53 protein-coding genes and 2 riboswitches (1 of these 55 cut by a window edge) are annotated in these 56,248 nt (G+C 64.8%); of the genes, 34 read left to right on the top strand and 19 right to left on the bottom strand.

Annotated features, from left to right (window positions below; genetic code table 11):
• The 18 genes from rnr to ABG80_RS02290 form a co-directional block, all read left to right on the top strand.
• A protein-coding gene (gene rnr, locus ABG80_RS02375) for a ribonuclease R (RefSeq protein WP_083505755.1) crosses the window boundary here: on the top strand, positions 1-897 show its final stretch. The gene continues 1,494 nt to the left of window position 1, outside the view; the window shows 897 of its 2,391 coding nt (coding positions 1,495-2,391); its start codon lies beyond the left edge, outside the window; the stop codon is at positions 895-897.
• 262 nt (positions 898-1,159) lie between these two features.
• The gene (rpsB, locus tag ABG80_RS02370; protein ID WP_058086177.1) at positions 1,160-1,906 is read left to right on the top strand and encodes a 30S ribosomal protein S2; all 747 of its coding nucleotides are present in this window, start codon (positions 1,160-1,162) and stop codon (positions 1,904-1,906) included.
• Positions 1,907-2,012: 106 nt separating this feature from the next.
• Positions 2,013-2,909 carry a translation elongation factor Ts gene (gene tsf, locus ABG80_RS02365; RefSeq protein WP_058086176.1) on the top strand — a complete coding sequence of 299 codons (897 nt, stop codon included), beginning with the start codon at positions 2,013-2,015 and terminating at the stop codon, positions 2,907-2,909.
• A gap of 115 nt (positions 2,910-3,024) precedes the next feature.
• On the top strand, positions 3,025-3,735 hold the full coding sequence (gene pyrH, locus ABG80_RS02360; protein ID WP_058086175.1) for a UMP kinase: 711 nt from the start codon (positions 3,025-3,027) through the stop codon (positions 3,733-3,735).
• An 88-nt stretch (positions 3,736-3,823) separates the two neighbouring features.
• Complete coding sequence (gene frr, locus ABG80_RS02355; protein ID WP_058086174.1) at positions 3,824-4,384, top strand: ribosome recycling factor; 561 nt, start codon at positions 3,824-3,826, stop codon at positions 4,382-4,384.
• Positions 4,385-4,492: 108 nt separating this feature from the next.
• On the top strand, positions 4,493-5,248 hold the full coding sequence (gene uppS, locus ABG80_RS02350) for a polyprenyl diphosphate synthase (RefSeq protein ID WP_058086173.1): 756 nt from the start codon (positions 4,493-4,495) through the stop codon (positions 5,246-5,248).
• 4 nt (positions 5,249-5,252) lie between these two features.
• Positions 5,253-6,167, top strand: coding sequence for a phosphatidate cytidylyltransferase (locus tag ABG80_RS02345; protein ID WP_058086172.1), 915 nt, complete (start codon positions 5,253-5,255; stop codon positions 6,165-6,167).
• Entirely contained in the window at positions 6,160-7,368 is a 1,209-nt protein-coding gene (ispC, locus tag ABG80_RS02340; protein ID WP_058086171.1) for a 1-deoxy-D-xylulose-5-phosphate reductoisomerase, read from the top strand. The genes ABG80_RS02345 and ispC overlap by 8 nt, the downstream gene beginning before the upstream one ends.
• Positions 7,369-7,409: 41 nt before the next feature.
• The gene (rseP, locus tag ABG80_RS02335) at positions 7,410-8,828 is read left to right on the top strand and encodes an RIP metalloprotease RseP (protein WP_058086170.1); all 1,419 of its coding nucleotides are present in this window, start codon (positions 7,410-7,412) and stop codon (positions 8,826-8,828) included.
• Between the two features lie 22 nt (positions 8,829-8,850).
• Positions 8,851-11,139, top strand: coding sequence for an outer membrane protein assembly factor BamA (gene bamA, locus ABG80_RS02330; protein WP_058086262.1), 2,289 nt, complete (start codon positions 8,851-8,853; stop codon positions 11,137-11,139).
• 2 nt (positions 11,140-11,141) lie between these two features.
• Positions 11,142-11,651 carry an OmpH family outer membrane protein gene (locus tag ABG80_RS02325; protein ID WP_058086169.1) on the top strand — a complete coding sequence of 170 codons (510 nt, stop codon included), beginning with the start codon at positions 11,142-11,144 and terminating at the stop codon, positions 11,649-11,651.
• A gap of 41 nt (positions 11,652-11,692) precedes the next feature.
• Entirely contained in the window at positions 11,693-12,745 is a 1,053-nt protein-coding gene (gene lpxD, locus ABG80_RS02320) for a UDP-3-O-(3-hydroxymyristoyl)glucosamine N-acyltransferase (RefSeq protein ID WP_058086261.1), read from the top strand.
• Positions 12,742-13,182, top strand: coding sequence for a 3-hydroxyacyl-ACP dehydratase FabZ (fabZ, locus tag ABG80_RS02315; protein WP_058086168.1), 441 nt, complete (start codon positions 12,742-12,744; stop codon positions 13,180-13,182). Before lpxD ends, fabZ begins: the two co-directional genes overlap by 4 nt.
• 4 nt (positions 13,183-13,186) lie before the next feature.
• Complete coding sequence (gene lpxA / locus ABG80_RS02310) at positions 13,187-13,987, top strand: acyl-ACP--UDP-N-acetylglucosamine O-acyltransferase (RefSeq protein ID WP_058086167.1); 801 nt, start codon at positions 13,187-13,189, stop codon at positions 13,985-13,987.
• Positions 13,988-14,026: 39 nt separating this feature from the next.
• A complete protein-coding gene (lpxB, locus tag ABG80_RS02305; protein ID WP_058086166.1) occupies positions 14,027-15,151 on the top strand; it encodes a lipid-A-disaccharide synthase in 1,125 nt (374 codons plus the stop codon).
• Complete coding sequence (rnhB, locus tag ABG80_RS02300) at positions 15,120-15,818, top strand: ribonuclease HII (RefSeq protein ID WP_058086165.1); 699 nt, start codon at positions 15,120-15,122, stop codon at positions 15,816-15,818. The genes lpxB and rnhB overlap by 32 nt, the downstream gene beginning before the upstream one ends.
• A gap of 6 nt (positions 15,819-15,824) precedes the next feature.
• Positions 15,825-16,655, top strand: a complete 831-nt coding sequence (locus tag ABG80_RS02295) for a TrmH family RNA methyltransferase (protein ID WP_058086164.1) — start codon at positions 15,825-15,827, stop codon at positions 16,653-16,655.
• Between the two features lie 135 nt (positions 16,656-16,790).
• Entirely contained in the window at positions 16,791-17,486 is a 696-nt protein-coding gene (locus tag ABG80_RS02290) for a Bax inhibitor-1/YccA family protein (RefSeq protein ID WP_058086163.1), read from the top strand.
• A 74-nt stretch (positions 17,487-17,560) separates the two neighbouring features.
• Here ABG80_RS02290 and dnaB read toward each other — a convergent pair whose 3' ends face one another.
• The 6 genes from dnaB to ppsA all read right to left on the bottom strand — a co-directional run bounded on the left by dnaB (position 17,561) and on the right by ppsA (position 23,368).
• Complete coding sequence (gene dnaB / locus ABG80_RS02285; RefSeq protein ID WP_058086162.1) at positions 17,561-19,006, bottom strand: replicative DNA helicase; 1,446 nt, start codon at positions 19,004-19,006, stop codon at positions 17,561-17,563.
• A gap of 205 nt (positions 19,007-19,211) precedes the next feature.
• Positions 19,212-19,664, bottom strand: a complete 453-nt coding sequence (rplI, locus tag ABG80_RS02280; protein ID WP_058086161.1) for a 50S ribosomal protein L9 — start codon at positions 19,662-19,664, stop codon at positions 19,212-19,214.
• A 12-nt stretch (positions 19,665-19,676) separates the two neighbouring features.
• Positions 19,677-19,970, bottom strand: coding sequence for a 30S ribosomal protein S18 (rpsR, locus tag ABG80_RS02275; protein ID WP_058086160.1), 294 nt, complete (start codon positions 19,968-19,970; stop codon positions 19,677-19,679).
• 28 nt (positions 19,971-19,998) lie between these two features.
• Entirely contained in the window at positions 19,999-20,289 is a 291-nt protein-coding gene (gene priB, locus ABG80_RS02270) for a primosomal replication protein N (RefSeq protein WP_058086159.1), read from the bottom strand.
• Positions 20,290-20,361: 72 nt separating this feature from the next.
• Positions 20,362-20,727 (bottom strand): 30S ribosomal protein S6, encoded by a 366-nt coding sequence (rpsF, locus tag ABG80_RS02265; RefSeq protein ID WP_058086158.1) that lies wholly within the window; start codon positions 20,725-20,727, stop codon positions 20,362-20,364.
• Between the two features lie 235 nt (positions 20,728-20,962).
• Positions 20,963-23,368, bottom strand: a complete 2,406-nt coding sequence (ppsA, locus tag ABG80_RS02260) for a phosphoenolpyruvate synthase (protein ID WP_058086157.1) — start codon at positions 23,366-23,368, stop codon at positions 20,963-20,965.
• A gap of 232 nt (positions 23,369-23,600) precedes the next feature.
• Between ppsA and ppsR the strand changes: the two genes are divergently transcribed.
• Positions 23,601-24,419, top strand: coding sequence for a posphoenolpyruvate synthetase regulatory kinase/phosphorylase PpsR (gene ppsR / locus ABG80_RS02255; RefSeq protein ID WP_058086156.1), 819 nt, complete (start codon positions 23,601-23,603; stop codon positions 24,417-24,419).
• Here the strand turns inward: ppsR and ABG80_RS02250 are convergent.
• From ABG80_RS02250 to ABG80_RS02210, 9 genes are all read right to left on the bottom strand, one after another.
• A complete protein-coding gene (locus tag ABG80_RS02250) occupies positions 24,413-25,129 on the bottom strand; it encodes a response regulator (protein WP_083505733.1) in 717 nt (238 codons plus the stop codon). The genes ppsR and ABG80_RS02250 overlap by 7 nt on opposite strands.
• A gap of 162 nt (positions 25,130-25,291) precedes the next feature.
• Complete coding sequence (locus ABG80_RS02245; RefSeq protein WP_058086154.1) at positions 25,292-27,154, bottom strand: sensor histidine kinase; 1,863 nt, start codon at positions 27,152-27,154, stop codon at positions 25,292-25,294.
• A gap of 165 nt (positions 27,155-27,319) precedes the next feature.
• Positions 27,320-30,241: an aminomethyl-transferring glycine dehydrogenase gene (gcvP, locus tag ABG80_RS02240; protein WP_058086260.1), complete on the bottom strand. Its 2,922-nt coding sequence runs from the start codon at positions 30,239-30,241 to the stop codon at positions 27,320-27,322.
• 93 nt (positions 30,242-30,334) lie between these two features.
• Positions 30,335-30,709, bottom strand: coding sequence for a glycine cleavage system protein GcvH (gcvH, locus tag ABG80_RS02235; protein WP_058086153.1), 375 nt, complete (start codon positions 30,707-30,709; stop codon positions 30,335-30,337).
• A 93-nt stretch (positions 30,710-30,802) separates the two neighbouring features.
• On the bottom strand, positions 30,803-31,915 hold the full coding sequence (gene gcvT, locus ABG80_RS02230) for a glycine cleavage system aminomethyltransferase GcvT (RefSeq protein ID WP_058086259.1): 1,113 nt from the start codon (positions 31,913-31,915) through the stop codon (positions 30,803-30,805).
• Positions 31,916-32,004: 89 nt separating this feature from the next.
• Positions 32,005-32,145: riboswitch (glycine riboswitch) on the bottom strand.
• Between the two features lie 8 nt (positions 32,146-32,153).
• Positions 32,154-32,279, bottom strand: a riboswitch (glycine riboswitch).
• 17 nt (positions 32,280-32,296) lie between these two features.
• A complete protein-coding gene (gene ppc, locus ABG80_RS02225; protein ID WP_058086152.1) occupies positions 32,297-35,122 on the bottom strand; it encodes a phosphoenolpyruvate carboxylase in 2,826 nt (941 codons plus the stop codon).
• Between the two features lie 113 nt (positions 35,123-35,235).
• Entirely contained in the window at positions 35,236-36,516 is a 1,281-nt protein-coding gene (locus ABG80_RS02220; protein ID WP_058086151.1) for a TRAP transporter large permease, read from the bottom strand.
• Between the two features lie 11 nt (positions 36,517-36,527).
• Positions 36,528-37,133 (bottom strand): TRAP transporter small permease, encoded by a 606-nt coding sequence (locus ABG80_RS02215; RefSeq protein ID WP_058086150.1) that lies wholly within the window; start codon positions 37,131-37,133, stop codon positions 36,528-36,530.
• Between the two features lie 87 nt (positions 37,134-37,220).
• Entirely contained in the window at positions 37,221-38,249 is a 1,029-nt protein-coding gene (locus ABG80_RS02210; protein WP_083505732.1) for a TRAP transporter substrate-binding protein, read from the bottom strand.
• 188 nt (positions 38,250-38,437) lie between these two features.
• Between ABG80_RS02210 and ABG80_RS02205 the strand changes: the two genes are divergently transcribed.
• The 3 genes from ABG80_RS02205 to ABG80_RS02195 are packed head-to-tail and all read left to right on the top strand — an operon-like array spanning position 38,438 to position 41,055.
• The gene (locus tag ABG80_RS02205) at positions 38,438-39,094 is read left to right on the top strand and encodes a hypothetical protein (RefSeq protein ID WP_235513723.1); all 657 of its coding nucleotides are present in this window, start codon (positions 38,438-38,440) and stop codon (positions 39,092-39,094) included.
• 12 nt (positions 39,095-39,106) lie between these two features.
• A complete protein-coding gene (locus ABG80_RS02200) occupies positions 39,107-40,429 on the top strand; it encodes a sensor histidine kinase (protein WP_058086148.1) in 1,323 nt (440 codons plus the stop codon).
• Positions 40,426-41,055, top strand: coding sequence for a response regulator transcription factor (locus ABG80_RS02195; protein ID WP_058086147.1), 630 nt, complete (start codon positions 40,426-40,428; stop codon positions 41,053-41,055). Before ABG80_RS02200 ends, ABG80_RS02195 begins: the two co-directional genes overlap by 4 nt.
• A 15-nt stretch (positions 41,056-41,070) precedes the next feature.
• Here the strand turns inward: ABG80_RS02195 and arfB are convergent, their stop codons facing one another.
• Positions 41,071-41,466 (bottom strand): alternative ribosome rescue aminoacyl-tRNA hydrolase ArfB, encoded by a 396-nt coding sequence (gene arfB, locus ABG80_RS02190; protein ID WP_058086146.1) that lies wholly within the window; start codon positions 41,464-41,466, stop codon positions 41,071-41,073.
• A 63-nt stretch (positions 41,467-41,529) separates the two neighbouring features.
• On the opposite strand from arfB, the gene ABG80_RS02185 reads away from it, so the two are divergent.
• The 6 genes from ABG80_RS02185 (at position 41,530) to ABG80_RS02160 (ending at position 46,955) form a co-directional block, all read left to right on the top strand.
• Positions 41,530-41,898, top strand: coding sequence for a YciI family protein (locus ABG80_RS02185; protein WP_058086145.1), 369 nt, complete (start codon positions 41,530-41,532; stop codon positions 41,896-41,898).
• 122 nt (positions 41,899-42,020) lie between these two features.
• Complete coding sequence (locus tag ABG80_RS02180; RefSeq protein ID WP_058086144.1) at positions 42,021-42,461, top strand: YciI family protein; 441 nt, start codon at positions 42,021-42,023, stop codon at positions 42,459-42,461.
• A gap of 28 nt (positions 42,462-42,489) precedes the next feature.
• Positions 42,490-42,900, top strand: coding sequence for a VOC family protein (locus ABG80_RS02175; protein WP_058086143.1), 411 nt, complete (start codon positions 42,490-42,492; stop codon positions 42,898-42,900).
• 19 nt (positions 42,901-42,919) lie between these two features.
• Positions 42,920-44,221, top strand: a complete 1,302-nt coding sequence (locus ABG80_RS02170) for an RNA polymerase sigma factor (RefSeq protein WP_058086257.1) — start codon at positions 42,920-42,922, stop codon at positions 44,219-44,221.
• 35 nt (positions 44,222-44,256) lie between these two features.
• Positions 44,257-45,675 carry a 30S ribosomal protein S12 methylthiotransferase RimO gene (gene rimO / locus ABG80_RS02165; RefSeq protein ID WP_058086142.1) on the top strand — a complete coding sequence of 473 codons (1,419 nt, stop codon included), beginning with the start codon at positions 44,257-44,259 and terminating at the stop codon, positions 45,673-45,675.
• A 41-nt stretch (positions 45,676-45,716) separates the two neighbouring features.
• Positions 45,717-46,955, top strand: a complete 1,239-nt coding sequence (locus ABG80_RS02160) for a PLP-dependent transferase (protein ID WP_058086141.1) — start codon at positions 45,717-45,719, stop codon at positions 46,953-46,955.
• A gap of 186 nt (positions 46,956-47,141) precedes the next feature.
• On the opposite strand, the gene ABG80_RS02155 is transcribed toward ABG80_RS02160, so the two are convergent.
• Both ABG80_RS02155 and smpB read right to left on the bottom strand, forming a co-directional pair.
• Positions 47,142-47,867, bottom strand: a complete 726-nt coding sequence (locus ABG80_RS02155; RefSeq protein ID WP_058086140.1) for a metal-dependent hydrolase — start codon at positions 47,865-47,867, stop codon at positions 47,142-47,144.
• A 3-nt stretch (positions 47,868-47,870) separates the two neighbouring features.
• Positions 47,871-48,335 (bottom strand): SsrA-binding protein SmpB, encoded by a 465-nt coding sequence (gene smpB / locus ABG80_RS02150; RefSeq protein WP_058086139.1) that lies wholly within the window; start codon positions 48,333-48,335, stop codon positions 47,871-47,873.
• A 37-nt stretch (positions 48,336-48,372) separates the two neighbouring features.
• Between smpB and ABG80_RS02145 the strand changes: the two genes are divergently transcribed.
• Positions 48,373-48,852 (top strand): type II toxin-antitoxin system RatA family toxin, encoded by a 480-nt coding sequence (locus ABG80_RS02145; RefSeq protein ID WP_058086138.1) that lies wholly within the window; start codon positions 48,373-48,375, stop codon positions 48,850-48,852.
• Positions 48,839-49,240, top strand: coding sequence for an RnfH family protein (locus ABG80_RS02140; protein WP_083505731.1), 402 nt, complete (start codon positions 48,839-48,841; stop codon positions 49,238-49,240). Before ABG80_RS02145 ends, ABG80_RS02140 begins: the two co-directional genes overlap by 14 nt.
• A 43-nt stretch (positions 49,241-49,283) precedes the next feature.
• Here the strand turns inward: ABG80_RS02140 and ABG80_RS02135 are convergent, their stop codons facing one another.
• Positions 49,284-49,811, bottom strand: coding sequence for a DUF4124 domain-containing protein (locus ABG80_RS02135; protein WP_235513722.1), 528 nt, complete (start codon positions 49,809-49,811; stop codon positions 49,284-49,286).
• A 139-nt stretch (positions 49,812-49,950) separates the two neighbouring features.
• Here ABG80_RS02135 and guaB point away from each other — a divergent pair, with 139 nt between their 5' ends.
• From guaB to ABG80_RS02115, 4 genes are all read left to right on the top strand, one after another.
• Positions 49,951-51,423, top strand: coding sequence for an IMP dehydrogenase (gene guaB, locus ABG80_RS02130; protein WP_058086136.1), 1,473 nt, complete (start codon positions 49,951-49,953; stop codon positions 51,421-51,423).
• Between the two features lie 129 nt (positions 51,424-51,552).
• Entirely contained in the window at positions 51,553-52,791 is a 1,239-nt protein-coding gene (locus ABG80_RS02125; RefSeq protein WP_058086135.1) for an MFS transporter, read from the top strand.
• Between the two features lie 52 nt (positions 52,792-52,843).
• Complete coding sequence (guaA, locus tag ABG80_RS02120; RefSeq protein ID WP_058086134.1) at positions 52,844-54,448, top strand: glutamine-hydrolyzing GMP synthase; 1,605 nt, start codon at positions 52,844-52,846, stop codon at positions 54,446-54,448.
• 220 nt (positions 54,449-54,668) lie between these two features.
• Positions 54,669-56,003: a tyrosine-type recombinase/integrase gene (locus ABG80_RS02115; RefSeq protein ID WP_058086133.1), complete on the top strand. Its 1,335-nt coding sequence runs from the start codon at positions 54,669-54,671 to the stop codon at positions 56,001-56,003.
• Positions 56,004-56,248 lie beyond the last annotated feature (245 nt).

Genomic DNA, 56,248 nt, shown 5'->3' with positions numbered 1-56,248 from the left:
TATCCGGACCTGCTTGTGCATCGCGTCATCAAGGCCTTGCTTGGCAGCGCTCGTTACAAGCTGATCCTGCCGCCTGTGGTGTCGTCCACGGGCAATTTCAAGCGCAAGCCAGGTGGCAAGTCGGAGGCCTCGAAGGGGTTGCCCAAGGCGCCTGTCAAGGTTGCTGCGCGCATCAAGTTGCCCCCAGCCGAGGCGGCAGCCTGGGAGACGGCGGGCATCCATTGCAGCGCCAACGAGCGCCGGGCGGATGAGGCTTCGCGCGACGTCGAGGCGTGGCTGAAGTGCATGTTCATGCGTGAGCGCCTGGGTGAGGAATATGGCGGCACGGTCAGTGCGGCAACGACGTTCGGGCTGTTTGTGCAACTTGACGGCCTGTATGTTGAAGGCTTGATCCACATCACCGAGCTCGGTGGCGAGTACTACCGGTTTGACGAAGCCCGTCAGGAGTTGCGCGGTGAGCGCAGTGGTGTTCGCTACGGCGTTGGCACCCGGGTGCGCGTGCAGGTCAGCCGTGTCGACCTGGACAGCCGCAAGATCGATTTCCGCATGGTGAGGGAGGGGGCGGAGTCCCCGCGCCCTTCGTCCGGCGGACGTCGGCGAGGTCGGGGCGACGAGCGCGCGGGTGCGAGGGCGGCCGCTGTCGACTGGGAAAGCGACACTCCGGCTCAAGATGAGTTGTCCGTGGTGCGCGAACGCGATCGAGATGCTCGGCGTGGTGCACGCGCAGCGGGCAAGGGCGCTGGCAAAAGCGGTCAACGATCTTCCGAGGCATCGCCGCCGGCCGTCTCTGGCAAAGGGCAGGGGCGCGCGTCGTCCGCTGGCAGCGGTGGTGCGGGCGCAGGTCGCACCAAAGCTGCGGGCAAGAAGGCCGCTCGGGCCAAGGGTGGCAAGCGCTGATGCATGCAGCGCATTTCATGCTAGAATCCCAGAGTTTTCCCGAAACGCCATGAGCTGATCGGCCTGTGCTTGAGTGCAAGCCGGTTTTGAGCGTGGTGTTGGTTGGCAAACCGCCTTGAAAAAGGCGCAGCAACCGGCTGGTTCGCCAGCCAAATCGAATCAACGAGTGAAACGCGAATCTCGGCATTCCAAGGTGCCCCCGCTGGCCTGAGCGCCATCGGAGGTTTCAGCCGGATTCAAGACTCAACCTCTGGAGCTACACATGCCCGTGTCCATGCGCGAAATGCTGGAAGCCGGTGTCCACTTTGGTCACCAAACCCGCTTCTGGAACCCCAAGATGGCCCCCTTCATCTTCGGTCATCGCAACAAGATCCACATCATCAACCTCGAGAAGACGCAGCCCGCCTTCGAAGAGGCCCTGAAGTTCATCAAGCAGCTGTCGGCCCGCCGCGGCACCGTCATGATGATCGGCACCAAGCGCCAAGCTCGCGACACCATCGCTGAAGAAGCTGGCCGCGCTGGCGTGCCTTTCGTGAACCAGCGCTGGCTGGGCGGCATGCTGACCAACTTCAAGACCGTCAAGGGTTCCCTGAAGAAGCTCAAGGACATGCAAGTTCAGGTCGAAGCTGGCCTGGATGGTCTGAAGAAGAAGGAAGGCCTGCTGTTCCAACGCGAACTGGCCAAGCTGGAAAAGGACATCGGCGGCATCCAGGACATGGCTGCCCTGCCTGACGCCCTGTTCGTGATCGACGTCGGTTACCACAAGATCGCCATCGCCGAAGCCAAGAAGCTGGGCATCCCCGTGATCGGCGTGGTGGACACCAACCACTCGCCCGAAGGCATCGACTACGTGATCCCTGGCAACGACGACTCCTCCAAGGCTGTCGCCCTGTACGCCAAGGCCGTCGCTGACGCCATCCTGGAAGGCAAGGCCAACGCCGTCAACGACGTCGTCGCTGCTGCCGCCGAAGGCGACGAGTTCGTGGAAGTCAGCGAAGACGCTGCCTGACGCGACCTCACCCAGATCAAAGGGGCTGAAGATCAGCCCCTTTTTTTCAGCAAGATCGAATGTGTGGCGGTGATGACACCGCCCCTGAATCAAACGGAGAATACAAATGGCTGCTATCACCGCCAGCATGGTTGCCGACCTGCGCGCCAAGACCGACGCCCCGATGATGGAGTGCAAGAAGGCCCTGACCGAGGCCGATGGCGACTTCGCCAAGGCTGAAGAGATCCTGCGCGTCAAGCTGGGCAGCAAGGCCTCGAAGGCCGCCACCCGCGTGACCGCCGAAGGCGTGGTCTCCGCTGCCGTGGACGGCTCCACCGGCGCCCTGGTTGAAATCAACTGCGAAACCGACTTCGTCTCCAAGAACGAATCCTTCCTGGCTTTCGCCAAGTCGGTGGCCGAACTGATCGCCAAGAACAACCCCGCTGACGTCGCCGCCATTGGCGAGCTGCCCCTGTCGCAAGACGGCTTCGGTCCCACCGTGGAAGAAGTTCGCAAGGGCCTGATCGGCAAGATCGGCGAGAACATGTCCATCCGCCGCTTCAAGCGCTACGCCGGTGGTGGCAAGTTGGCTGCCTACCTGCACGGTGCCCGCATCGGTGTGGTCGTGGAGTTCGAAGGTGACGCCACCGCCGCCAAGGACGTGGCCATGCACATCGCTGCCATGAAGCCCGTGTCGCTGTCTTCGGACGATGTGCCTGCTGCCTTGATCGAAGTCGAGCGCAGCGTGGCCACGGCCAAGGCTGCCGAGTCCGGCAAGCCCGCCGACATCGCCACCAAGATGATCGAAGGCGCTGTTCAGAAGTACCTCAAGGAGGTCTCGCTGCTGAACCAGGTCTTCGTGAAGGCCGCCGATGGCAAGCAGACCGTCGAGGCTTACCTGAAGTCGACCGGCACCACCGCCAAGTCCTTCTCCATGTTCGTCGTGGGCGAGGGCATCGAGAAGAAGCAGGACGACTTCGCTGCCGAAGTGGCTGCCACCGTGGCTGCCGCCAAGGGTCAGTGACCTGACTGCAAATCAAGGGGGCTTCGGCCCCCTTCTGAATGGAGCCGGTGACGCCCGAGCTTTGCGTTAAAGTTCTCGTCGAACCGGCCAAGTACCAAGCCAAGGATCCCGTCTCATGCCCGCTTACAAGCGCATCCTCCTGAAACTCTCCGGCGAAGCCCTGATGGGCGACGATGCTTATGGCATCAACCGCGCCACCATCGTGCGCATGGTCAAGGAGATCCAGGAAGTCACCGCGCTGGGCACCCAGGTGGCTGTGGTCATCGGGGGGGGCAACATCTTCCGCGGCGTCGCTGGCGGCTCCGTCGGCATGGACCGCGCCACCGCAGACTACATGGGCATGCTGGCCACGGTGATGAACTCGCTGGCCCTGGCCGATACCATGCGCCAGGAAGGCATGACGGCTCGCGTCATGTCCGCCATCAGCATCGACCAGGTCGTCGAGCCCTACGTTCGCCCCAAGGCCCTGCAGTACCTCGAAGAGGGCAAGGTCGTGGTCTTTGCTGCCGGCACCGGCAACCCCTTCTTCACCACCGACACGGCGGCGGCCTTGCGCGGTGCCGAAATCGGCGCCGAGGTGATGCTCAAGGCCACCAAGGTCGATGGTGTCTACACCGCCGACCCGAAGAAAGACCCTTCGGCCACGCGCTACAGCACCATCACCTTTGACGAGGCCCTGATCAAGAACCTGCAGGTGCTCGACGCCACGGCTTTTGCGTTGTGCCGCGACCAGAACCTGCCCCTGAAGGTGTTCTCCATCTTCAAGCCAGGCGCCCTCAAGCGCGTGGTGCAAGGCGAGGACGAAGGCACGCTGGTCCACGTCTGAGCACGTTGGCCATCCCTGTCCTCCTGTTTCCTTCCTGAAGCGTTGGTGACCTGATCTTCAGAACCGATCACCTCGCACGGAGTTGTCCATGAGCATCGCAGACATCAAGAAAAACGCCGAGCAGAAAATGCTCAAGTCCATCGAGGCCTTCAAGACCGAGCTGACCAAGATCCGCACGGGCCGTGCCCACCCCGGCATCCTGGACCAGGTGCAGATCGACTACTACGGCTCGATGGTGCCCATCAGCCAGGTCGCGAACGTCGCCCTGCTGGACGCTCGCACGATCTCTGTCCAGCCCTGGGAAAAGGGCATGGGCGCCAAGATCGAAAAGGCCATCCGTGAGTCGGACCTGGGCCTGAACCCGTCGACTCAGGGCGACCTGATCCGCGTGCCGATGCCCGCGCTGACCGAAGAGCGTCGCCGTGAGCTGACCAAGGTCGTCAAGGGCGCCGCCGAAGACGCCAAGGTGGCCGTGCGCAACCTGCGTCGCGATGCCAACGAGCACGCCAAGCGCCTGCTCAAGGACAAGGAAATCACCGAAGACGAAGACCGTCGCTCTCAGGACGACGTGCAGAAGCTGACCGACAAGCACATCGCCGAGATCGACAAACTGGTGCAGGGCAAAGAAGCCGAGATCATGGCCGTCTGACGGCCGAGGTCCGAGCACCGGCTCCCACCACGACGAGGCGGCAGGTCCGCCTCGCTCTTTTTGCAGCGCCCGACTTCGCGTGGCGCCTCGTTCTGATTGCCTCCTGCCATGGCTTCATCCCAACCGCCCCAGTCGTTGCCCAGACACGTTGCCATCGTCATGGATGGCAATGGTCGCTGGGCTCGCAAACGTTTGTTGCCCAGGGGAATGGGGCACAAAGCTGGGGTGGATGCGCTGGTCAAGGTGGTGCAGGCCACGGCCGATCGCGGCATCGGCCACCTGACGGTGTTTGCGTTTTCCTCCGAGAACTGGAAGCGTCCCGAGGAGGAGGTCTCCGGCTTGATGAGCCTGTTGCTGGTGGCGTTGTCCAAGCACCTGACCAAGCTCAAGTCTGATGGCGTGCGCATCCGCATTGCGGGCGACCTCGAGAACGTGTCCGAGAAGGTGCGCAATGCTTTGCGGGACGCCGAGGCCAACACCATCGGCAACAGCCGGCTGGTGCTGACGGTGGCCTTCAACTACGGTGGCCGTTGGGACATCGTGCAGGCCTGCAAACAGGCCCTGGCCGATGGCGTGGCGGCATCTGACCTGAGTGAGGCGGTGCTGTCTCGTCACATGGCGATGTCCTACGCGCCTGATCCGGATTTGTTCATTCGAACCGGTGGTGAGGTGCGACTGTCGAACTTCCTGTTGTGGCAAAGCGCCTACGCAGAATTGCACTTCACAGATTGCCTCTGGCCCGATTTCGACGCCCAAGAGCTGGACTGTGCGCTGGCTGTTTACGCCGGCAGAGAGCGCCGTTTCGGCGATGTGGGTGAGTCAGGTCTGGGTGAAGGCGCGATCGGCAGCGGAGAAGGTCACTGAAAGCATGCTCAAACAACGTGTCATCACGGCGCTGATCCTGGTCGCCATTTTGCTGCCCACGCTGGTGGCCGATGCAGCCTGGCCGTTCGCGCTGCTCACCTTGGTTATCATCTCTGCCGCAGGGTGGGAGTGGTCTCGCCTGAACGAGGCGCCCGGTTTGCGCGCGGCGCTGCTGGGTGGGGCTGTGGCTGGTGCCTGTGTCTACATGGCGCATCGGTTTCAGCTGCCTTTGTGGGCCGACATGGCTGCGCCGCCTGAGCCGCACGTGCATGAGTCGGGGCAGGCTTTGCTCGGCTTTCGTGCTCCTTCGGTCATCTGGTGGGGCGCGTCCGTCGCCTGGGTGGTGGGCGGCGCCTTGGCGCTGCGCTTTGGCCCCAGTCACTGGCGGGCCATTCCGCAGTGGTTGAGGCGCCTGCTGGGTCTGGCTTTGCTGGTGGTGGCATGGATGGCCTTGGTCGAGAGCAAGGCTCAGGGCTTGAACCACATGCTGTCGGTGTTCTGCCTGGTGTGGGCTGCCGACATCGGGGCCTACTTTGGTGGGCGTGCCTTGGGTCGTCGCAAACTGGCGCCCTCCATCAGCCCTGGCAAAAGTTGGGAAGGCGTGGTGGCCGGCGCCCTGACCGTGCTGCTCCTGGCTGCCGGCTGGTTGTGGGCCGATCAGAACATCGGCGTTGATTCACCCAGCCTGTACAGCCGCCTGCTGTGGGGCCTGGGCTGGCCAGGCATGGTCGCGGCGCTCTTGGCCCTGGTGGGGCTGAGCGTGGTGGGCGATCTGTTCGAATCGTTGGTCAAGCGCCAGGCCGGGGCCAAGGACAGCAGCCAGTTGCTGCCTGGCCATGGTGGTGTGCTTGATCGCGTCGATGCCTTGCTGCCGGTGTTGCCGGTGTCCATCGCCTTGCTGAGCTTGTGCCATGGTTGAACTCACGGATTCCCGACGCCTGCGTGTCAGCGTGCTGGGGGCGACAGGCTCGATCGGCACCAACACGCTGGATGTCATCGCCCGTCACCCGGAACGCTTCGAAGTCTTCGCATTGACGGGCGCGAGCCGCGTGCCCGAGTTGCTGGCCCAGTCCCTGCGCTGGCGGCCCCGATACGCCGTCATGCCCGACGCACGGGCTGCTGCCAGCTTGCGTGAGGCAGTTCGTCAGGCTGACCTGCCCACCGAGGTGCTCGATGGCGAGGCGGCGCTGGTGGACGTGGCCGCGCACCCGGATGTCGACATCGTGATGGGGGCGATCGTGGGTGCGGCAGGACTGCCGCCTTGTCTGGCTGCAGCGCGCGCAGGCAAGCGCCTGTTGCTGGCCAACAAAGAGGCGCTGGTTGTCGGTGGTGAGCTGTTCATGCGGGCCGTGCGCGAAGGTGGTGCGACCCTGGTGCCCATCGACAGCGAGCATTCGGCCATTTTTCAATGCCTGCCTGAAGATCCGGCCTCCTGGTCGCGTCGCGTGGATCACATTGTGCTGACCGCTTCTGGTGGCCCTTTCCGCCAGCGTGATCCGGCAACCTTCTCCCAGATCACGCCGGAGCAGGCCTGCGCGCACCCGAATTGGGTCATGGGTCGCAAGATCTCGGTCGATTCCGCGACGATGATGAACAAGGCGCTGGAGGTGATCGAAGCGCGCTGGCTGTTTGACCTCGCGCCTGAGCAGATCCGAGTGGTCATCCACCCGCAGAGCATCGTGCACTCGATGGTGGTGTGTCGCGACCGGTCGGTGCTGGCCCAACTGGGCACGCCGGACATGCGTGTGCCAATTGCCTACGGGCTGTCCTGGCCTGAGCGAATCGAGTCCGGTGCAGAGGTGTTGGACTTCCTGAAGCTGGGGGCCCTGACCTTCGAGGCCCCCGATGCATCGCGTTACCCTGGCCTGCAGCTGGCCTGGCACGCGCTGCGCTCTGCGCCAGGGCACACCTGTGTGCTCAATGCGGCCAACGAGGTGGCTGTCGATGCGTTCCTGCATGGCAGGGTTCGTTTCGATCAGATCCATCGGGTCAACGAGGAGACCCTGGCACAGTGCAAGGTGCCAGCCGAAGCGGCAGAATCCGTGGAGGGGTTGCTGGCGTTGGACGCCGAGGCCCGTCGCGTGGCTGCTGGCGTTGTGGCCGGTTGCCGGCCTGACTGAGTTCACAGCGTGTCGATTTCGACCCGCTCCGGAGGTGCATCATGCTCATGACCGTTCTGGCCTTCCTGGTCACCATCGGGGTGCTCGTTGTCATCCACGAGTGGGGGCACTACCGTGCTGCGGTGGCGTGCGACGTCAAGGTGCTGCGGTTCTCCGTGGGCTTTGGCCGTGTGCTGTGGTCTCGCACGCGGGGCGAAACCGAGTTCGTGGTCTCTGCATTGCCTTTGGGTGGCTATGTGAAGATGCTGGACGAGCGCGAGGGTCGGGTTGAATCCAGTGAGCGGCACCGCGCGTTCAATCAGAAACCGCTGCATCAGCGCGCGTTCATCGTTGCTGCGGGCCCCCTGGCCAACCTGGTCTTGGCCGTTTTGTTGTACGCGTGCGTGAACTGGGCTGGGGTCGAGGAGATTCGGCCCTGGCTGGCCGAGCCCCGCGTGGGCAGCTTGGCCGCCGAGGCAGGCCTGCGTTCGCGTGACGAGGTCGTTGCGGTGCAGATCCAGGGCGCCTCGAAAGATGCCTCGGGTGACTCGGCGCAAGCCGTTGGTGAGTGGGTTGCCGTGCGCTCGATGACCGATCTGCAATGGTGGTTCACCCGCGCAGCGGTTCAGGGCAGTGATGTTCGCCTGCGTGTGGTCAGCCGAACATCGGAACAAGGATCTCCCTCGGGTGAGCGCGAGCTGAGCCTGGCTGTGGGCCGCATCCCGGCTGCCGATGTCGATGGGAGCTTGCTTGAGAAGCTGGGCCTGAGTGGCCCCTACGCCGAGCCACTCGTGGCCCAACTGGTGCCCAATGGCCCGGCGGAGCGCGGCGGGCTCAAGGAGGGGGACCGCGTCCTCAGCCTCAACGGCAGCCCCATTCAGGATGCAGGCCAATTGCGTCAGGCGATCCGCCAGAGCGCCGTCGACGGTCAGCCGCAGCCGCTGACCTTTCACATCGAACGTCAAGGGCGCTCGCTGGATGTCCTGGTGCAGCCTGTGATGAAGGACGTGCAAGGGCAACGCCTGCCGCGCATCGAAGCGGCGCTGGGTTCAGCCGCCGCCACCGTGACGGTTCAGCACGGCCCTGTGGACGGCCTGACCCGAGCGCTGTCCAAGACATGGGATGTGGCGAGCCTCAGCCTGGAAATGCTGGGCAAGATGCTGATCGGCGAGGCCTCCATCAAGAACCTCAGTGGTCCCATCACGATTGCCGACTACGCTGGGCGTTCTGCCGAGCTGGGTTGGGTCTACTACGTGGGTTTCCTGGCCCTCGTCAGCGTGAGCCTGGGGGTGTTGAACCTGCTGCCTCTGCCAGTCCTCGATGGTGGGCACCTCATGTATTATCTTTTCGAAGGCATCACGGGCCGCCCGGTTTCCGAGCGTTGGCTCGAGAGGCTCCAGCGAGGTGGCGTCGCCGTCATGCTCCTGATGATGTCCCTGGCCCTGTACAACGACTTCGCGCGACTGCTCGGCGCGAACTGATCTTCAACGCATGCCCATCTCCATGACCGCTGTCCGCCTCAAGCCGACCCTGCTTGCCGCCTTGCTGGCGTCCTCCCTGTTCCAGTCGGCTTGGGCCGTCGAGCCTTTTGTCCTCAAGGACATCCGCGTGGAGGGCTTGCAGCGTGCCGACGCTGGCACCGTCTTCGCATCGCTGCCGTTCCGCGTGGGCGACACCTACACCGATGACAAGGGCTCTGCCGGTCTGCGCTCGCTTTTCGCCACGGGTCTGTTCAAGGACGTGCGCATCGAGATCGATGGCAAGGTGGTGGTGGTCATCGTTGAAGAGCGCCCCGCGATCGCCCGCGTTGAGTTCGTTGGCACCAAGGAGTTCGACAAGGAAGCGCTGCTGAAGGCGCTCAAGGACGTCGGCATCTCGGAAGGCCAGCCTTTTGACCGCGCCCTGGCCGATCGGGCCGAGCAGGAACTCAAGCGGCAGTACCTCACTCGCAGCTTGTACGCCGCCGAGATCGTCACCACGATCACACCGACCGAGCGCAACCGCGTCAACGTGACCTTCACCGTCACGGAAGGCGAGATCACCAAGATCAAGGCCATCCGCATCACGGGCAACCAGGCTTTCAGCGAAAGCACCTTGTTGTCGCAAATGGACCTGACCACCGGTGGTTGGTTGACCTGGTACACCAAGTCCGACCAGTACTCGCGCGCCAAGTTCAACGCCGACCTTGAAACCCTGAAGTCCTACTACCTCAACCGGGGTTACCTGGAGTTCCGAATCGAGTCTGCTCAGGTCGCGATCTCGCCGGACAAGCAGGACATCGAGCTCGTGATCAATGTCAACGAGGGCCCGGCTTACACCGTCACGGCCGTCAAGCTCGACGGCGACTACCTTGGCAAAGAGGCCACCTTCCGCAAACTGGTGACCATTGATGCCGGAGAGGCATACAAGGCGGATCAGGTCGCCTCGACGGTCAAAGCCTTCACGGACCGCTTTGCGCAGTACGGCTACGCCTTTGCTCGCGTTGACGTGCGTCCTGAACTTGACCGCGAGAAAGGACAGGCCGTCATCAACCTCGTGGCCCAGCCGCAGCGTCGCATCTACGTGCGTCGCGTCAACGTGGCGGGCAACTCCCGCACCCGCGACGAGGTCGTGCGCCGCGAGTTCCGCCAGTTCGAATCGGCCTGGTACGACGGCCAGAAAATCAAACTCTCGCGTGACCGTGTCGACCGCCTGGGTTACTTCAAGAACGTCAACGTCGAAACCGTTGAAGTGCCGGGCACGGTTGACCAGGTTGACCTGACCGTCGCGGTGGAGGAAAAGCCCACCGGCAACCTGATGCTGGGTGCCGGCTTCTCGACGGCAGAAAAGTTGACGCTGTCTGCGTCGATCAAGCAGGACAACGTTTTCGGCTCCGGCAACTACCTGGGCATCGAGCTCAATACCAGCAAGTACAACCGCGCGATCGTGCTGAGCACGGTCGATCCGTACTTCACGGACGACGGTGTTTCTCGCTCTTACGACGTTTTCCTGCGCAACTCGCGCCCGCTCAACAGCCAGGGCGGTGACTACAAGATCGAAACCATCGGTGGTGCGGTGCGTTTCGGCGTGCCCTTCACCGAGTTCGACACCGTCTTTTTCGGCCTGGGTGTGGAGCAAACAGCCATCAAGGGCGACCTCGGTCTGCCGGTGAGCTACCGTCTGTTTCGCGACACCTTCGGTGACCGTGTGACCTCTGTGCCGCTGACCGTGGGTTGGGCCCGTGATGCCCGCGACAGCGTCATCGTCCCGACGACGGGGCGCTACCAGCGCGTGAACTTCGAAAGCGGTCTCCTGGGCGACACCCGCTACCTGCGCACCGACCTCGAAGGCCAGCAGTACATCCCCTTGAGCAACCGCTTCACCTTGGGCCTGCGTGCCGAGGTGGGCTATGGCGTGGGCCTGCAAGGCAAGCCTTACCCTGTGTTCAAGAACTTCTTCGGTGGCGGCCTGGGCTCGGTGCGCGGCTTCGAGCAAAGCTCCCTGGGGCCGATCGACATCGAAGGCGCCTACATCGGTGGCAACAAGCGCGTGAACCTCAACGCCGAGCTCTATGTCCCTTTCCCGGGGGCCGGCAACGACCGCACGCTGCGCCTGTTCGGCTTCATGGACGCGGGCAACGTCTGGGGGGAGGACGACAAAATGAAGCTTGACAACTTGCGTGCCTCTGCAGGCGTGGGCATCAGCTGGATTTCGCCGGTGGGGCCGCTCAAGCTGAGCTACGGCAAGCCCATTCGCTCCTTCAGCCAAGATAAAATCCAGCAACTCCAGTTCCAGATCGGCACGGCTTTCTGACCATGACTTCGACCTTCAAGACCTTGGTGGCCATCGCTGCGCTGAGCTGCGCGGCCGCGGTCTCGGCTCAGGAGCTCAAGATCGGCTTCGTGAACCTCGACCGCGTCCTGCGTGACGCCGCCATGGCCAAGGCTGCCCAGGCCAAGCTCGAAGGCGAGTTCACCAAGCGTGAAAAAGAGCTGCTGGACAGCGAGTCACGCCTGAAGGCCGCGTCAGATCGCTTTGACAGGGAGACCGCCTCGCTGGGTGAGTCCGAGCGGGTGCGCCGCCAGCGGGAGTTGGTGGACCAGGATCGCGAGCTGCAACGCAAGCGACGCGAGTTCCAGGAAGACCTCAACCAGCGCAAGAACGAAGAGCTGGCGTCTGTGCTTGAAAAAGCCAATCGAGTGGTCAAGTTGATTTTCGATCAGGACAAGTACGACCTGATCGTCCAGGAAGCGGTGTTCGCCGGCCCCCGTGTCGACATCACCGACAAGGTCATCAAGGCGATGAACGCCGGGTCGGGCAAGTGAACGCGTCGCATGCGAACGCCCAAGCCGCCACCGCCACGACGCTGAGCACCACGCTCGGCGAGCTGGTCAAGGCGCTTGCAGACGAAGCCCTGGGTGGTTTCGAGGCCGAAATCCAAGGTGACGCTGACACGGTGATTCGTCGCATCGGTCCGCTGGACACCCAAGAGCCTGGCACGCTGTCGTTCCTCTCCAACCCGAAGTACCGCAGCCAGCTGGCCGACACGCAGGCTGTTTGCGTGATCATCAGCCCGGCTGTGTTGGGCGATGCAGCCAAGCTGCGCTCGGCCATCGTCACCGCTGACCCCTATCGCTTCTTCGCTGCTGTCACCCGTTGGTGGGCGGCACGTGTGCGACCCCGTCCGACTGCGGCGATCCACCACAGCGCCGTGGTCTCTCCTGAAGCGGTGATCGGGCAGGGCGTGCACATCGGCCCTCTGGTGGTGGTCGAGGCGGGAGCCGTCGTCGGCGATGGCGTGGTCATCGGTTCGCACACCTCGGTGGGTGAGCGCGCTCGCATCGGTGCAGGCACTCGCCTGGCCCCGCACGTCACCATCGGCTTCGACTGCGTGATCGGCGAGCGTTGCATCTTCCACAGCGGCGTGGTCATCGGGGCCGACGGCTTCGGTTTCGCGCCGCACCAGGGCCGCTGGGAAAAGATCGAGCAGCTTGGTGCCGTGCGCATCGGCAACGACGTCGAGCTGGGCGCCAACACCTGCGTTGACCGCGGCGCGCTGGACGACACCGTCATCGAAGACGGCGTCAAGCTCGACAACCTGGTTCAGATCGCGCACAACGTGCACATCGGCGAGCACTCGGCCATGGCGGGCTGCGTTGGCGTGGCCGGCAGCGCGCGCATCGGCAAACATTGCACCGTCGGGGGCGCAGGCATGATCCTGGGTCACCTGACGTTGGCGGACCACGTGCATGTTTCTTCGGGCACGTTGATCTCGCGCTCCATCCTCAAGCCCGGGCAGTACAGCGGCGTCTTCCCGTTCGATGACAACGCGTCCTGGGAAAAGAACGCCGCGACCCTGCGACAGCTGCACGCCCTGCGTGACCGCATCCGCGCCCTTGAAAAAGAAGTGAAAAGCTGATGGACATCCACAAGATCCTCAACAAGCTCCCCCACCGCTACCCCTTCCTCATGGTGGACAGGGTGCTGGAGGTTGAAAAGAACGTGCGCATCCGCGCACTCAAGAACGTCACCATCAACGAGCCGTTCTTCCAGGGGCACTTCCCGGGCCGCCCGGTCATGCCCGGCGTGATGATGCTTGAGGCGCTGGCTCAGGCCGCTGCGCTGCTGGCCTTCGAGACCATGGGCAACGCCGCCGATGAAAACTCGGTGTACTACTTCGTGGGCATCGATGGTGCGCGCTTCAAGCGCCCGGTCGAGCCGGGTGACCAGCTCTTCCTTGACGTCTTCATGGATCGCAACAAGGGTGGCATCTACAAGTTCAAGGCCCGTGCCATGGTGGGCGAAGAGCTTGCCGTCGAGGCCGAGCTGATGTGCACCGTGCGCAAGGTGGCCTGAGCCCATGGCGAACATCCACCCCACCGCCATCGTTGACGCGAAGGCTGAGTTGGCCGACTCGGTCAGCGTGGGCGCTTTCACGACCATCGGCCCGAACGTGCGCATCGGTGAAGGCACGAGCATCGGCGCGCACTGCGTGATCGAAGGTGTGACCACCATCGGCCGTGACAACAAGGTCTACCAGTTCGCCTCGCTGGGTGCCGATCCGCAGGACAAGAAGTACAAGGGCGAGCCCACGCAGCTGATCATCGGTGACCGCAACACCATCCGCGAGTTCACCACGTTCAACACCGGCACGGTGCAGGACAAGGGCGTGACCCAGGTCGGCCACGACAACTGGATCATGGCCTACGTGCACGTGGCCCACGACTGCGTCATCGGTGACCACAACGTGATCGCCAACTCGGTGCAGTTCGCCGGTCACGTCACGGTGGGCAACTTCACGCTGATCGGCGGCATCAGCGGCATCCACCAGTTTGTGCGCATCGGCGACTTCGCCATGCTGGGTTTCCAGACTCGCCTGTCGCAAGACCTGCCGCCTTTCGTGGTGGCTGCTGGCAACCCGGCCGAAGCGCAGAACGTGCACCAGGAAGGCCCCCGTCGCCGTGGCTACTCGCCCGAGCGCCTGGCCAACCTCAAGGCCATGTACAAGCTGCTGTATCGCAAGGGCCTGACGCTCGCCGCTTCGGTGCAAGAGATCACGGCGCTCAAGTCCGCGCCCGAGGCCTTGGCCGAAGGTGTGCAAGGCGACATCGACAAGATGCTGGCCTTCCTGGCCGACGCCCAACGCGGCATTGTGCGCTGAGGGGGCCTCCAGGTGAGTCGGCCCGATCCCCGCATCGGCATGGTCGCCGGTGAAACCTCCGGTGACCTGCTGGCCGGGCTGCTGCTGCGTGGCATGAAGTCGCGCTGGCCGGGTCTGAGCTCGCAAGGCATCGGCGGCCCCAAGATGGCTGCTCAGGGCTTCGAGGCCTGGTGGCCGCACGAAAAGCTGGCGGTTCACGGCTTCAACATGGAGGTGCTGCGGCGCTTCCGCGAGATCTGGACCATCCGCCGCCGCCTGGGTGATCGCCTGCTGGCTGATCGACCCGACGTGTTCATCGGCGTCGATGCCCCCGACTTCAACCTCGGCCTGGAAGCCCGCCTCAAAGAGCAGGGCGTCAAGACCGTGCACTTTGTCAGCCCTTCGATCTGGGCTTGGCGTGGCGGGCGCATCAAGAAGATCCACCGCTCGGTGGACCACATGCTCTGCCTGTTTCCCTTCGAGCCGAAGATCTACCAGGACGCGGGCATCAACGCGAGCTTCGTGGGGCACCCGCTGGCCGACACGATCCCGCTGGAGGTGCCGCGTGCGGCCGCGCGTGCGGCGCTGGGCATCGCCGAGTCCACGCCGCTGGTGGCGGTGCTGCCAGGCAGCCGCCGTGGCGAGATCCAGCACATCGCGCCGTGCTTCTTGCAGACCGTGGCCCTGCTGGCCAGGCAGCGCCCTGATCTGCGCTTTGTGTTGCCCGTCGTGCCTGGCTTGCGCTCGTTGGTGGAGCCCATGGTGCGCGAACACGCGCCTGATGCACCGCTGACCTTGCTTGATGGCCAATCGCACGAAGCCCTGGCCGCCTGCGACGTCACCCTCATAGCCAGTGGCACGGCCACGCTGGAGGCCGCGTTGTTCAAGCGCCCCATGGTGATTGCCTACCAGCTCAGCCCCATGAGTTGGCAGATCATGAAGCGCATGGGCTACCTGCCTTGGGTGGGCCTGCCCAACATCCTCGAGCGAGATTTCGTCGTGCCCGAGCGCTTGCAGGACGATGCCAAACCGGTGCAACTGGCCAAGGACGTGCTCGCCTGGCTGGATGACCCCTCGCGCAGCGCCTCGGTGCAACAGCGCTTCCTTGAACTCCATCACACCCTGCGCCGCAACACCGGCCAGGCCGCCACCGATGCGATCGCGAAAGTCCTCGAAGCGCGTTGAGGCGGTTGCCCCCTTGCACGCTGACCAGCAACTGGACCTGCTGTGCCCGCTAGAGCCCACCGGTTTGCTGGCGGGTGTGGACGAGGCGGGGCGTGGCCCCTTGGCGGGTCCGGTGGTGGCGGCAGCCGTCATCCTCGACGAACTCAACCCCATCGCAGGCCTGGCCGATTCCAAAAAGCTCACAGCTCGCCAGCGAGAGGCCCTGTTCGACGAAATCCGGGCCAAGGCACTGTGCTGCAGCATTGCCCTGGCCTCGGTCGAAGAGATCGACGAACTCAACATCCTCCACGCGACCATGCTGGCCATGCGCCGCGCCGTCGAAGGCCTGCGCCTGAAGCCTTCCCTGGTGCAGGTCGATGGCAACCGGGTGCCGCCGCTGCAGGTGCCTGCCCAGGCCATCGTCAAGGGCGATGCCAAGGTGCAGGCCATCTCGGCGGCCTCGATCCTGGCGAAGGTGCATCGCGACCGCATCTGCGACGAGCTGCATCAGGCGCACCCCCAATACGGCTTTGATGGCCACAAGGGCTACCCCACTGCCGATCACTTGGCGGCCCTGCGCGAGCATGGCGCGACACCCCATCACCGGCGCAGCTTCGGGCCCGTGAAGGTGGTGCTGGGCCTGGTGCCGGACCCGACCCTGGTGGTGGGCAGCCCGCTGCGCCGCTGACAACACATGACCGACTCTTCCGTTCAGCTCATCACTTCGCGCGAGAACGCGCTCATTGCGCGACTGCGCCGGCTGTCCCAGGAGCCACTGGCCTACCGCAAGCAGGCCGAGGTCTGGCTGGAAGGCGATCATCTTTGCCGCGCGGCGCTGGCGCGTGGCCTGCGCGCGCCCCTGGCCGTGGTGGCTGACACCGCCTGGGTCGGCGAGCATGGTCAAGGGCAGGGCAGCGATGAGCGTGCCGACCTGGCCACCCGGCTGGCCCGCCAGGCCGCTCGCGTGGTGGTCGTGCCCGAGGCGCTCTGGAAGGTGTTCACGGGCCTGGAGTCGCCTGCGCGAATCGGCTTTCTCATGCCGCTCGTGGGGGAACATGTGCTGACGGGTGCCGTGCAATCGGGCGTGGCCACGGTGGTGCTGGACCGCCTGCAGGACGCTGGCAACGTCGGCAGCATCTTGCGCAGCGCGGCGGCCCTGGGCGTTGGGCAGGTGCTGGCCCTCAAGGGCACGGCAGGTCTGTGGTCGCCCAAGGTGCTGCGTGCCGGCATGGGGGCGCACTTTGGGTTGAACCTCGTCGAGCAACTGTCTGCCGAAGACCTCGCCGGCCTGGGGGTGCCCTTGGTGGCCACCAGTTCGCACACCGAAAACGAGCTGCACAGCGTGAAGTTGCCCGAGCCATGCGCATGGGTCATGGGCCATGAAGGGCAGGGGGTCAGCGGCGAACTGATGGCGCGATGCACGTTGTCCGTTCGGATTCCTCAGCCTGGTGGCGAGGAGTCCTTGAATGTGGCGGCAGCCACCGCCATCTGCTTGTACGAGTCGCTGCGCCGCCGCGTGGCCTGAGCCTGAGTCTGCCCCGGATCACCCTGCGATGAGGGTGGCCCGCGCGTGGAGACTTGGGCGCGCCCTGCAGATGACATAACATCGGCGCATCGGCGCGGGCTCGGTCTCGCCGCTCACATCACTTTGGAGAAACACATGGATCGTTCGATCAAGCCCATTGACGTCGTCTACGGCGGCGCTGTTGGCTCGGCCCAGCGTCAGCGCGTGCTGCGCAACACCTACGCCTTGCTGGCGCTGTCCTTGCTGCCCACGGTGCTGGGCGCCTGGATGGGCGTCGCCATGGGCGGCTTCAGCCTCGGTGGCCCGCTCGTGACCTTCATCGCCTTCATGGCGATTTCCTTCGGTTTCTTCTTCGCCATCGAGAAGTTCAAGAACTCCGGCGTGGGCGTGCTGCTCCTGCTGGGTTTCACCTTCTTCATGGGCTTGATGATGTCCCGGCTGCTGAGCTTTGCGCTGGGCCTGGGCAACGGCGCTCAGCTCATCGGCATGGCCTTTGGTGGCACCGCGCTGATCTTCGGCGCCATGGCCACCTTGTCGAGCGTGGTCAAGCGAGACCTGTCGAGCATGGGCAAGTGGCTCTTCGTCGGTGCCCTGGTGCTGATCGTGGCCGCGGTTGCCAACATCTGGCTGCAGATGCCGGCGCTGATGCTCGCGATCTCGGCCATGGCCGTGCTGATCTTCTCGGCTTTCATTCTTTATGACATCAAGCGCATCATCGATGGCGGCGAGACCAACTACGTCACCGCCACGCTGGCGCTGTACCTGGATGTCTACAACGTGTTCACGTCCCTGTTGCAGCTGCTGATGGCGCTGGGTGGCAGCGACGACTGATCGCTGACAGGCCTTCGAATGAAAGCGGCCCCGTGAGCGCGAGCTCCGGGGCCGTTGGCTTTGCGAGGCGCAGATCAGTACTCGTCGCCGCCGATGTAGGTGCCGGGCGCCAGGTTCTCGAAGCGCGTGTTCGATTTCAGGAAGGCCAGGTGCAGGCTGCCCACCGGGCCGTTACGCTGCTTGCCAATGATGATCTCGGCCGTGCCGGGGATCTTCGATTCCTTGTTGTAGTACTCGTCGCGGTAGATGAACATGATCACGTCGGCGTCCTGCTCGATGGCGCCCGATTCGCGAAGGTCGGACATCATGGGGCGCTTGTCGGGCCGCGTCTCAACCGAGCGGTTGAGCTGCGACAGCGCGATCACCGGGCACTGCAGCTCTTTCGCCAGGGCCTTGAGGCCCCGCGAGATTTCGCCGATCACGGTGGCGCGGTTTTCTTCGTTGCCGCCCGAGCCACTCATCAGCTGCAGGTAGTCGATGATGATCAGGCCCAGCGTGCCGCCGAACTGGCGGGCCAGGCGACGTGCTCGTGCGCGCAACTCGTTGGGCGAGAGGCCCGGTGTCTCGTCGATGAAGACGTGCGCGTGGCGCAGCTTCTCGACCGTCTCGCTCAGGCGGCTCCATTCGTCGTCGGTCAGGCGGCCTGTGCGCAGGTTCTGCTGGTTGATGCGGCCGATGGAGCCGACCATCCGCAGCGCCAGCTGGGAGGCACCCATTTCCATCGAGAACACCGCCACCGGCAGGCCCTCGTTGACGGCCACGTTCTCGCCGATGTTGAGTGCAAAAGCGGTTTTGCCCATGGAAGGGCGCGCGGCCAGGATGATGAGGTCGCCTTTTTGCAGGCCGGCCGTCATCTTGTCCATCTCGATGAAGCCCGTGCGTACGCCGGTGACGTCTTCGGCGCCGTTGTCGGCCAGCTCCTGCACGCGGTCGAGCAGGTCGACGACCAGGCCGTCCATGGCGAAGAAGCCCTGCTTGTTGCGGCTGCCCTCTTCGCCGATCTTCATGATGCGGGCTTCGGCCTCGTCCAGGATGTCCGAGACCGACTTGCCCTGCGGGTTGAATGCGTTGGTGGCGATCTCGTCAGAGGCTGTCACCAGTTTGCGCAGCACGGCGCGTTCGCGCACGATCTCGGCGTAGCGGCGCATGTTGGCCGCGCTGGGCACCGACTGCGCCAGGTTGTTGAGGTAGACCAGTCCACCCACGTCCGCAGCCTTGCCCTGCATTTGCAGTTGCTCGAAAACGGTGATGACGTCGGCGGGCTTGGAGGCCGACACCAGTTGCTGGATGGCCACGAAGATGAGCTGGTGCTCATGGCGGTAGAAGTCGCCCTCGTGCAGCAGGTCGGCGGCGCGGTCCCAGGCGCTGTTGTCCAGCAGCAGGCCGCCCAGCACGCTTTGCTCTGCCTCGATGGAATGGGGGGGCACGCGCAGGCGGGCGATCTCGTCGCTGCCGCCGGAGGCGCCCACGCTGAGGCCCGTGGGCGTGGAAGTTGATGCGTTGGGGAAGACTGCAGCCATGTGTTCAATCATACGGCCGGCGAAGCGCGGGGCCTGTGGATAAAGCTGTGGGCAAGCGTGGGGGATCCTGGGGGCTTCCTGGGGAAACGCGAGGACAACTGCCCGCCTGGGCGCTCAGCAGGTAAAGGACACCCAGAAACGACAAAGCCGGCTTGCGCCGGCTTTGCTCAGGCGGGCCACCGAAGCGGCCCATGATCCCAGAGGATCAGACGGTTTCGCCAACCACGGCGACGGTCACGTCCACCACCACGTCGGTGTGCAGGGCGACGGACACGGCGTGTTCACCGGTGGTCTTGAGCGGGCCGTTGGGCAGGCGAACCTGCTGCTTGGTCACTTCGAAGCCGGCAGCCTTGAGGCCTTCGGCGATGTCGAAGTTGGTGACCGAGCCGAACAGGCGGCCGTCCACGCCAGCCTTCTGGCTGAGGGAGACGGTCTTGCCGCTCAGCTTTTCGCCCACGGCTTGGGCAGCGGCCAGCTTCTCGGCGGAAGCCTTTTCCAGTTCGGCGCGACGGGCTTCGAACTCGGCGACGGCCTTGGTGGTGGCGCGGCGAGCTTGGCCAGTCGGGATCAGGAAGTTGCGGGCGTAGCCGTCCTTGACCTTGACCACGTCACCCAGGGTACCCAGGTTGGCGACTTTTTCGAGGAGGATGATTTGCATGACGGTGACTCCTTAGACGCGATGTTGGTCGCTGTAAGGCAGCAGGGCCAGGAAGCGGGCGCGCTTGATGGCGGTGGTCAGCTGACGTTGGTAGATCGCGCGGGTGCCGGTCAGGCGAGCGGGGATGATCTTGCCGTTTTCAGCGATGAAGTCGCGCAGGGTGTCGACGTCCTTGTAGTCGATTTGTTCGACGCCAGCGACGGTGAAGCGGCAGAAGCGCTTGCGACGGAACAGCAGGGATTGCGTGTTGCGCTTGCCCTTGCGGTCTTTGGAGAACTTGCCGTTCTTGGAGCGGGGAGCAGCCATGATGACCTCTCAATATCCGGTGGATGGTTTAAACGATGTCTTGTAGAGCGGTGATGTGCAGCAGCACGCCTCGTCCGTTGCGCGGTGACCCCAGGAAACCGGTGAAGCCGTGAGCCTCTCCGATGGGCAGCCGGCTCAACGCTTGCGCGATGTCGCCAACGGCCACTGCCTTCATCTCCAGCTGAACCTTGCGGCTTCGCTGGTTTTCCTGCAGTTCGGACTCGTGTTCAAGCACGAGGTCCAGGGCAGGGAGTCCGGCGGGGGTGTATCGCAGTGCCTTGCGTTCGATGATCCGGGCAGACAGCAGGACTTGGTTCATGTCTTGCGGGGTCTGGCGGGCTTCGTCACGTCAGGGCTGGACGGGCAGCCGATTCACGCCTTGCGGCATGGATCAGGCAGCGGCTTGGTCCTGCTGGGCCTTGCGGGCCTCTTCACGCTCGACTTGCTTCATCATCACGGAAGGAGTGGTCTCGGCCTTGTCCTTCTGCACGGTCAGGTGACGCAGCACGGCGTCGTTGAACTTGAAGCCGGTTTCGATTTCAGCCAGGGTTTCCTTGCTGATTTCGACGTTCAGGCACAGGTAGTGCGCCTTGGCCAGCTTGTTGATCTGGTAAGCCAGCTGACGACGGCCCCAGTCTTCAACGCGGTGCACCTGGCCACCGGTGGTGGTGATCAGGGTCTTGTAACGCTCCAGCATGGCCGGAACCTGCTCGCTTTGATCCGGGTGGATCAGCACGATGATTTCATAGTGACGCATGGTGACTCCTTGTGGATTCCCCACCTCTCACCGGGTGAGAAGGTGGGATGGAAGCCGTCGCGAAGCGTCAAACCCGCTGACGGCAAGGGTTGAGCCTCTTTTGATCAGAGGCTTCAACATTCGGAAAACCCGCGAGTATAGCAACAAAAACGCCACCCGTGGGTGGCGTGAGGGGTTCAGGGTGTTCGACACCCCGAAAACAGGTCGCAAGCCCGCCGAACGGCAGGGCGCGACCTCACTTGGCGGCCAGGCGTTGCCAGGTGTCGACCACGGTGTCGGGGTTCAGCGAGATGGACACGATGCCCTCGGCGGCCAGCCACTCGGCGAAATCCGGGTGGTCGGAAGGGCCCTGGCCACAGATGCCGATGTACTTGCCGGTGGCCCGGCAGGCGGCGATGGCTCGCGAGATCAATGCCTTGACGGCTGGGTCGCGTTCGTCGAAATCGTGCGCCAGCAACTCCAGTCCGGAGTCGCGGTCCAGGCCCAGCGTGAGCTGGGTCAGGTCGTTCGACCCGATGGACATGCCGTCGAAGAACTCCAGGAACTGCTCGGCCAGGATGGCGTTGGAGGGCACCTCGCACATCATGATGACGCGCAGGCCGTCCTTGCCGCCCTTGGATTCGCGCACCAGGCCGTGGTCGGCCAGCATCTTGGTGACGCGCTCGGCCTGTTTCAAGGTGCGCACGAAGGGCACCATGATCTCGACGTTGGTCAGGCCCATGTCGTTGCGCACGCGCTTGAGGGCTTCGCACTCCATCGCGAAGGCCTCGCCGAACTCGGCGCTGATGTAGCGCGAGGCGCCACGGAAGCCCAGCATCGGGTTTTCTTCTTCGGGCTCGTAGCGCGAACCGCCGATGAGCTTCTTGTACTCGTTGGACTTGAAGTCCGACAGGCGCACGATGACGGGCTTGGGCCAGAACGAAGCGGCGATGGTGGCGATGCCTTCGGCCAGCTTGTCGACGTAGAAGGCGCGCGGCGAGGCGTGACCTCGGGCCACGGACTCGACGGCTTTCTTCAGGTCGTTGTCGACGTTCGGGTAGTCGAGGATGGCCTTGGGGTGCACGCCGATGTTGTTGTTGATGATGAACTCGAGGCGTGCCAGGCCCACGCCGGCGTTCGGCATCTGCGCGAAGTCGAAGGCCAGTTGCGGGTTGCCGACGTTCATCATGATCTTCAGGCCGATGTGGGGCATCTCGCCACGGGTCACCTCGGTGACTTCCGTTTCCAGCAGGCCTTCGTAGATGTGGCCGGTGTCGCCCTCGGAGCAGGCCACGGTCACCAGGGTGCCGTCGGTCAGGCGCTCGGTGGCGTTGCCGCAGCCCACCACAGCCGGGATGCCCAGCTCACGCGCGATGATGGCCGCGTGGCAGGTGCGACCGCCGCGGTTCGTGACGATGGCGCTGGCGCGCTTCATCACCGGCTCCCAGTTGGGGTCGGTCATGTCGGTGACCAGCACGTCGCCCGGCTGGACCTTGTCCATCTCGGAGATGTTGTGGACGATGCGGACCGGGCCGGTGCCGATCTTCTGGCCGATGGCGCGGCCTTCAGCGAGGATGGTGCCGGTGCCCTTGAGCTTGTAGCGCTGCTCGCTCTTGCCTTGCTGCTGGCTCTTGACCGTCTCGGGGCGGGCTTGGAGGATGTAGATCTTGCCGTCGCCGCCGTCCTTGCCCCACTCGATGTCCATCGGGCGGCCGTAGTGCTGCTCGATGACGAGGGCGTAGCGGGCCAGCTCCATGACGTCGTCGTTGGTCAGGCTGTAGCGGTTGCGGGCTTCGACGGTGGTGTCCACGGTCTTGACCAGCTTGCCCGACGCGGCCTTCTCTTCGGGCGTGGAGAACTCCATCTTGATCAGCTTGGAGCCCAGGTTGCGGCGGATGACGGCCTGCTTGCCAGCCTTGAGCGCGGGCTTGTGGACGTAGAACTCGTCGGGGTTGACGGCGCCCTGCACCACGGTTTCACCCAAGCCGTAGCTGGAGGTGATGAAGACCACGTCCGAAAAACCGGACTCGGTGTCGATGGTGAACATCACGCCGGCGGCGCCGATGTCGGAGCGAACCATGCGTTGCACGCCCGCAGAGAGGGCCACCACGTCGTGGGCGAAGCCCTTGTGCACGCGGTAAGAGATGGCGCGGTCGTTGTAGAGCGAGGCGAAGACTTCCTTCATCTTGTGCAGGATGTCTTCGATGCCGATGACGTTCAGGAAGGTTTCCTGCTGGCCGGCGAACGAGGCGTCGGGCAGGTCTTCGGCGGTGGCCGAGGAGCGCACGGCGAAGGAGGCCTGGGGGGTGTCGCCAGCCAGCGTCACGAACGCATCGCGGATGGCCTTTTCGAGGTCGGCGGGAAAGGGTTGGGCCTCGACCCAGCCACGGATTTCTGCCCCGGCCTGGGCCAGGGCCTTGACGTCTTCGGTGTCGAGCGTGGCCAGGCGCTGGCTGATGCGCAGGCTCAGGCCGTCATGCTTGAGAAACTCGCGGAAGGCGTGGGCGGTGGTGGCGAAGCCGGTGGGCACGCGCACGCCGTCGGGCAGCTGGGAGATCATCTCGCCCAGCGAGGCGTTCTTGCCGCCGACCGACTCGACGTCGGACATGCGCAATTGCTCGAAGGGCACGACCAGGGCGGTCGGCGCAAAGCGTTCGGTCATAGAAAAACTCCAGGATGGTGAAAAAATCTTGGGGCTTCCGGGGCGAAGCTGGGGCGGCCGGTCTGTTGTTTTGATGGTGTGACCTGGCAGGCGTCAGCGGGCGGGCCGGAAACGGTTGAACCGATTGTAGGGTCCCGCCTATGATCCGGGGGGTCTTTCCAATGAATCCGGATCGCGCCGGGGGCCGGTGTTGTGAACACCTCACCCCCTCGTTCGAGGTCCCCGCATCCCCATGCCCGATCGCAGCGTTTTCTTCGTGTCCGATGGCACCGGCATCACCGCCGAAACCATGGGCAATTCCATCCTGGCCCAGTTCGCCATCAAGCCCCGCCACGTCCGCCGGCCCTTCATCGACACGGAGGACAAAGCCTTCCACGTGGTGCGCGAGATCAACACCGCGGCCGAGCGGGAGGGGCAGCGCCCCATTGTTTTCACCACCTTGGCCAATGACGACGTGCTGTCGATCCTGCAGACCTGCCAGGGCAAGGTTTTTGACGTCATCAAGACTTTCGTGGAGCCCTTGGAAGAAGAGCTCAACATGAAGTCCAACCACCGCGTCGGTCGCTTCAGCGACGCGAGCGTGGACGGCGAGTACAACAACCGCATCGACGCCATCAATTACGCGCTCGAGCACGATGACGGGCAGTCGTCTCGCAACCTCGAAGAGGCAGATGTGGTGCTGGTTGGCGTGAGCCGTTGCGGCAAGACGCCCACTTCGCTTTACCTGGCCATGCAGCACGGTGTGAAGGCGGCCAACGTGCCCCTGATTCCCGAGGACTTTGACCGTGGGTTCTTGCCGACCATGCTCAAACCCTACAAAAAGAAGTGCTTCGGGCTGACCATCGACCCGCAACGGCTCAGCCAGATTCGCAACGAGCGTCGGCCCAACAGCCGCTACGCCAGCCTGGAGAGCTGCCGCTTTGAAGTTCAGCAGGCCGAATCCATGATGCGCCGCGAGGGCATCGCTTGGCTGTCATCGACGCACAAGTCGATCGAAGAGATCGCCACGACGATCCTGCGCGACATCCGACCTGATCGACTGATTTACTGAGCCTGCTTGCCAGGCATCGAGCTGGCCTGCCGGTCGAGCGCGGCCAGATGGGTCAGGAAACCCTGCAGGTGCACGGACAGCCGCTGGCCCAATGCACTCGACTCCGGGTTGGCCTGCCTGGCCTGGTCCTGCGTTTGCGTGGCGAGGTCGGTCAGGCCCGGGGTGCGCAGGTTCAGGGCAATGCCCTTGATTTCGTGGGCCACCTTGGCCAGTCGCACCAGGTCTGCAGACTGCAAGGCCTGGTTCAGTTGATCGGCCACACCGGGCAGTGTTTGGCTGGCCACGCTCATCAAGGCACTCAGGACACCAGGTTGTGGTGCGAAGTGTTGCTGCATGCTGAACCAGTCGGCTTCGGGCGTGGCGAGCGCAGGAGCTACCGAAGGGCTGGACGGGGGTACAACTTTCATGGGGCTCTCCGGCGGGCGTGACACGTGCTTGAGCACCGCCTGCACCAGTGTATCCAGCATGTAGGGTTTGGTGATGTAGTCGACCATGCCCGCGCTCATCGCCTCTTGCCTAGCCTGGTTGAAGGCGTGCGCTGTCAAACCTATGACGGGAAGCTGAGGCGCCAGGCTTCGGATGCGCCGTGTTGCCTCGTTGCCGTCCATGACGGGCATCTGGATGTCGCACAGCACGAGATCGATGTTGGCAGGGCCTTTGGCCACGCGCTCGACGGCTTGTTCGCCGTCGAAGGCAAACTGCGATGGCAGCTCCTTCCGCCTCCAGCATTTGCCCCAGGATCAGCCGGTTCACCGGGTTGTCTTCCGCTGCGAGCAGGCGCAGGCCACTCAGCCTGCGCTGGCCTGCGCGTGCCTGCGGTTGGGGGCGATGGGTCAGGGCGTGCAGAAGCCGAAGGGGGGAGAGCGGGCCGCTCAGCAGGAGGGTGTCCATGGACAGCGGTGTGCCGTCCTGCCCCACTGGGCGGACACCCATGTCGGGCAGGTGTACGACCAAGGATTGGCCGGATGCTTGCAGAGCGAGTTGGCCGTGTGCGTGCCCAGGGCGCGCTGATGGAGCAGCAGCGTGGCAGCGCGTGGTCGGGTCTCTGGCACGCGATCGCTCCAGCAGGCGGGGCAGCCGCGTTGTTTCAATTGGTGCAGCAGGGCCTCGCGCTCGCCCTCCGGAAATCCGATGAGCACGAGGTTGGACAAGGTCGTCCAATTGGGTGGCGCCGCTTCCTGCAAGGGCAGGCTCACGCAAACACTCGTTCCGCGCCCCCGCTCGCTGCGCACCTCGATCTCGCCCCCCATGAGTTCGACCAGGCTTTTGCAGATCGCCAGCCCGAGCCCGGTTCCAGCGTTGCTAGCGCCGCCGGTCTGGGGGGCTTGCGCATCGTGCACCTGAACGAAGGGCTGGAACAACTCGTCCAACCGTTCGGGTGGGATGCCTGTGCCCGTGTCGCTGACCGTGAAGTTGAGCCGGCTGCCTTGTCTGCTCAGGATGAGTCGCACTTCACCCTGGTCGGTGAACTTGATGGCGTTGGTGATCAGGTTCACCAGGATCTGGGTCAGGCGTTTGGCGTCGCCCAGCGTCTGCGCGGGCACATCGACACCCTCGTCGATCTCAAGCCTGATGCCTTTGCTGCAGGCGCGCAATGCGGTGACGCCGAGTACCTGCTCGATCAGCCGACCAATGTCGACCACGCCCAGGTGCAGGTGCATCTTGCCGGCCTCGATCTTGGAGAAGTCGAGCACCTCGTCGATGAGCGAGAGCAGGTGCTGACCTGAATCGAGGATCTGCCTGAAGGTGCCGGCGCAGGGCGAGCCCGTGCTTTCTTTGAGGCCGATTTGTGCGAGGCTGAACATCGTGTTCAAGGGCGTGCGCAGCTCGTGACTGACGTTGGAGAGGAAGTCTGATTTGGCCTGGCTGGCCGCTCGCGCGGTTTGCTCTGCGAGCTTGGTGTCGGTCACGTCGAGCACGAGCACCAGGAAGCCTTTGACCGAGTCCCCGTCGAAGTCGGGCAGGTAGTGGGTTTCGCTGACGCGGTACTGCCCGGGATGGCCGGGCACGGGCAGGTCCCGCAAAAAGCATTGCCGCTCGCCGCGCAGGGCACCTTCGATGTGGGGTCGATTGAGCTCAAACAGGCTTTTGCCCAGCAGTTTGCTGATGTGCTTGCCTCGGATCTCGTCCGGGGTCATGCCGAACCAATCGCTGTAGGCGTGGTTGGTAAAGCGGTTGCAAAGCAGTTTGTCCCAGTAGCCGACCAGGCCGGGCACGCCGTCGAGGATGGTCTGGAGCAGGCGCTCGTGCTCGGATGGGGCAGGGGGGGCGCTGGGGACGACCTCGGTCGAACTTTCCTGCCATCGCAGGTTCTCGTCGTCGCTCGCCTTTTGTGAGGTGACGTCCATCACGATGCCGACGTAGTGGGTCGGCCCATCGCGGGTGAGCAGGCCAGGCTGGCCCCGGCTCAGGAGCCAGCGAACAGGGCCTCGCTCGGGGAGCGTGCGCCAGCACCCTTCAAAGGGTGCGCCCGCACGCCTTGCCTCGCTGACCGCCCGCATGGCCGCATCGCGGTCGTCGGGGTGGATGCTGGACAACCACGTCTGGTAGGACGGGGGCTGCTCGCCTGGGCTGAGGCCGTGGAGGCGCCAGACCTCTTCGGTCCAGCGGTTCTGGTCGGTGCGGAGGTCCCATTCCCAGACGCCAGCTCGGGCAGCGTGCAGGGCCAGCTCCAGGCTGGCACCGGCTGGCGCCAGGAGCCCTGGCAGTGGGGCGTGCGTGATCGCGGAACCCATTGAGCCTCCTGCATCGGTGCACCGCCTCAGGGGCGGTGTCAGGCGTGAAGGGGCCCGCCGTGATACGACTAACGCACACCGAGCCCGGCGTAAGACAGGACATTGTCTTGGCGCCGCTTGCCGCGATGCACAAAGACCATGCCCGTCACCTGGGCTTGTGTCGCATCAGGCCTCGGCCGAGATGGGCAGGCAGCTGCAGAACAGGTTGCGATCGCCGTGAACGTTGTCCACGCGGCCAACCGGAGACCAGTACTTTTGCAGGCGCAGGCTGGGCACCGGGTAGGCGGCGGTTTCGCGGCTGTAGGCGTGCTGCCACTCGCCGCTCAGCAGGGTGGCCGCGGTGTGCGGGGCGTGCTTGAGCGGGTTGTCCTCGCGAGGCAGGCGGCCATCTTCGACGGCGCGGATCTCGTCGCGGATGGCGATCATGGCGTCGCAGAAGCGGTCGAGTTCGGTCTGGGATTCGCTCTCCGTGGGCTCGACCATCAGCGTGCCGGCGACCGGGAAGCTCAACGTGGGCGCGTGGAAGCCGTAGTCGATCAGGCGCTTGGCCACGTCTTCGGCGGACACGCCGCTGCTGTCCTTCAAGGGGCGCAGGTCGAGGATGCACTCGTGGGCCACGCCACCGCCCTTGACGACGCTGCTGCCGCCGCTGAAGTGGATGTCGTAGTGGTCGGCCAGGCGGGCGGCCACGTAGTTGGCATTCAGGATGGCGACCTCGGTGGCGGCCTTGAGGCCATCGGCGCCCATCATGCGGATGTACATCCAGCTGATGGGCAGCACGGCGGCGTTGCCCAGCGGGGCGGCCGAGACGGCGCCGACTTGCTGGTCGGTGCCCAGACCGGCCGAGCGGTGCGCCGGCAGGAACGGCGCGAGGTCTTCGACCACGCAGACGGGGCCGACGCCGGGGCCACCACCGCCGTGCGGGATGCAGAAGGTCTTGTGCAGGTTCAGGTGGCTGACGTCGCCACCGAACTGGCCCGGTGCGGCCAGGCCGACCAGGGCGTTCATGTTGGCGCCGTCCACGTAGACGCGCCCACCGTGTTCGTGAACCAGCTTGCACAGCTCGGTCACGCGGGTCTCGAACACGCCGTAAGTGGACGGGTAGGTGATCATCACGGCGGCCAGGTTGGCGCTGTGGGCCTCGCACTTGGCGCGCAGGTCGTCGAGGTCGACGTTGCCGTTGGCGTCGCACTTGGTGACCACGACCTTCATGCCGACCATCTGGGCGCTGGCGGGGTTGGTGCCGTGGGCCGACTCGGGGATCAGGCAGATGTCGCGGTGACCTTCGCCGCGCGACTCGTGGTAGGCCTTGATGATGAGCAGGCCGGCGTACTCGCCTTGCGAGCCGGCGTTGGGCTGCAGGCTGATGCCGGCATAGCCTGTGGCCTGCGACAGCCAGGCGCACAGCTGCTGGTCGAGCAGCTCGTAGCCCTTGAGCTGATCACGCGGGGCGAAGGGGTGGATGTGCGCGAACTCCGGCCAGGTGATGGGGATCATCTCGCTGGTGGCGTTGAGCTTCATGGTGCATGAGCCCAGCGGGATCATGGTGCGGTCCAGGGCCAGGTCCTTGTCGGACAGGGCGCGGATGTAGCGCAGCATCTCCGTTTCGGAGTGGTGGGTGTTGAACACCGGGTGCGTCAGGTAGGCGCTGGTGCGGCGCAGGCCCTCGGGCAGGCCGATGGTGGCGGTGGCGGCCAGCTGGTCAACGCTGGGCACGGCCTTGCCTGCGGCGAACACGGCCAGCAAGTCGGCCAGGTCGGCGCGGGTGGTGGTCTCGTCCAGCGAAATGCCCAGCGTGTCGGCGCTGGCGGCGCGCAGGTTCATGTCCTTTGCGACGGCGGCGGCCAGCAACTGGTCGCGTTCGGCCGGGCTGGCGCAGCGCACGTGCAGGGTGTCGAACCAGGTGTCGTGCAGCAGTTCGCGACCGAGCTGCTTGAGGCCCGCGGCCAGGATCGAGGCGTAGGCGGTCACGCGCTGGGCGATGCGCTGGAGGCCTTCGGGGCCGTGGTAGACGGCGTACATGCTGGCCACGACGGCGGGCAGCACCTGGGCCGTGCAGATGTTGGAGGTGGCCTTTTCGCGGCGGATGTGCTGCTCGCGGGTCTGCAGGGCCAGGCGATAGGCGGGGTTGCCGTGGCTGTCGATGCTGACGCCCACGAGGCGGCCAGGCAGCGAACGCTTGAAGGCGTCCTGCGTGGCCAGGTAGCCGGCGTGCGGGCCGCCGTTGCCCATGGGCATGCCGAAGCGCTGGGTGGTGCCGCAGGCGATGTCTGCACCGAGCTCGCCGGGCGAGGTCAGCAGGGTCAGGGCCAGCAGGTCGGCGGCGACGATGGCCAGCGCGCCCTTGGCGTGCAGCGCATCGATCAGGGGCTTGAGGTCGCGGACCTGGCCGTTGACGCCGGGGTACTGCAGCAGCGCGGCAAAGCAGTCGTTGGACTCGAGGTGCTTGACCAGGTCGGTGGCGTGCACCACGTCAACGGTGATGCCCAGGGGCTTGGCACGGGTCTGGATCACCTCGAGGTTCTGTGGCAGCACGTCGTGGGCGACCACGAAGCGCTGCGACTGGCTCTTGCCCACGCGGGCGGCCAGGGTCATGGCTTCGGCGGCGGCGGTGGCCTCGTCGAGCATCGAGGCGTTGGCAATGGCCATGCCGGTCAGGTCGGTGACCATGGTCTGGAAGTTGACCAGGGCCTCCATGCGGCCTTGCGAGATCTCGGCCTGGTAAGGCGTGTAGGCCGTGTACCAGGCGGGGTTCTCGAGGATGTTGCGCAGGATGACGCCAGGGGTGAGCGTGTTGAAGTAGCCCTGGCCGATGAAGTTGCGCAGCACCTTGTTTTGCTGTGCGATGGCCTTGAGTTCGGCCAGCGCTTGCGCTTCGGTGAGCGCGGCGGGCAGGTCCATCGGCGCCGGGCGGCGGATGGTCTCGGGCACGATGGCCTCCATCAGCGCCTGGCGCGAGGCCACGCCGATCACCTTGAGCATGCTGGCCTGTTCTGCGTCCCAGGGGCCGAGGTGGCGGGCCTGGAATTCGGTCGCATTCTCGAGTTGCGACAGGGTTGGCAAGGAGGACAGGGCAGCGTGGCTCATGGTGTTCGGCATCGGGTGGGTTCAGGGTGCAGCGGGCTCAGGGCCGCATCCTCGGGGCCGGCGTCCACACAGGGGGCGCCGGGGGTGAACGCATCAGGCGTTCTTCAGCAGCTCGTCGTAAGCGGTCTTGTCCATCAGGGCGTCGAGCTGGGCGGGGTTGGCCAGCTTGACCTTGAAGAACCAGCCGGCGCCGGTCGGGTCGGTGTTGGCGAGCGCCGGGTCGTCGCGCAGGGCTTCGTTGACTTCGGTGATCTCGCCGTCGACCGGCATGTAGACGTCGGCGGCGGCCTTCACGGACTCGACCACGCCGGCCACGTCCTTGGATTTGAAGGAGGCGCCCACGGCGGGCAGGTCGACGAAGACCACGTCACCCAGGGCGTCCTGGGCGTGGTGGGTGATGCCGACGATGGCGGTGCCATCGGCTTCGATCTGCAGCCATTCGTGGTCGGGCGTGTACTTGATGGTCATGGTGACGTCCTTGGGGGAATCTGGGTTGGGTTGAGCCGAACGGGCGTGATTGTCTCTCAGCGTTCGGCCGAATCTGGGGGGCGTGGCGGGTGATCAGCCGCGGTGGTAGCGGTTGGGCACGAACGGGGTGCTGGTGACCGCCATGGGCACCTTCTTGTCGCGCACCAGGGCGAAGACGGGCGTGCCGACGGCGGCGTGGGCGGTGCTGACGTAGGCCAGGGCCACCGGCTGATTCAGGCTGGGGCCGAGCGAGCCGCTGGTGACGAGGCCGATCTCGGCGCCGCTGGCGTCCACCACCTTGGCGCCTTCGCGCACGGGCATGCGTTCGGTGCTGATCAAGCCGACGCGCTTGCGGGCGGCACCTTGGGCCAGTTGCGTGTCAACGACGGCGGCACCGGGGTAGCCACCTGCGCGGGCACCACCGACGCGGCGCACCTTCTGGATGGCCCAGGTCAGGCTGCCTTCGACGGGGGTGGTCGTGGTGTCGATGTCGTGGCCGTAGAGGCACAGGCCGGCTTCCAGGCGCAGCGTGTCGCGCGCGCCCAGGCCGATGGGCTTGACTTCGGGTTGGGCCAGCAGGGCGCGGGCGAGTTGCACGGCCTTGTCTGCTGGAGCGGAAATTTCGAAGCCGTCTTCGCCGGTGTAGCCCGAGCGCGTCACGAAGCAGTCGATGCCGTCGAGCACGAAGTGACCGCCGGTCATGAACACCAGCTTTTGCACGCCTTCGTTCAGGCGTGCCAGGGCGGTCACGGCTTGCGGGCCTTGCAGCGCCAGCAGGGCCTGATCGGGCAGGGGAGTGACGCTACACAGGTGGCCGATCTTGGCCTGCAGGTGGGCGATGTCCTGGGTCTTGCAGGCGGCGTTGACGACCACGAACAGGTCGTTTTCACGGCGGGTGACCATCAGGTCGTCGAGGATGCCGCCTTGGTCGTTGGTGAACAGGGCGTAGCGCTGCTTGAACACCGGCAGGTCGACGATGTCGACGGGCACCAGGGTTTCGAGCGCAGCGTCGGCACCGGGGCCGCTGAGCAGCACCTGACCCATGTGCGAGACGTCGAACAGGCCCGCTGCGGCGCGGGTGTGCTTGTGTTCAGCCAGGATGCCGCTGGCGTACTGCACGGGCATGTCATAGCCACCGAAGGGCACCATCTTGGCGCCGAGTTCGATGTGCAGAGCGTGCAGCGGGGTCGTGAGCAGTTCGGACATGGCGAATGCCGGCTGGTGTGGCCGGGAGGGCAGGGTGTTGATGTGTCCTGCCGCTTCAGCCACGGGGTGCCTGAAACGACGAACTTCCGCTTGCCCTCTCTGTCCGCTTTACCTGAGAGATTGACCCCTCGCAGCCGATGCGACTGCGGTCAAGGCTTGCCCCTTCGGTGGCCCGGCTCGCCGCAGCCTTTTGGGGGTGCAACGTCCGGACTCTCTCCAGTGAGGATCACGACCGAGGTCGTGTCTGCCAGTCCTTTTGCCTGAGCGTTCGGGCGACCCAACCGTCTCCGGCTGAGGCCCTGCGCCTTCGGCGACCTCCTGCGCAGCTGCTCGCGTGGCGGGGGTTCTCTCCTGGCAGTCGCGCATTGTAAGGGTGAACGCTCAGCCCGTGTTGCGCAATCCTGCCGCCACCCCGTTGATGGACAGGTGGATGCCTCGCTGAACCCTCTCTGACGCGTCCGGGGCTGCCTGCGTGTCCAGGGCCTGCTGGCGGTAGCGCCTCATGAGTTCCACTTGCAAGTGGTTGAGCGGGTCGACGTAGGGCAGTCGATAGGCGAGGAAGCTGGCGAGCTCGGGCTGGCTGGCGAGGTGCTCGCGCGAGCCGGTGATCAGGCGCAGGTGCGTGGACGTGCGCTCCCACTCGATGCGGATGGCAGCCATGATGCGTTTGCCAAGCTTCTTGTCCTCGACCAGGCTGACGTAACGCTCGGCGATGGCGAGGTCGCTTTTGGCCAGCACCATCTCGAGGTTGGACAGCAGCGTGCGAAAGAACGGCCACTGCTTGTGCATGCGCTGCAGCAGCGCGAGCTGTGACTTGCGCTCGGTGCCTGGCGCGGCCAGCAATGACTCGAAGGCGCTGCCCATGCCGTACCACCCGGGTAGGGCCACGCGGCACTGGCCCCACGAGAAGCCCCATGGGATGGCGCGCAGGTCTTCGATGCGGCGGCTGGCCTTGCGCGAGGCGGGGCGCGAGCCGATGTTGAGTTCGGCGATCTCGCGGATGGGTGTGGCCGAGAAGAAGTAATCGGTGAAGCCGTCGGTCTCGTAGACCAGCTTGCGATAGGCGGCCATGCTGGCTTCTGACAGAGACTGCGCCGCCTGCAGAAAGGTGCTCGGCACGGGGCGAGGCGGCTTGAGCAGGCTGGCCTCCAGCATGGCTGCAACCAGGGTTTCGAGGTTGCGCCGACCGATGTCGGGGTTGGCGTACTTGGAGGCGATGACCTCGCCTTGTTCGGTCAGTCGGATCTGTCCGTTCACCGTGCCCGGGGGCTGGGCCAGGATGGCCTGGTGTGATGGGCCACCTCCACGCCCCACGGTGCCGCCTCGTCCGTGGAACAGGCGCAGCCGGATGCCATGGTGGTTTTGCAGCTGGTCAAACAGGGCAACCAGCCTGATCTCAGCCTGGTAGAGCTCCCAGTTGCTGGTGAAATAGCCCCCATCCTTGTTGCTGTCGCTGTAGCCGAGCATGATGTCCTGTTCGCCCCCGGAGCGCTGCACGAGCTCAGCGATGCCGGGTACCGCGTAAAAGCCGCGCATGATGCCCTCGGCGTGACGCAGGTCGGCGATGGTTTCGAACAGAGGCACCACGATGAGTTCGACCTTGGCGTCACGGCTGTGCAAGGTTCCATGCATCAGGCCGCACTCCTTTTGCAGGAGCAGGACCTCTAGCAGATCGCTGACGGTTTCTGTGTGCGAAATGATGCAGTGGCGCAAGGCTTGTGGGCCATAGCGGCGACGGGCTTGGGTCGCGGTCTCGAAGATGGCCAGCTCTCCTTGAGCCAGGTCGGAGTAGACCGCCTGGTGAACACGCAGCGGGCGAGCCTCATTGAGCAGGCGGCACAGAAGGGCCTGTTTGGCATCTTCATCCAGACCCGGGTAGTCGGGCTCGACCTCGGCCTTGGCCAGCAGCTCGGCGATCACGAGCTCGTGCTGGTCCGAGCTTTGGCGCAGGTCGAGCGTGGCCAGGTGAAAGCCAAACACCTGCACGGCACGCACCAGCGGGCGAACGCGCAGGTCCGCGATGGCCGATGCGTGGTGGGCGCGCAGCGAGGCGTCCACGGTTTGCAAGTCGTCCAGGAAGTCTTCGGCTTGCAGGTAAGGGGCTTCGGGGGCCACGGCGTGGCGCAAGGCCTCGGTGCCCGTCAGCTCTTGCAGCGTGGCGGCCAAGCGGGCGTAGACGCCAGTGAGTGCGCGGCGATAAGGCTCGTCGCTGCGGTGGGGGTTGTGGTCGGGCGAGCGATCGGCCAAGGCGCGCATCTCTGGTGTGACCTGGATCAGGTGCCCTGACATCGACAGCTCTGCACCCAATTCGTGGATCTCGCGCAGGTAGTGACGCAGGGCCACTTCGCTTTGACGGGACAGGGCCAGGCGCATGGTCTCGGCCGTGACGTTGGGGTTGCCGTCGCGGTCGCCGCCGATCCAGTGGCCCATGCGCAGGAAGGGGGCGATGTCTCGGCCGGGCAGGGCGACTTCGATTTGCTCGTACAGGCGCGGGATCTCCCGCAGGAAGGTCAGGGGGTAGTAGCTCAGCGCGTTTTCAATTTCGTCTGCAACCGTGAGCTTGGTGTAGCGCAGCATGCGCGTTTGCCAAAGCTGCGTGACGCGGGCGCGCAATGCTTGTTCGACTTCGCGTGACCCATCTGCCGAGGCATGGTCCAGCCGCGTGAGCAGCGCCGCCACCGATCGCTCGGCGTCCAGGATCGACTTGCGTTGCACCTCCGTCGGGTGCGCCGTCAGCACCGGCGACAGGTAAGCGCCTCGCAGCAACTTCGCCACGTCGTCGGCCCGAACCCCTGAAGCGTCCAGCCGCGCCAGCGCAGCGGGGATGGAGCCCGTGGCGGGGCGCGCGCCGGCTTGGCTCGCCTGGCGCACTTGGTGGCGGTCTTCTGCCAGGTTGGCCAGGTGCGAGAAATAGCTGAACGCGCGGATGACTGACACGCTTTGGTCTGCCGACAGGTTGTTGAGCAGGCGGTCAAGGGCTTTGCCGGCCTGTGCGTCCTGACGCCCTCTGTAGGCGACGGCCAATTGCCGGATTTTTTCGATCAGCTCGAAGGTGGCTTGCCCCTCCTGCTCACGGATGACGTCCCCCAACAGCTTGCCCAGCAGGCGGATGTCGCGCAGCAGGGGGGCGGTGACGGCATTTGCAGCGGACTTGGCCCCGGTCTTGGGGCGTGCGGTGGCCGTTGAGGCGGTTTTGCGTTGGGGCATGTGAAAGGAGGGCTGGCCGATGGATGCAAGGTTGCATCAAACATCGTGCCAGCCCTCCCGTCAGCCCGGTCATGTCCGAGCCGACAACTGGGTCAAAGCGACCGCTCAGTGCGTCATTTCATCAACAGATTGGGCAGCCACAGCGACAGGGGCGGGTAGTACGTCACCAGCACCAGGAAGCCCAGCATCGTCAGCAGCCAGGGCCACACGGCGACCGTCAGCTCGGTGATGCCCAATTTGGTGATGCCCGATGCCACGTACAGGTTCAGGCCCACCGGCGGGTGACACATGCCGACTTCCATGTTCACCACGATCAGGATGCCGAAGTGCACTGGATCGATCCCCAGCTTGACGGCCACCGGGAACAGGATGGGCGCCATGATCAGCACGATCGACGACGGCTCCATGAAGTTGCCGGCCACCAGCAGCAGGATGTTGACCACGAGCAGGAAGGCGATCGGACCCAGGCCCATGTTCACCAGCCAGTCGGCCAGTTGCTGCGGGATGTTCTCGTTGGCCAGCACGAAGCTGAACAGCACGGCGTTGGTGATGATGTAGAGCAGCATCGCGCTCATGTTGGCCGAGGCCAGCAGCACGCGCGGCACGTCCTTGAGGCCCATGTCCTTGTAGACGAACACGGCGACGATGAAGGCGTAGACGGCGCTCATGGCGGCGGCTTCGGTCGGCGTGAACAGGCCGGTGTAGATGCCGCCCATGACCACGACGATGAGCAGCAGGCCCCACATCGATTCGCGCAGGGCCTTGATGCGCTGAGCAAAGGTGGCTTTGGGCATGCGGGGGTAGCCGAACTTGCGAGCGCGCCACCAGGTGGTCAGGCCCAGCAGGCTGGCCAGCATCAGACCGGGGATGACGCCGGCCATGAACAGGGCGCCCACCGACGTGTTCGTCGACACCGAATACATCACCATCACGATCGATGGCGGGATGAGGATGCCCAGTGCGCCGGAGGTGGTGATCACGCCGGCGCCGAACTTGTTCGGGAAACCGGCCTTCACCATCGCTGGCAGCAGGATGGAGCCGATGGCCACCACGGTCGCGGGGGAAGAGCCCGAGACGGCTGCGAACAGCGCGCAAGCCACGACGCCGGCCAGGCCCAAGCCACCGTGCCAGTGGCCGACCATGCTGGTGGCGAAGTTGATCATGCGCTTGGCGACCCCACCGTGGGTGAGGAAGTTGCCCGCCAGGATGAAGAACGGGATCGCCATGATCTCGAACTTCTCGATGCCGGTGAACAGCTTGAGCGCGACCGACTCGATGGGCACGTCCGTGAACCCGAAGATGAAGGTCAGGACGGTCAGGCCCAGCGAGATGGAGATCGGCATGCCGGTCAGCATGAGGACCAGCAGCAGGGTGAAAATGATGATGCCACTCATGGATGTCTCCTTCAGGTCTTGGCGGGCTCGGTTTCTTCGTCCAGACCGTCCACGTGTCCGTGGTCGTGGTGAGGCAGCTCACCGGTCCTGGCGAAGTTCCAGGCCACCTGCAGGAATCGGAAGCACATCAGCGAAGAGCCCAGGGGGATGGCGCTGTAGATGATCCAGGTCGGCCACTCCAGGTCGGGCGTGGTGGGGCCTTCGATCAACTCGGAGACGTCCATGCCCAGCCAGCTGTGGAAGGCGAAGTTCGCGCCGTTGTGCCAGACGAAGCCCGCGCCCATGGTCGCGATCGCGCCAGTGAACAGCGCCCCTGCCAGCAGCCCGAAAAGCACGAACTTCTTGCGGTTCTCGGGGTTGAGCTGGTTGATCAGCACGTCCACCCCCACGTGGATGCCGGTGCGCACGCCGTAAGCCGCGCCGAACTTGGCCATCCAGACGAAGAGGTAGATGGTGGCTTCCTGGGCCCAGGCCAGGTTGATGCCCAGCAGCCAGTCTTGCAGCGGGGTGTTGAAGCCGACCGCGTATCGGTGGACGACGGAGACAAAGATGATGAGGGTGGCCGCGCCCATCAGGGTCGCGATCAGCCACTCCTCCAGGTGATCGAGCCATTTCATGGTGGGCTCTCCTTGGATGAGGTCAGCAGGGGGAAAAAAATGGCCCACGTCGGTGCGTGGGCCAGCAGCGCGGTCAGCCCACGTCGATCACATCTTGGTGGGGTCGAAGTTGGTGACCTTGTAGATCTCGTTGATCGTTTCTTCACCGATGCGCGAGGACATCTGCTTGTGCACCGGGAACATCGCCTTCTTGAGCAGGAAACGCTCGCCCAGGGTGGGCTGGTAGATGGTGGTCTTGCCAGCGGCCTTGACCTTGGCCAGCGCGTCCTGGTTGTCCTGGAAGGCGACGTCGTTGGCCACCTTGGTGGACTCGGCCATGGCCTTGTTGAGCGCTGCGCGCACGTCGGCAGGCAGCCCGTCCCAGAACTTTTTGTTGACAACGACCGCGTAGCCCAGGTAGCCGTGGTTGGTGAGGCTCAGGTGCTTTTGCACTTCGTGCATCTTCTGGGTGTAGAGGTTGGACGGCGGGTTCTCGGTGCCGTCGACCACACCCGTCTGAAGGGCCTGGTAGGTCTCGGAAAAGGCCAGCACCTGGGGCAGGGCGCCCACGGCGCGCATCTGGGCGTCCAGCACCTTGGAGGACTGGATGCGCATCTTCACGCCCTTGTAGTCCTCGGGCGACTTCAGCGGCTTGTTGGCCGACATCACCTTGAAGCCGTTGTCCCAGTAGGCCAGGCCGGTGATGCCGCGCGACTCCAGCTTCTTGAGCAGCTTGGTGCCCACCGGGCCTTGCGTGACCGCGTGCAGGTCGTTGTAGCCGTCGAAGATGAAGGGCAGGTCGAACGCTTCGAACTCCTTCACACCCAGGGGGGCGAACTTGGACAGCGAAGGCGCCAGCATCTGGACCGAGCCCAGCTGCAGCGCTTCCATTTCTTCCTTGTCCTTGTAGAGCTGGCTGTTGGGGTAGACCTCGACTTTGACCTTGCCCTTGGTCAGTTCGGCCGCGCGCTTGGCGAAGAACTCGGCGGCCTTGCCCTTGGGCGTGTCGACGGCCACCACGTGGCTGAACTTGATGATGATCGGGCTTTGCGCGAAAGCGGCCGGCATCAAGGCGGCGGTGGCGGCCAGGGCCAGCAGGCCACGACGCAGGTATTGGGCGGGACGTTGAGAGCGCATGTCGGGTCTCCGTTGTGTGATGGGGAAATTGTTTTCCACCCCGGTCTGTGTGCGGGATTGTGGAGATCCACATTCGCGGACCTCCGGATGCGTTTGTTGGCATCCAAGGCCTAGACTGAGGCACGTCCATGCACTCGTTTACCCCTGGTTTCGTGAGCCCTCCTGTCAGCGTTCCTCCGCGTCCGGCCTTGTCCGTGCCACCCCAGCCCAGGCTGAGGTTGTTCGGCTCGCCTGTGCGCTCTCTCAAGACACTGTGGGCCTGGCCGCTGATGCTGTCTCTGCTGGTGGTGGTGGGTGTCATGTTCTGGTTGCGCAGCCAGGAGCAGGCCGCCCTGACGTCGCAGCGCGAAGAAATGATCTCGGATGCCTTGTCGCTGGAGGCGCAGATCAACGGTCGGCTCGACGGCGAGCTGGCGCAGTTGCGCATCCTGGGCGACATCATCGATTCCGGGCGTCTCAGGCCGGAGGTGTTCGCCAGCCACCCGGTGTTGCTCGACGGCATTCGGCGTTTCTGGGTGAGCGTGACCTGGGTGGGCCCTGATGGGCGCATTCAGGCACACCAGCCCGATGACGTCTCAGCCGTGGGCGACACGCGGCGCCAGCTGAGCGACGACGGAGGGCTGACGGGGCACCTCTCGGTGACATTGCACAGCGTGAACGACCACCCCGGCGGACTTCTGGTGGCGCGGTTTTCGGCTGCGGCCCTGCTCAGGCAGAAGGTGCCTTGGTGGTTGGCCAGCAAGTACGACATCCGCCTGGTTGACCAAAGCGACGACGTCATCGCTGCGACGGTCGAGACCCCGCGCGATGAAAGTCTGGCCTGGTACCGCGTTGCCCTGGGCTAGTCCTTGCCCGGGGTGTGGCTGGAGCTCACCTCGCGCGAGCGGGTCGAGCCCTGGTGGCGAACGTTGCCCGTGGCGTTGATGCTGGGCTTCCTGGGGCTGATCGCTGGCGCCTCTTTCATGTTGCGCAAGCAGATGCGCAGCGTCTCTCGCGCCGAAGAGGCTTGGCGCACCGAGGCCGCGTGGCGCACCGCCATGGAAGATTCTCTGGCCGTGGGCATCCGCGCCCGCGACCTCGATGGCCGACTGGTCTATGTCAACAGGACCATGGCCGACATGGTGGGGCGCCAGCCTGAAGAGCTGGTGGGGTTGCTGCCACCCATGCCGTACTGGGTGCCCGATGAGCTCGAGCAAAGCATGCGGCGCCACCTGCGAAACATGGCAGGCCAGGCGCCCAGAGGTGGCTACGAATCTCGATGGCAGCATCGCGATGGGCGCATTGTGGAGGTCATGGTCTACGAGGCCCCGCTGGTGGATGCCCAGGGCGTGCAGATCGGCTGGATGGCCTCCATCGTCGACATCACCGAGCGCAAGCACCTCGAAGAGCGCGAGCGCCGCCAGATGGAAGCCGTGGCCCACCAGGCCCGCCTGACCATGCTGGGCGAGGTGGCCTCCACGCTGGCGCACGAGCTCAACCAGCCGCTGTCGGCGATCACGAGCTACAACGCTGGCTTGTTGAACGCCCTTTCGGGGCGCCCCGAGGTGCCCGAGCCGGTGATCAAGGCCTTGCAGCGCCAGGGCGAGCAGGCGGGGCAAGCTGCGCGCATCGTCAAGCGCATCCGCGAATTCCTCACGCGGCGCGAGCCGCAGCGCGAGCCCTGCGACATCGCCGAAGTGGTGGCGTCAGGCTTGAGCCTATTGCGCCGCGAGATTTCACGCCTGGGCGTGGAAGTTCACAACGAGGTGCCCAGTGGCTTGCCTCAGGTGGTGGCCGACCCGGTGCTGATCGAGCAAGTGGTGGCCAACCTGGTGCGCAACGCCTGCGACGCGATGTCGCACCAGGACACGCCACGTCGCATCCGCATCCAGGCCGAAACAGGGCATGCCGTGACGGCGGGCGGTGAGGCGCCGACATCTTCCTTCGTTCGGGTGACGGTGACCGACAGCGGGCCCGGCCTGCATGGCCAGACCGTGACCACGTTGTGCGCGCCGTTTTTCACCACCAAGTCCGATGGCATGGGCATGGGGCTGGCGATTTGCCGCTCCATCGTTGAGTTGCACTACGGGGCGCTCGACTGCGTGGACGGACCCGGTGGCGGCGCCGCCTTTTCGTTCAGCTTGCCGGTGTTGCCACCTGCTGGCGCCGATGCCCCAACCCCACAGGAGATCGATGCATGAGCGTTGCTGGCGCTGCCTCTGGCCCGGCCTGGGTCTACCTCGTTGACGACGATGCCGTCGTGCGCGACGCGCTGAGCTTCTTGCTTGGCTCGCGCGGGCTGCCTGTGATGGCATTCGACGGCGCTGCCTCGTTGCTGAGCCACCTGCAACAGGCCCCACGCCCCATCCGCGGGGTGTTCCTGCTGGATGTGCGCATGGAGCCGATCTCGGGCCTGCAATTGCACGAGGCCTTGATTGGGCTGGGACTGCCCAACCCTGTGCTGTTCTTGAGCGGGCACGGTGACATCCCCATGGTGGTCGAGGCCCTGAAAAAGGGGGCTTTTGATTTCCTTGAAAAACCCTACAGCGACAACACCCTGGTTGACCGGCTGGAGCAAGCCATGGCCGTCGAGGCCGCCTCCGTGGCCGACAACGCGGCAGCCATGGAGCGGCAGGCCCGACTGGCCAGCCTCAGCGAGCGGGAGCGCGAGGTCATGCAGCGTGTGGCGGCGGGCAAGCTCAACAAAGTCATTGGCGACGAGCTGCACATCGCCGTTCGCACGGTGGAGGTGCACCGCGCGCGCGTCTTCTCCAAACTGGGCGTCAAGTCGGCGGCCGAGCTGGCGGGCTGGTTGGCTGCGGGCTGAACCCGTTGCACTCAGTCAGTCGCGAACCGCGCCACGCAGCGCCTTGACCTCGCTGCGCTGACGCTTGCCTTCCACGCGCCGCCTTTGCGAGGCGCGAGTGGGCTTGGTGGCCTTGCGCGCGGGCGCCACGGTGGCCACGCCGTCGACCATCTCCTGAAGGCGCTGCAAGGCCTCGCTGCGGTTCATGTCCTGGCTGCGATGCGTCTGCGCCTTGAGCACGATCACGCCGTTGGCGGTGATGCGCCGGTCGTTCAGGCACAGCAGGCGCGCCTGGATGTCTTCGGGCAGCGACGAGGCGCGGATGTCGAAGCGCAGGTGGATGGCGGTCGACACCTTGTTGACGTTCTGGCCGCCAGCCCCCTGGGCCCGCACGGCGGTGATCTCGACTTCGTCTTCCTGGATGAGGGGCATGTTGGTGCGGCGTAGGATGCCGTTGCATTGTCGCGTTGAACACCGAGAACGAAAGCGGGCCCCATGTCCTACATGCTATTGATCGTCGAACCCATTGGACAGCGCGCCACGCGCACAGAAGCCCAGGGCCGCGAGGCCTACGCCAGCATGCAGCGCTTTGCCCAGTCGCTGGCTGCTCAGGGCAAGCTCAAGGCGGTCGAGTCTTTGTCGTCGCAGGCCACGGCGGTGCGGGTGAGCCGTTCGGCGGGGCAGGTGGACTTGCTCGATGGCCCGTTCGCCGAAGCCAAGGAAATGGTGGGTGGCTTCTTTCTGCTGCAAGACGTCACCCGCGAAGAGGCCATCGCCCTGGCGCAGGACTGCCCGGCGGCGCAGTGGTGCACGGTCGAGGTCCGGGCCCTGGCGCCCTGTTTCGACGACAGCCACGCCAATTAAGGGTTTGTACCTGGTTTTGCGTGTCGATTCCGGCCCGGCTGCTTCGTCGTCCTCATGACGGCGCCGTGAATGACCAGGCATCCCGCCTCGGCAACCGCGCCCAACCACTCAAGGAGAGATCCATGCGTTTCATGATCATCGTGAAGTCCTGCCCCGAGTTCGAGGCCGAAGTGCAACCCGATCCGGATCCGGCCGTGATGGCGGCCATGGTCACCTACCACGAGGAGCTGGCCAAGGCCGGTGTGCTGCTCGATGGCAGCGGCTTGCATCCCAGCCGAAAGGGCTGGCGCATCCACTACGGTCCGGGGGGCACAGAGGGAACGTCCAGCCGCCGCGTGGTCGACGGCCCCTTTGCCGAAGCCAAGGAGCTGATCGCAGGCTACACCCTGATCCAGGTGCGCTCGCGTGAAGAAGCGCTGGAGTGGAGCCGACGCTTTCCCAACCCCGTGCGCGAAGGCGCCGAGGCCATCGTCGAGGTGCGTCAGCTCTACGAATTGGAAGACTTCACGCCCAGCGAGTCGCTGGAGAAGTTCAAGGCCATCGACGCCATGAACAAGCCGTGAGCCCACGACCCCCATTCAGGAGCACACCATGATTCGCCAGATCTTCGTCAACCTGCCCGTCAAGGACCTGCCTCGCTCGAAGGCCTTCTTCGAGGCCCTGGGCCTGACCTTCAACCCCCAGTTCACCAACGATGACGCAGCCTGCCTGCAGATCGCCGACAACATCTTCGCCATGCTGCTGGTCGAGCCCTTCTTCAAGGGTTTCACCAGGTTGCCCATCAGCGACGCGAAGCAGTCCACCGAGGTGTTGATCGCCTTGTCTTGCGACAGCCGCGCGGAGGTCAACGACCTTGTCAGCCGGGCCGTCGCCGCAGGCGGCACCACGCCCAACGAGCCCAAGGACCTCGGCTTCATGTTCCAGCACGGTTTTGCCGACCTCGACGGCCACCAGTGGGAGGTCTTCCACATGGACATGAGCGCCTTGCCGCCGCAAATGTGAGGGCAGGGTGAGCGTGGGCATGCAGGAGGCCGTGCACGAACGCATCTCTGCCGTCTGGCGCCTGGAGTCCGCGCGCATCGTGGCCGCCGTGGCCCGGCGCGTGCAGAACCTGGGCGTGGCCGAAGAGCTCGCCCAGGACGCACTCGTCGCGGCCCTGGAGCGCTGGCCAGTCGATGGCGTGCCCGACAACCCCGCCGCCTGGCTGATGACCACCGCCTGCAACCGGGCGCTTGACCACCTGCGGCATCGCCAGATGGCGCATGCCCACCACGAGGAACTGGCGCACGACCTCGACGCGCAGGAGGCCTTGTTCGTGCCCGATTTCGTCGATGCCTTGGACGCCGCCCGCCAAGACGAGATCGGCGACGACCTGCTGCGGCTCCTCTTCACGTCCTGCCACCCGGTGCTCTCGCCCGATGCTCGCGTGGCCCTGACCCTGAAGCTGCTGGGTGGCCTGAGCACCCACGAGATCGCCCGCGCCTGCCTGGCGCCCGAGCCGACCATCGCGCAGCGCATCGTTCGGGCCAAGCGCCAGTTGGCCGACGCCCGCGTGCCTTTCGAGCTGCCGCGCGGGGCCGTGCTGGGCGAGCGCCTCGCCTCGGTGCTGGAGGTGATCTACCTGATCTTCAACGAGGGCTACACCGCCACCGGTGGCGACGACTGGATGCGCCCGGCGTTGTGCGACGAGGCCCTGCGCTTGGGCCGCATGCTGGCCGCCCTGGCGCCCGACCAGCCCGAGGTGCTCGGTCTGGCCGCCCTGATGGAGATCCAGGCCTCCCGCACGGCCGCGCGCACCGACGTCGAAGGCAACCCGGTGCTGCTGACCGAGCAGAACCGCTCCCGCTGGGACCGCCTGCTCATCCGCCGCGGCCTGGCGGCGCTGGAGCGTGCACAGCAGGTCTGCCAGGCCCACGGGCTGGTGCCTGGCAGCTACCAGCTCCAGGGTGAGATCGCGGCCTGCCACGCGCGCGCGGCCCGCGTCGAAGACACCGACTGGGCGCGCATGGCCGAGCTCTACGCCGAGCTGATGCTGGTGGCGCCTTCGCCCGTGGTCGAGCTCAACCGCGCCGTGGCCGTCTCCATGGCCGAGGGCCCGCAGGCCGGGCTGGATGTGTTGGCGCCCCTGCTGGCCAACCCGGCTCTGAAGCGCTACCACTGGCTCCCCGCCGTCGAAGGCGATTTCCTGCGTCGCCTGGGGCGGCATGAGGCCGCGCGGGAGGCCCTGCTGCGGGCCGCCGACATGGCCAGCAACGCGCGTGAACAAGTCTTGTTGCGGCAAAAAGCTGCGGACCTGGCTGGTGGGGCCGGCACCGATCCCTGAGCGCAAGGGGCCGATTTGCCGGACAATCTCGCCCCATGAGTTCCGACCAGACCCCCACCGTTTCACCCACCGCCAACCCCGCCAGCGCCCCCAAGATCGGCTTCGTCTCCCTCGGCTGCCCGAAGGCCCTGACCGACTCCGAGCTGATCCTGACCCAGCTGCGCGCCGAAGGCTATGAAACCAGCAAGACCTTCGCCGGTGCCGACCTGGTGATCGTCAACACCTGCGGCTTCATCGACGACGCCGTCAAGGAAAGCCTGGACACCATCGGCGAGGCCCTGGCTGAAAACGGAAAGGTCATCGTCACCGGCTGCCTGGGCGCCAAGGCGGGTGCCGACGCGGGCAGCAACCTCGTCAAGGACGTGCACCCCAGCGTGCTGGCTGTCACCGGCCCCCACGCCACGCAAGAGGTGATGGACGCCGTGCACCTGCACGTGCCCAAGCCCCACGACCCTTTCCTTGACCTCGTGCCCGAGGCGCGCGGCGTGGCCGGCATCAAGCTCACGCCCAAGCACTACGCTTACCTGAAGATCTCCGAGGGTTGCAACCACCGCTGCAGCTTCTGCATCATCCCCAGCATGCGCGGCGACCTGGTCTCGCGCCCCATCGGCGAGGTGCTGAGCGAAGCCAAGGCGCTGTTCGAGTCCGGCGTGAAGGAGCTGCTCGTCATCAGCCAGGACACCAGCGCCTACGGCGTGGACGTCAAGTACCGCACCGGCTTCTGGGATGGCAAGCCCGTCAAGACCCGCATGCTCGACCTGGTCGCCCAGATCGGCGAGATGGCCAAGGCCCATGGTGCCTGGGTGCGCCTGCACTACGTCTACCCGTATCCACACGTGGACGAGGTCATCCCGCTGATGGCCGAAGGCCTGGTGTTGCCTTACCTGGACGTGCCTTTCCAGCACTCGCACCCCGACGTGCTCAAACGCATGAAGCGCCCGGCCAATGGCGAGAAGAACCTCGACCGCCTGCGCCGCTGGCGCGAGATCTGCCCGGAGATCGTGGTGCGCTCGACCTTCATCGCCGGCTTCCCAGGTGAAACGGAAGAAGAGTTCCAGAACCTGCTCGACTTCATGCAGGAAGCCGAGATCGACCGCGCCGGCTGCTTTGCCTACTCGCCGATCGAAGGTGCGCCGGCCAACGCGCTCGAAGGCGCCTTGCCCGACGAGGTGCGCGAAGAGCGCCGCGCCCGCTTCATGCAGGTCACCGAGGCCGTCTCCATCGCCAAGTTGCAGCGCCGCGTGGGCGCCACCATGCAGGTGCTGGTCGACAGCGCCCCGGCCCTGGGCCGCAAGGGCGGGGTGGGGCGCACCTACGCCGACGCGCCGGAGATCGACGGCACCGTTCGCCTGCTGCCGCCCGAGAAGGCCAGCAAGACGCTCAAGGTCGGCGAGTTCACGCGCGCCCGCATCGTCGCCGTCGAAGGCCACGACCTGATCGGCATGCCGATCTGAGCTTTTGCCCGAGTCTTGGCTCGGGCCCAGTTGCCACAGCCATGTCCAATCAGCCCCCGCCCACTGCCAAGATCGCCACGGAGCTCATCCACCACCCCTACGAAGCGCCAGCGGGCTTCGCAGCGGTTTCGCCCGGGGTGTTCAAAGCTTCGACCGTGATCTTCGAAGACACGGCCGCGCTGCGCACCCGCGAGTGGAAGGACAAGAGCGGCTACACCTACGGCCTTCACGGCACGCCCACCACTTTCGTGCTCGAAGAGCGCCTGGCAACACTGGAAGGTGGCAAGCAGGCCATCCTGGCGCCTTCCGGCCTGGCGGCCATCGCGCTGGTGGGGCAGTCTTTGCTCAAAACGGGCGACGAGCTCCTGCTGCCCGACAACGTTTACGGCCCCAGCCGCGAGTTCGCGCGCAACGAGCTCGCGCAGTGGGGCATCGCCACTGGCTTCTACGACCCGATGGATGTCGCTTCGCTGGCCGCAGCCATCACGCCGCGCACCAAGCTCGTCTGGCTGGAAGCGGCGGGCTCGGTCACACTCGAGTTCCCCGACTTGCCGGGGCTGTTGCGCGTGATCCGCCAGCACGCCGACATCGTCGCGGCGCTGGACAACACCTGGGGCGCGGGCCTGGCCTTCAACCCCTTCGAGCTCGGCGTGCCGCATCCGAATACCGGCAACGACACCCGCGGCGTGGACCTCACCATCCACGCACTCACCAAGTACCCATCGGGCGGTGGTGATGTGCTCATGGGCGCCGTCATCACGCGTGACGAGCCCTTGCACCTGCGCCTGAAGCTCACGCACATGCGGCTGGGCATCGGTGTGGGCCTCAACGACGTCGAGCTGGTGTTGCGCGGACTGCCGAGCGTGGCGCTGCGTTATGCCGCGCACGATGAGGCCGCCCGCCAGGTGGCGCGGTGGCTGGCTCAGCGGCCCGAGGTGTCGCGGGTGCTGCACCCCGCCTTGTCGGGCTCGCCGGGACACGAGCACTGGGCTGCTACCTGCCAGGGCGCGGCGGGCCTGGTGTCCATGGTGTTCGACGCTGAGCGCTTCAGCGCGGATCGGGTGGACGCCTTCGTGGAGGCCATGCGCCTGTTCCGCATCGGCTACTCATGGGGCGGGCCCATGAGCCTGGTGGTGCCCTACAAAGTGCAGGGCATGCGGCGTTTTGGCTTCCTGGCTGGGCGCAGTGGCTCGCTCGTGCGCCTGGCCATTGGCCTGGAAGACGTGGGCGACCTGATCGCCGACCTGGATCAGGCTTTTCAGGTGCTCAACGCAGCCTGAGGTCTGTTGCAGGCTGTTGTGTAAAGCAGGTCATCGCCCAGCGGCCGCATGCAGCGCGTTGCCTGCCGCCACCGCGTCACCCGTGGCCTCGAAGGTGCGCAGCCAGGTGCCGTAGCTCGGCATCTCCTTGACCTTCCAGGGGTGAAAGCCCGGTTTGAAGTAGGCGAAGTAGTAGCCCCAGGTGTTCTAGAACAAACCACCCGGCTTGTGGAACCACCACAGCCCGCGCACCCACATCTTCGTGCGCTGCCAGCGGCTGAATCCATCGACCTGCAGCATGTGGTTCATGATCAGCATCACCGTGATCGGAAAGCCGATGCTCACCAGCAGCATCGAGAGGATGCGTCTGAAGTAGGACACCTTGGCCACCTGCGTGAGCACGTCGAAGGCCACGGCCTTGTGCTCCACTTCTTCGACGGCGTGCCAGGCGTACATGGCGCGCACGCGCGGGTCGCTCGTTTCCAGCAACTCTCGGCGCTCGAAAAAGCAGGTGCACATCATCGCCGTCAGGTGCTCGAAAGCCGCCGTGGCCGACAAGCGCTGAAAGCGCGAGGTGAACTTGGGCATGCGCTCGAAGAAGTGCTCGGCCAGCTGCCGGTCTATGGACTCGATGTCCACGCCCTGGGCCGCCAGTCGGTCATTGAACTGACGGTGGATGAGGCTGTGCTGGGCTTCCTGGCGCGTGAAGTCCCGCACCTCGGCCTGCAGCTTGGGGTCGGTCACCTCGTCCTTGAACTCGCGCACGCTGGTGATGAAGAACTTCTCGCCTTGCGGGAACAGCGTCGACATCGCATCGAAAAAGCGCGTCTTGAAAGCGTCGTTGCCCATCCAGTAACGAGGGATGTCGCCGTCCATCCCGAAATCGAGCTTCTCGCGCGGAACGATCGGCACGTGGGTGTGGTCGGCACTCATGGTTCACTCCTTGCCGGACGACGAGACCTTGTTGCGCATCAGGCGGCCCTTCTCGCGTTCCCAGTCTCGGTCCTTGATGGTGTTGCGCTTGTCGTGCTCGGCCTTGCCCTTGGCCAGCGCGATGTCTGCCTTGACTCTGCCACCCTTCCAGTGCAGGTTCAAGGGCACCATGGTGTAACCCTTTTGCTCCGTCTTGCCGATCAGCCGCTGGATCTCCTTGCGGTGCATCAGCAGCTTCTTGGTGCGGTCGGCGTCTGGCTTGACGTGGGTGGAGGCCGAGCGCAGCGCGTTGATGCGCAACCCGATCAAAAAGAGCTCGCCGTCCTTGACCACCACGTAGCCGTCGGTCATCTGGACCTGCCCGTCGCGGATGGCCTTGACCTCCCAACCCTCCAGCACGACGCCCGCCTCGAAGCGTTCCTCGATGTGGTAGTTGAAGTGGGCTTTTCTGTTTTCTGCGATGGACATGGGTTTGACCGAAGGGTCCTTAAAATGTCGACATTCTATGAAGCACGTGCACAAGTCCGTCTTGCTTTGGTACTCGCCCCGTGAAATGTATGGGCTGGTGACCGGCGTTCAAGACTACCCCCAGTTCCTGCCCTGGTGCGACCGCGCCGAGGTCCTGCAGACCCACGACGACGGCGTGACCGCTCGCGTGCACATCGCTTTCGCGGGCGTGCACCAGGCCTTCACCACGCGCAACGTGCAGGTGCCGGGCCGCAGCGTCATCATGAACCTGGTCGATGGTCCTTTCTCTCACCTGGAGGGGACCTGGTTGTTCACGCCTTTGCAAAAGCCTGGTCAGGCAGCGCCCGAGGGGCAAGACCCGATCGATGCCCCCGCTTGCAAGGTTGAATTCTCGCTGAACTACGCTTTCGCCAGTCGGGCGCTGTCCTTGGTGGTCAGCCCGGTGTTTGATCGCATCGCCAACACCTTTGTCGAGGCCTTCGTCAAGCGGGCCGAGCAAGTGCATGGGCCGCGTTGAGTCGGTGCACAATGTGACTGAGGCCCCCAATGTCCACGTTGAAGTGGCCGTGGGCGCGGCCCCGCGCGAGGTGCGCATCGTTTGCCTGAGCCTGCCTGCTGGCAGCACCGTGCGCGACGCCCTGTGCGCCAGCGGCTTGTTCGATCAGGTTGCGGGCTTGACCGAAGAAGCGCTGGCAGCGGGGCAATGGTCGGTGGGCGTTTGGGGTCGCAAAGAGCGCCCTGGACACGTGCTGCGAGAGCGGGACCGCATCGAGGTCGTTCGGGGGCTCAACGTGGACCCGAAAGAAGCCAGGCGGGTTCGCTACCGGGCTCAGGGCGAAAAGCTGCCCAAAGGCATCCACCGATCACCCAAGAACAAGCCCCACGGGCCGGAGGCATCAGGCTGAAGCGGGCAGGGCGCTGCTGCTAGCGCTGGCGACCGGCGGCAGCTCAGCGGCAGTTGCTCTCGATGGCCTCGCGGGTGCGCTGCGACTCTTCCGCGCGAGCGTTGTCGTCGAGGACTTCGCGCTCACCCTTTTCGTTGGTGCGCACGATGCGCTGGCCGCTTTGCAGTGAACGCTCATAGCCACGCGCGCGCTCGCAGTTCTCGCTGCGAACCTTGGCCTGCTTTTCTTCCTCGACTTTACGTTCGGCGGCTTTTTGTTCCTCGGCCTTTTTGCGCTTGGCTTCGAGTTCCGGGTCTCCTGCCTTGGCTTGAGCGCCCGGCTTGACTTCGGGGGCCGAGGCTGGCGTCGGGGCCGATGCGGGGACGACCTTGGGCGTGCGGGCCGCAGCGGGGCGCGTCAGGATGTGGCTGTCAGGCGTGCCGGCAGGAGGCGGCCGGTCGGTGTATTGCGTGACGCCATTGGCATCTCGCCACTTCCACTGGGCCCATGCCGCATTGGGCAGAGCCAGCAGCATGGCGGCTGCGGTCCCGAGGACGGCACCCCACATCGACGTTGCGCGCGTGTTTTTCATGCCGTGCAGTTTAGTGCCCGATGTGGGCGCCAGGCCATTGAGCACCTTGTGGTTTTCGCGGATTCGCTCACAACATGCGCCTCCGCAAAGGGCCTCTCGGCTCCGCGTATAATCCGCTTTTGCGTCTGGAGCCTTGTTCATGCGCCTGCTCGGTAAAGCCCTCACGTTCGACGACGTGCTGCTGGTGCCCGCTTATTCCCAGGTGTTGCCCCGCGACACCTCGCTGGCCACCCGCCTGTCCCGCAACATCCAATTGAATCTGCCGCTGGTGTCCGCCGCCATGGACACCGTCACGGAAGCCCGCCTGGCGATCGCGATCGCCCAGGAAGGTGGCATCGGCATCATCCACAAAAACCTGTCGCCCAAGCAGCAGGCCGCTGAAGTGGCGCGCGTCAAGCGCTACGAGTCCGGCGTGCTGCGCGACCCGATCACCATTTCCTCGGGCGTCAAGGTCCGCGATGTGATCGAGTTGTCGACCCAGCATGGTATCTCCGGCTTCCCGGTGGTGGACAACGGCAAGGTCGTGGGCATCGTCACGGGGCGCGACCTGCGTTTCGAGACGCGCCTGGACGCGCCGGTTCGCGAGATCATGACCCCGCGCGAACGCCTGATCACCGTCAAGGACGGTGCCACACAGGCCGAAGCCAAGGCCTTGATGCACCAGCACAAGCTCGAGCGCGTGCTGATGATCAACGACGCCAACGAGCTGCGCGGTGTGTTCACCGTCAAGGACATCACCAAACAAAACACCTTCCCCAATGCCGCCCGTGATGCTCACGGCAAGCTGCGCGTGGGCGCTGCGGTGGGCGTGGGTGAGGGCACCGAAGAGCGCGTCGAGCTGCTGGTCAAGGCCGGCGTCGACGCCCTCGTGGTGGACACCGCCCACGGCCACAGCCATGGCGTGATCGAGCGCGTGCGCTGGGTCAAGAAGAACTTCCCGCAAGTCGACGTCATCGGCGGCAACATTGCCACCGGCGCGGCTGCTCTGGCGTTGGTCGAAGCTGGCGCCGACGGCGTCAAGGTCGGCATCGGCCCCGGCTCCATCTGCACCACGCGCATCGTCGCCGGTGTGGGCGTGCCGCAGATCATGGCCATCGACAACGTGGCCACGGCGCTGCAAGGCACCGGCGTGCCCCTGATCGCCGACGGCGGCATCCGCTACTCCGGCGACATCGCCAAGGCGATCGCCGCGGGCGCCAGCACCGTGATGATGGGCGGCATGTTCGCCGGCACCGAAGAAGCACCAGGCGAAGTCATCCTGTTCCAGGGCCGCAGCTACAAGAGCTACCGCGGCATGGGCTCGATCGGCGCCATGAAGGACGGCTCGGCCGACCGCTACTTCCAGGAAAACGACGAGACGACCAATCCCAACGCAGACAAGCTGGTGCCCGAAGGCATCGAAGGTCGCGTGCCCTACAAGGGCTCGGTCATCACGATCCTGTACCAGATGGCCGGCGGCTTGCGCGCTTCGATGGGTTACTGCGGTTGCGGCACCATCACCGAGATGCACAACAAAGCCGAGTTCGTCGAGATCACGGCCGCTGGCATCCGCGAAAGCCACGTGCACGATGTGCAGATCACCAAGGAAGCGCCGAACTACCGCATGGAGTGACGCGCAACAGGCGAGGGCGACATCTTCGGATGGCCCTGGTGGTCCGCCCCGCCTGATTCCCTGAACATCCCGCGACACCGGCTTCGGCCGGTGCCGTTTTTTTCAGACCACCGAACACACCAATCACCGATGGCATCCCACAGCAGCCGCCAGGCAGCCATGCCCTTCATCATGATCACGGTGCTGCTCGACATGATGTCGATCGGCATCATCGCACCCGTGCTGCCCAAGCTGATTGGCACGTTCATGGCGTCGGGCGCCAGCACGTCGGTGGGCTATGGCCTGGCTCAGGCGGCGTTCGCGGTGGCGCAGTTCTTCAGTGCGCCGGTGCTGGGGGCCTTGTCCGATCGCTACGGCCGCCGGCCGGTGCTGCTGTTGGGCTTGTTCGGCATGGCCATCAACTTCTTCGTCACGGCGCTGGCCACCGAGTTCTGGATGCTGCTGGCCGTGCGCATCATGGGTGGTGCGGTGTGCGCCAACATCGCCGTGGCGAATGCCTACGTGGCCGACATCACCGAGCCCAAGGACCGCGCCAAGAACTATGGCCTGCTCGGCGCGATGTTCGGCGTGGGCTTCATCCTGGGGCCCGTGCTGGGCGGGTTGCTGGGCGACCACAACGTGCACTGGCCCTTCTTGCTCGCGGGCAGCCTGACGCTGCTGAACTGTGTGTACGGTTACATCGTGCTGCCGGAATCGCTGCCGGTAGACAAGCGCCGCGAGTTCGTGCTTTCTCGCGCCAACCCCTTCACCGCGCTGGCCAACCTGCGTCAGCTCAAGGGCGTCGAAATCCTGCTGTGGGTGATGGGCTTGTCCATCCTGGCGCAGTTCTGCCTGCACACCAGTTGGTTCCTCTACACCGAGTTCAAATTCGGCTGGAGCCCGAAGGACAACGGTCTTTCGCTGTTTGCCGTGGGCATGATGGCGGTGCTGGTGCAGGGCGGGCTGCTGCGCCAGTTCCAGAAGTTCATGCCCACCGACAAGCTGGTGCGCATCGGGTTGGTGTCGTCCACCATCGCCTTCTTTGCCTGGGGCGTCGTGCCCGAGGGCTGGATGATGTATGTGGTGATCGCGCTCAACCTCTTTGGTTTCATGGTGCAGCCCGGCCTGCAGAGCCTGATCTCCAACTCGGTCGACCCGACCCGCCAGGGCGAGAGCATGGGCGCGGTCTCGTCCATCAACAGCGTGGCCGCGGTGCTGGGGCCCCTCATGGGCTCGCCTTTGCTGGCGGTCTTCAGCGACCTGCCGCAGGGCGACTGGCGCATCGGTGCTCCCTTCTACCTGTGCGCCGCCATCCAGGCCGTGGCCGCCTGGCTGGGCCTGAGGTACCTCGGCCGCCACATGTCCCGCCAGGCTGCTGCAGCGACCTGACCCCTTGCTTCCCCGACCCGCCCACGATCTGAATTCCGCGAGAGTCCTCACCATGCATGACAAGATCCTCATCCTCGACTTCGGCTCCCAGGTCACCCAGTTGATCGCCCGCCGCGTGCGCGAGGCCCACGTCTACTGCGAAATCCACCCCAACGACGTGTCCGACGACTTCATCAAGTCGTTCGCGCCCAAGGGGATCATCCTGTCGGGCAGCCACGCTTCGACCTATGAAGACCATGAACTGCGCGCTCCCCAGGCCGTGTGGGACCTGGGCGTGCCCGTGCTGGGAATCTGCTACGGCATGCAGACCATGGCCGTGCAACTGGGCGGTGAGGTCAGTTGGTCCGACACCCGCGAGTTCGGCTACGCCGAAGTCCGCGCCCACGGCCACACCAAGTTGCTCGATGGCATCGCCGACTTCACCACGGCCGACGGCCACGGCATGCTCAAGGTCTGGATGAGCCACGGCGACAAGGTCACCAAGCTGCCCGAGGGATTCAAGCTGCTGGCCTCGACGCCGAGCTGCCCGATCGCCGGCATGGCGAATGAAGAGAAGGGCTACTACGCGGTCCAGTTCCATCCGGAGGTCACGCACACCGTGCAAGGCCAGGCCATGCTCAACCGCTTCGTGCGCGAGATCGCAGGTTGCCAGGGCGACTGGATCATGGGCAACTACATCGAAGAAGCCGTCGCCAGGATCCGCGAGCAGGTGGGCGACGAAGAGGTCATCCTCGGTCTGTCAGGCGGCGTGGACTCGTCGGTGGCCGCGGCCCTGATCCACCGCGCCATCGGCGACCAGCTGACCTGCGTGTTCGTTGACCATGGCTTGCTGCGCCTGAACGAAGGCGACATGGTCATGGACATGTTCGAGGGCAAGCTGCACGCCAAGGTGATCCGCGTGGACGCCAGCGATCTGTTCCTGGGCCAGCTGGCCGGCGTGACCGACCCTGAGAAGAAGCGCAAGATCATCGGCGGACTGTTCGTCGACGTGTTCAAGGCCGAGGCCGGCAAGCTCAAGGCTGCCGGCAACGGCGTCAAGGGCGCGACCTTCCTGGCCCAAGGCACCATCTACCCCGACGTGGTGGAAAGCGGTGGCACCAAGACCAAGAAGGCCACCACCATCAAGAGCCACCACAACGTGGGTGGCCTGCCGGAACAGCTGGGCCTGAAGCTGCTCGAGCCGCTGCGCGAGCTGTTCAAGGACGAGGTGCGTGAGCTGGGCGTGGCCCTGGGCCTGCCGCCCGAGATGGTCTACCGTCACCCGTTCCCGGGCCCCGGCCTGGGTGTTCGCATCCTGGGTGAAGTGAAGAAGGAATACGCCGACCTGCTGCGCCGCGCCGACGCCATCTTCATCGAAGAGCTGCGCAACACGATCGATCCGGCCACGGGCAAGAGCTGGTACGACCTGACCTCGCAGGCTTTCACCGTGTTCCTGCCGGTCAAGAGCGTGGGGGTGATGGGTGATGGCCGCACGTATGACTACGTGGTGGCGCTGCGCGCCGTGCAGACGTCCGACTTCATGACGGCCGACTGGGCGGAGCTGCCTTACAGCATGCTCAAGCGCACCTCGGGCCGCATCATCAACGAGGTGCGCGGCATCAATCGCGTGACCTACGACGTGAGCTCCAAGCCGCCTGCAACGATCGAGTGGGAATGATTTGAAGGCGGTTCACACCGTCCCAGAACGTCTCATGAATGCATTTAAGCCCTTGATCTTCAAGGGCTTTTTTGTTTTTGACGTCCCATGAGGTTTCATGACATCCCGAGGTTTTTGTCGGCACGGAAGACGGTTGATTTTTTGAGTCAATTGATCTTTGATTGCTTACCGTCTTGATGCTCTGACGGTAAGCGATGCAAGGTAAGAGAGGGGTTACCCAATGGCACTGACAGACACCAAACTCAAGAACCTCAAGCCCACGGACAAGGTCTACAAGGTGGTGGACCGCGATGGGATGTACGTCGTCGTCTCACTCAAAGGAACACTGACTTTCCGCTATGACTACCGGCTCGCGGGGCGGCGGGAGACGCTCACACTGGGGCAGTACGATGAGTTCCAGGCCTCGCAGCCTAAGCGGGCCCCCGAGGACATCAAGTACGGAGATCCGCTTTCGCTGGCTGACGCGCGCGACCTGCTGGCCAGAGCGAAGAACATGGTCAGCCGAGGGGAGTCGCCAGCGCGTGTGAAATCTGAAGCTAAGAAGGAATGCCAAGAGTCAGGCACCTTCGAGTTCTTTGCAGACATCTGGTTGCGAAACGGCGGCCTGGCGGACAGCACGGCGGCGATGCGCAAGAGCATTCTGGATCGTGATGTGCTGCCCAAGTTCGGCAAACGCAAGCTGGAAGAGATCACGTCCAGCCAAGTGCTCGCGCTGTGCGAAAAGATCAAGGAGCGCGGCGCTCCGGCCACGGCAGTTCATGTACGCGAGGTCATCCAGCAGGTGTACCGGCACGCCATGTCCAGGGGGCTCAAGATCGAGAATCCCGCTGAAGCGGTGAAGGCTTCAGCCATTGCCACCTTCAAGCCCAGGGAGCGCGCATTGACGCCTGGGGAGATTCACCAGTTCTTTTCGGTGCTGGACACCATCGGTACCTTGCCCACGCTGAAGCTGGCGGTGAAGTTCATCTTGCTGACCATGTGCCGCAAAGGCGAGTTGTTGCTGGCGACCTGGAAAGAGGTGGACTTTGATGCGGCCACCTGGACGATTCCGCCCGAGCGGATGAAGGCCAGGCGGGCGCATGTGGTCTATCTCAGCAGTCAGGCACTCGATCTGTTGGTTGGCCTCAAAACCTGTGCTGGAAGCAGCCCATATTTGCTCCCCGGTCGGTATGAGACCGACAAGCCGATGAGCGAAGCTACGCTCAACCGTGTGATTACTGCGGCGGTGGAAAAGGCCCAAAAGGACGGACTGGATCTCCCTCACTTCTGCGTGCATGACTTGCGCAGGACGGCATCAACACTGCTTCACGAGGCTGGCTTTAACACCGACTGGATCGAGAAGTGCCTGGCTCACGAGCAGAAGGGGGTGCGTGCTGTCTACAACAAGGCGGAATACGCCGAGCAGCGGCGGGCCATGTTGCAAAGTTGGGCCGAGATGGTGGACGACTGGATTCGGGGCAGCAAATTGACGCCTGTTGTCATGATGTCGCAGGGCGCTCTGTCCATCAGAAGTTTGGATCAAGATCGCGTGACGGGTCACGCTGCCAATGGCTGACTTGGTATCTGCGGGTTTCAAACTTCACGGCTCGAACCTCGACCACGTCCAACTCCGTGGCGACAAGCTCAAGTGTCGGCAGGGTTTCCAGCAGCTCGGCGCTGGCGGACCCCCGAGTTCGACACCAAAATGCCGATTTCGCATTTTTGGTGAAGCCGCTTCCATGTGAATCAACGACTTATGCACATTTTTGCGGAAGTTTTGTAGTGGCAACTGCATGAATGCTTTGTAGTGGCGCAATTGGG

The organism is Aquabacterium parvum (assembly GCF_001447195.1).
Lineage (GTDB): Bacteria > Pseudomonadota > Gammaproteobacteria > Burkholderiales > Burkholderiaceae_C > Aquabacterium > Aquabacterium parvum.
The sequence above is the reverse complement of the archived record's forward strand: the minus strand, read 5'-3'. Positions and strand labels throughout refer to the sequence as shown.

Bases quoted from the DNA above. Each gene is read 5' to 3' on its own strand.
- rpsB (WP_058086177.1), top strand. From the start codon at position 1,160: ATGCCCGTGTCCATGCGCGAAATGCTGGAAGCCGGTGTCCACTTTGGT.
- tsf (WP_058086176.1), top strand. From the start codon at position 2,013: ATGGCTGCTATCACCGCCAGCATGGTTGCCGACCTGCGCGCCAAGACC.
- pyrH (WP_058086175.1), top strand. From the start codon at position 3,025: ATGCCCGCTTACAAGCGCATCCTCCTGAAACTCTCCGGCGAAGCCCTG.
- frr (WP_058086174.1), top strand. From the start codon at position 3,824: ATGAGCATCGCAGACATCAAGAAAAACGCCGAGCAGAAAATGCTCAAG.
- uppS (WP_058086173.1), top strand. From the start codon at position 4,493: ATGGCTTCATCCCAACCGCCCCAGTCGTTGCCCAGACACGTTGCCATC.
- ABG80_RS02345 (WP_058086172.1), top strand. From the start codon at position 5,253: ATGCTCAAACAACGTGTCATCACGGCGCTGATCCTGGTCGCCATTTTG.
- ispC (WP_058086171.1), top strand. From the start codon at position 6,160: ATGGTTGAACTCACGGATTCCCGACGCCTGCGTGTCAGCGTGCTGGGG.
- rseP (WP_058086170.1), top strand. From the start codon at position 7,410: ATGCTCATGACCGTTCTGGCCTTCCTGGTCACCATCGGGGTGCTCGTT.
- bamA (WP_058086262.1), top strand. From the start codon at position 8,851: ATGACCGCTGTCCGCCTCAAGCCGACCCTGCTTGCCGCCTTGCTGGCG.
- ABG80_RS02325 (WP_058086169.1), top strand. From the start codon at position 11,142: ATGACTTCGACCTTCAAGACCTTGGTGGCCATCGCTGCGCTGAGCTGC.
- lpxA (WP_058086167.1), top strand. From the start codon at position 13,187: ATGGCGAACATCCACCCCACCGCCATCGTTGACGCGAAGGCTGAGTTG.
- lpxB (WP_058086166.1), top strand. From the start codon at position 14,027: ATGGTCGCCGGTGAAACCTCCGGTGACCTGCTGGCCGGGCTGCTGCTG.
- rnhB (WP_058086165.1), top strand. From the start codon at position 15,120: ATGCGATCGCGAAAGTCCTCGAAGCGCGTTGAGGCGGTTGCCCCCTTG.
- ABG80_RS02295 (WP_058086164.1), top strand. From the start codon at position 15,825: ATGACCGACTCTTCCGTTCAGCTCATCACTTCGCGCGAGAACGCGCTC.
- ABG80_RS02290 (WP_058086163.1), top strand. From the start codon at position 16,791: ATGGATCGTTCGATCAAGCCCATTGACGTCGTCTACGGCGGCGCTGTT.
- dnaB (WP_058086162.1), bottom strand. From the start codon at position 19,006: ATGGCTGCAGTCTTCCCCAACGCATCAACTTCCACGCCCACGGGCCTC.
- rplI (WP_058086161.1), bottom strand. From the start codon at position 19,664: ATGCAAATCATCCTCCTCGAAAAAGTCGCCAACCTGGGTACCCTGGGT.
- rpsR (WP_058086160.1), bottom strand. From the start codon at position 19,970: ATGGCTGCTCCCCGCTCCAAGAACGGCAAGTTCTCCAAAGACCGCAAG.
- priB (WP_058086159.1), bottom strand. From the start codon at position 20,289: ATGAACCAAGTCCTGCTGTCTGCCCGGATCATCGAACGCAAGGCACTG.
- rpsF (WP_058086158.1), bottom strand. From the start codon at position 20,727: ATGCGTCACTATGAAATCATCGTGCTGATCCACCCGGATCAAAGCGAG.
- ppsA (WP_058086157.1), bottom strand. From the start codon at position 23,368: ATGACCGAACGCTTTGCGCCGACCGCCCTGGTCGTGCCCTTCGAGCAA.
- ppsR (WP_058086156.1), top strand. From the start codon at position 23,601: ATGCCCGATCGCAGCGTTTTCTTCGTGTCCGATGGCACCGGCATCACC.
- ABG80_RS02245 (WP_058086154.1), bottom strand. From the start codon at position 27,154: ATGGGTTCCGCGATCACGCACGCCCCACTGCCAGGGCTCCTGGCGCCA.
- gcvP (WP_058086260.1), bottom strand. From the start codon at position 30,241: ATGAGCCACGCTGCCCTGTCCTCCTTGCCAACCCTGTCGCAACTCGAG.
- gcvH (WP_058086153.1), bottom strand. From the start codon at position 30,709: ATGACCATCAAGTACACGCCCGACCACGAATGGCTGCAGATCGAAGCC.
- gcvT (WP_058086259.1), bottom strand. From the start codon at position 31,915: ATGTCCGAACTGCTCACGACCCCGCTGCACGCTCTGCACATCGAACTC.
- ppc (WP_058086152.1), bottom strand. From the start codon at position 35,122: ATGCCCCAACGCAAAACCGCCTCAACGGCCACCGCACGCCCCAAGACC.
- ABG80_RS02220 (WP_058086151.1), bottom strand. From the start codon at position 36,516: ATGAGTGGCATCATCATTTTCACCCTGCTGCTGGTCCTCATGCTGACC.
- ABG80_RS02215 (WP_058086150.1), bottom strand. From the start codon at position 37,133: ATGAAATGGCTCGATCACCTGGAGGAGTGGCTGATCGCGACCCTGATG.
- ABG80_RS02210 (WP_083505732.1), bottom strand. From the start codon at position 38,249: ATGCGCTCTCAACGTCCCGCCCAATACCTGCGTCGTGGCCTGCTGGCC.
- ABG80_RS02195 (WP_058086147.1), top strand. From the start codon at position 40,426: ATGAGCGTTGCTGGCGCTGCCTCTGGCCCGGCCTGGGTCTACCTCGTT.
- arfB (WP_058086146.1), bottom strand. From the start codon at position 41,466: ATGCCCCTCATCCAGGAAGACGAAGTCGAGATCACCGCCGTGCGGGCC.
- ABG80_RS02185 (WP_058086145.1), top strand. From the start codon at position 41,530: ATGTCCTACATGCTATTGATCGTCGAACCCATTGGACAGCGCGCCACG.
- ABG80_RS02180 (WP_058086144.1), top strand. From the start codon at position 42,021: ATGCGTTTCATGATCATCGTGAAGTCCTGCCCCGAGTTCGAGGCCGAA.
- ABG80_RS02175 (WP_058086143.1), top strand. From the start codon at position 42,490: ATGATTCGCCAGATCTTCGTCAACCTGCCCGTCAAGGACCTGCCTCGC.
- ABG80_RS02170 (WP_058086257.1), top strand. From the start codon at position 42,920: ATGCAGGAGGCCGTGCACGAACGCATCTCTGCCGTCTGGCGCCTGGAG.
- rimO (WP_058086142.1), top strand. From the start codon at position 44,257: ATGAGTTCCGACCAGACCCCCACCGTTTCACCCACCGCCAACCCCGCC.
- ABG80_RS02160 (WP_058086141.1), top strand. From the start codon at position 45,717: ATGTCCAATCAGCCCCCGCCCACTGCCAAGATCGCCACGGAGCTCATC.
- ABG80_RS02155 (WP_058086140.1), bottom strand. From the start codon at position 47,867: ATGAGTGCCGACCACACCCACGTGCCGATCGTTCCGCGCGAGAAGCTC.
- smpB (WP_058086139.1), bottom strand. From the start codon at position 48,335: ATGTCCATCGCAGAAAACAGAAAAGCCCACTTCAACTACCACATCGAG.
- ABG80_RS02145 (WP_058086138.1), top strand. From the start codon at position 48,373: ATGAAGCACGTGCACAAGTCCGTCTTGCTTTGGTACTCGCCCCGTGAA.
- ABG80_RS02140 (WP_083505731.1), top strand. From the start codon at position 48,839: ATGGGCCGCGTTGAGTCGGTGCACAATGTGACTGAGGCCCCCAATGTC.
- ABG80_RS02135 (WP_235513722.1), bottom strand. From the start codon at position 49,811: ATGAAAAACACGCGCGCAACGTCGATGTGGGGTGCCGTCCTCGGGACC.
- guaB (WP_058086136.1), top strand. From the start codon at position 49,951: ATGCGCCTGCTCGGTAAAGCCCTCACGTTCGACGACGTGCTGCTGGTG.
- ABG80_RS02125 (WP_058086135.1), top strand. From the start codon at position 51,553: ATGGCATCCCACAGCAGCCGCCAGGCAGCCATGCCCTTCATCATGATC.
- guaA (WP_058086134.1), top strand. From the start codon at position 52,844: ATGCATGACAAGATCCTCATCCTCGACTTCGGCTCCCAGGTCACCCAG.
- ABG80_RS02115 (WP_058086133.1), top strand. From the start codon at position 54,669: ATGGCACTGACAGACACCAAACTCAAGAACCTCAAGCCCACGGACAAG.